The following is a 55464-nucleotide window of genomic DNA, read 5'->3' on the forward strand; positions in this document are numbered from 1 at the left end:
GAATGCATCGAGCATGCGCTAAGGGTTCATGGGCGGAATTGGGCGCGGGCTGCGCGGGAACTGGGGGTGGATGCTAGTAATTTGCATAAGTTGGCTAAGAGGTTGGGGTGTAAGTAAGGGGGGTTGTTGTTCTTGGCTGGCGCCTCTGGTTTGGCGGTGTAGCCAGCGGGGCGTCTGGTTTAGGCTGGGGTGTCGCTCTTGGCATGCGCCGCTGTTTCGCCGGCGTAGCCGGCGACCTACTCTTTTGTCCGAGCGACAAAAGAGTAGGCAGAAAAGCGCGTCGTTGCCGCTGGCCATCAATTCCACGGCGGCAGGGGTTCAAACGGCTTTGGACGCCTGCCACGGTGGTCAGCCGTTCGACCCTGCTACGCCATGTGAGTCAGAACCTGTGCCTGGCGCGGCACGGCTTTTGGACGATCCCCAAGACGGACTCGGGTACAGCGTTCCAATCAGGTCAATGGTGGGACGCCTTCGGCTGCGCTGCGCGCACGGCGTCGTCGGGTGGCGAGCTCATCAACGTCGCTGGCGCCCAGGTTCGTCCAAGGTCCTTTCTCTACTTCGGCATGCCATGCGCGGGGCACCGTCCCCGAGGCGTGGATTGCCCTGGGCCTGTGTGCTCAGACTAGGGCCCTGCGCGCAGCGCAGCCGAAGGCGATCACACGATATCACTCGCAGCAGGGGCCACAGACGCTTGCAGGGCTCGTTCAATCAGCGCTGTATTTCCACTCACGGTGGTGCCCCACGCGGCAGGCAGCGTAAATCACTCTGAAGCCCATACCCGTACAACACCCCTGGCACACTACGATAAAAATTCGCCCCTTTGGGGCAACCAAAACGCGTTTTTGGTTACTTTTGTCGCTCGGACAAAAGTGACTCGCCGGCTACGCCGGCGAAACAGCGGCGCCAGCGAAGAGCGACAACCCAGCCCAAACGAGAAGCCCCCGCCGGCTACGCCGCCAAACCAGCAGCGCATGCCAAGATCGCCAACTCAACCTCCCCCCCCACCCCCAAACCCCGCCGCCAGCCGCCGAGCAACCGACCCAAGCCACGCCGGCCGAGGCGCCGCATCCAGCCAGTATTTCACCTCCAACCCCAACGCCGTATCCCCACTGATCACCAGCCTGCGCTGAAAAAAGAGCGTATCGGTATCACACTGCCCCGCCAGCAGCCGCAGGTAATCCGGCACGCACGCGCGCAGCGTCAGCTCCGGCGTGCCACTGCCACCGCCCATCCGAAACCGCCCATTCTCGCAACGGAAAGGCACATCAAGCCCGAGGTCCGTCACCGTCAACAAGAAGGTATGCCCGTCGAGCGCCTCAGGCGGCTCCAACCATCCGGCACGACGTGCCAGTTCCAACGCCGACACCAGCGGCAACGCGCGCGCACGGCCTGGCAAACGGCGATGCACACGGGCCAGCAGCAATTGCAGTGCGCTCATGGCCGCTCCTCCCACGCAATGCCCGGGCGCCCGTGCCAGTACCCGTTGCAGGGCTCGGCGCCGGCCGGCACCACGCCGCTGGGGGCGGGCGAGCATGTGCCCGAACGGATCGCCGCAAGCGCAGCCACCGCTTCCAGCGTGCCAGTCGACTGCGGGCTGACGCGCAGCATATCGATGCCCACATGCGCCATGGACAACGCCTGATCGCATAGATCCAGGCACGTGGCCGACTGCGTCTGGATGCCGTTGAGCGTGAAGAAGGCCTGACCTTCGCCAGTGGCAGCCACGAGCCCATCCGGATAGTCGAGACAACGGAATTCACACGCATCCTTGCGCAGACGATGGTGACGCGCGGTGAAGCAGCGCGCCGAGAACGCCAGCGGCATGCGGCCCCAGGCGAGCACTTCCTGCGCCACGCCGGCGCAGCGCCCGGCCGATAGCGCGGCCAGCGTGGGGCCGTCCATCTCCACCGGCATCACGCAGCCCCTGGCGCCGAGGCTGGCCAGCCACGCCAGCGTATCGGCGTGATAGACGTTGAGATGCGGGCCGCCGACAAACGGGCGACCGCCCATGCAGCGAACGGCGCCAACGTCGTTGGCTTCGACGAGGTAGTCGTCCTGCTCGCAGACACGGCGCATGCGGGCGATATCGGAATCGGACTCGACCAGCACCGGCGTGGACAGGACCACCTCCTTGCCGGCGTCGCGCAGCATCTGCGCGATCTCGATCCAGTGGGCATGGCGCAGTTCGTGGCGGCGCGTGCAGACGGTCTCGCCCAGGTAGACGCGATCGACGGCCGATTCCGCCACGTCGGCGTAGAACTGCATCACCGTCGCGCGCGGCCAGTAGTACAGCAGTGGTCCCAGCGCAATGCCGAAGCTGGCCGCGCCGGGGGTAGAGGTATTCCGCATCAATGGCTCCGAGGTTGAGAGGTTGCCGCGCTCATCGCCACGGCCTGTCGTAGGCGCCCTGCGTGACCTGATCGCCTTCGGCATGGCGGCCCAGCGTGCCCTGCCATTCCTGGCGCGGCGTGAAGCGCGCCGGCTCGGCGCAGGCTGCATCGATGGCGGCGCGCAGCACGCCGACCACGTCCGCCACATAGCGCGGGCTGCGCTGACGGCCTTCGATCTTGATGGCGGCGATGCCCATGTCGATCAGCGCTGGCAACAAAGAGAGTGCGTTGAGGCTTGTAGGCTCTTCCAGCACGTAGCCGCGCTCGCCTTCCACCTCGAAACGCCCCTTGCACAGCGTCGGATAACCCGCAGGCTCGCCGGGCGCGTAGCTGTCGATCAGGATGCCCGACAGGCGCGCGTGCATGGTGCCGTCCTGCTCGGTCCAGCGCACCGCATGCGCGGGCGAGCAGACGCCCTTGTTGTTGGGTGAATCGCCGGTCGCATACGAGGACAGCAGGCAACGGCCCTCCGCCATCACGCACAGGCTGCCGAAGCCGAAGACTTCAAGCTCCACGCTGGTCTGCCGCGCAAGCTTGCCGATCTGCGCGAGCGACAGCACGCGCGGCAGCACCACGCGCTTGATGTTGAAGCGCTCGCGCATCAGTTCGATGGCATCGGCATGCGTCGCCGAGCCCTGCACCGACAAGTGCAGCCGCAGTTGCGGGTGACGCTCGGATGCATAGGCCATGAGTCCCGCATCGGCCATGATGACCGCGTCGGCGCCGAGATCCGCCGCTGCATCGACGGCGCGGTGCCACTTTGCCACTTCGCCCATCTGCGGGAAGGTGTTGATCGCGAACAGTACCTCGGCATCGCGTGCATGGGCTTCGGCCACGCCGGTGCGGATGTCGGCCTCGGTGAAGTTGAGGCCGCCGAAGTTGCGCGCGTTGGTGGCGTCTCGCAAGCCGAGGTACACGGCATCGGCGCCGTGCTCGAGCGCCGCGCGCAGCGCGGTAAGCGAGCCGGCGGGCGCCACCAGTTGCGGGTGGCGCGCCCGCATGGAAGAGGAAGTTGTCATGTCACAGGCACCGCGTAGGCGGCGCGGGAATTCGGCCAGCGCAGATGCTAGCCAGCCACCCGGCGTGCGGACTTGACCACGCGCAAACCAGTCCGTAACGCGGGGCGGCATAGACCGGTCGGCCTACGCCATTGGTGCAGTGCCCGCGCCCCATTGACCTGCGGCAAACGCTCGCGCCATCCGCTGTGCCACGCTTGGCCGTTCGTGCGCGGCCCGATACCGCGGGCCGCGCGCAGTTCCCAGATAGTGAGACCATCATGACAGAACACTGGCTGAAGCTGGCCGGGCGCCGGCTGCTGCCGATCGTCCAGGGCGGCATGGGCATCGGCATTTCCGCACACCGCCTGGCGGGCACCGTGGCCGCGCACAACGGTGTGGGCACCATTGCCAGCATCGATCTGCGCCACCACCATCCCGACCTGATGGCGCAGACCAGCGGCACGCGCGACAAGGCGCGCATCGAGGCCGCCAACCTCGTGGCGCTGGACCGCGAGATCCGCGGCGCGCGCGACCTCTCCGGCGGGCGCGGCCTCGTTGCCGTCAATGTGATGAAGGCCGTCGGTTCGCACGCGCAACTGGTGCGCCAGGCGTGCGAAAGCGGCGCCGATGCCATCGTCATGGGTGCCGGCCTGCCGCTTGACCTGCCCGAGCTGACCGCAGACCACCCGAAGGTCGCGCTGATCCCGATCCTGTCGGAAGCGCGCGGCATCGGACTGGTGCTGCGCAAGTGGATGAAGAAGGGACGGCTGCCGGACGCGATCGTGGTCGAACATCCCGCCCACGCGGGCGGCCACCTCGGCGCGCCCGCCATCCAGGACCTCGGCGAAGCGCGCTTCTCCTTTGCGCGCGTGCTCACCGAATGCCGCGAGTTGTTCCAGACGCTGGGGCTCGCGTGGGACAGCATCCCGCTGATCCTGGCGGGCGGCATCAACAGCCATGCGAAGGTGCGCCACTGGCTCGGCGAAGGCGCCGCCGCCGTGCAGCTTGGCACCGCGTTCGCGGTCACCGAGGAATGCGACGCGCATCCGGCCTTCAAGCAGGTGCTGGCCACCGCGAGCCCGGAAGACTTGTGCGAGTTCACCAGCGTGGCGGGCCTGCCGGCACGCGCCGTGCTCACGCCATGGCTATCGCGTTACCTGTCGAGCGAAAGCCGGCTGCAGCGCCGGGCCAAGGCGCGCGACTGCCTGGAAGGATTCGACTGCCTGCATGCCTGCGGCCTGCGCGACGGCGTGGCGCGCATCGGCCAGTTCTGCATCGACCTGAAACTGGCGCAGGCCGTGCGCGGCGATGTGGAGCGCGGGTTGTTCTTCCGCGGCAAGGGCTCGCTGCCGTTCGGCGAAGCGATTCGCCCCGTGGCGGACCTGCTCCACTACCTGCTGACCGGCGAAAAACCTGCTGTCATGCCGATGCCTGCCACCGTCGCGGCATGAGCGACGGCTGGGGCGTCAGCGCATAAGCCGTCAGCCGCCAGGCGCCCCAGCCCTTCGGCATCGAGCACGAAGATCTTGCCGCGTTCGAGCCGCACCAGGTTCTCGGCGCAGAACCGGCTGACCACGCGCGACAGGGTTTCGGGCGTGATGCCAAGCTTGGAAGCGATCACGCGCTGCGTGCAGGCCAGCCACGTGCATCGCCCGGCGTGCGCCTCGTCGCGCAGGAAGCCCGCGACGCGCTGCAACGCGTTCTGCAGGCCGGTGGCCTCGATATCGCGCATCAGCGCATGGAGCCGGCTCGACAGATTGCGCAGCAGCCGCGCGGACAACAGCGGGTCTCGTTCCAGTGTTTCCCACAGCACCGAACTGTCGATGCATAGCACCGTGGTGCGCATCATCGCCTGACAATCAACCGGCTGTAGCGCGTCCGCGAACAGCACATCTTCGCCAAACACCGCACCGGGACCGAACACCTCGACCGCACGTTCCAGGCCTTTGATGCTGCATGGCGTGGCAGGCAAGGCCAGCTTGACCAGCCCGTCCAGCACGACGATCAATCCGCTGCAGGCATCGCCGCGACGGAACAGGAATTCTCCCTTCGACAGGCGCTGCGTCGTGGCCTTGGCAGCAATCGCGCCGAGCACGCGGGCATCGACGCCACGGAACAACTGCAGTCTTTCAAGCATCGCGGTCTCAACCATGGTGTGTTTTTCCTGCCTGCGCCGTCTCCACGAACGGCTTCCTCGGCGGCAATCCGCCCCGTGCACGCATGGCGCGCATGCAATGCAGCGCCTTCAGCAATTGCAGGCCAAGCCAGCCATTGGCCAGCGCCAATGCGAGTCCGCCCGCACGCGCGAGCCATGCTGGCGCCAGCGGCAAAGCGAGCAGCATCGCGAAGGCGGCAAGCAGCAGCCACGCCTGGCGCCGCTGCGCATCCGGGCTGATGATGGCCTGCATGGCGGGCACGCGTGCGCGTGGCGGCAGCAGCCTGCGCAGGTGCAGCCAGACGAGGAAGGGAACGATCTTGCCGAGCATCGCCGTCATGGGAAGCACGCCGCCGCCGATCAGCGCGAGCGTGCCGACCCACCAGGACAGCGTCGCCTGCCAATCGGCCGATGCGTGCGGCAGGGCCACTGCCAGCAGCGCCGCGGCGAGCATGCTTGCGGCGGCCACCGGCCATAGCAGCCAGACGGGATCATGGCGGCGTCGCGCGCGCAGCATGCCGGCCAGCATGAAGCCGGCCGTCACGGCAGCGAACGCCAGCCAGGCCAACAAGGCCCAGCGTGTGATCTTGCCTTCTGGCTGCACCACGACCAGCGCACTGAATCCCAGCAACGGCACCCAATGACCCCATGGCAGGCAGCGTTCCAGCCAGCGCGGCAGGCGCGGGGCCTGCCAGAACATCGGCAGCACCGTGGTCGCTATGCCGGTCACCAACGCGGCCAGCCAGCCGCCCAGGCCCCAGGCGACGTGCAATGCCAGCAACGGTGACGGTGACGCACTCCACAGGCCGCCGAACAAACCCGCCAGCGCCGCGCCGAGCAGTCCGGTCAGCGCCAGCGGCGCGCCGATGCCGGCCAGCGTGCGTGTGGTGGCATCGACCATCGCAACACGTCGGCCGGCCAACAGCAGCAAGCCGCCCGCCAGCGGCAGCAACAGGCCGCCTGCCAGCGCGGCAAGGCGGAACGGCATGGTGCCGCCGTCGAGAAAGCCAGCGGCCAGCGCGCCGGCCGCAATGCCGGCGGTCAGCGCCACCAGCGGCGCGACACGCCCCGATCCCGGCACCGCCACGCCTGCCACCACCGGCATCATCTGGAACAGCGCGCCAAGCATGACCGGCAGCAGCATGCCGAGCGCCAGCACATGCACGGCCGCCAACGCCAGCGGCGCGAACCTGTCCGGCAGCCCGGCCACGGGGCCGAGCGCCAGCAGCACGCCCGCCGCGGCACCGAGCCACGGCGCCGGCAACAGGCAGCCGAATACCACGCCGGGACGCGGCGCGCGTTCGTAATCGAGACCGATGGCTTTCAAGGCTGGCTTCCTCTCTCGCTCAGCCGGCGTTCGCCAGCAAGGTGTCAAGGTCCGGCACATGCGCGCGGCACATCGGGAACAGCACGTTTTCTTCCTTGATGTTGTGCTGCTGCAGCAGCACAACCAGCGTGTCGAGCTCGGCTGCGAGCGCGTTGGCGTCGCGTAGCTGCAGCCATTCGCCGGCGTTGCCGAGCAACGCGCGCACTTCGTCGTGCTCACGCCGCATCACCGCGGTCGGGCCGCTGGCGGAGCCGGCAACCTGTTCAAAGGCCGGAAACAGGCGGTCTTCCTCGGCCGAGAAATTGCCTTGCAGCGCCACTTCCAGGCGCGCGAAGGCGCTCGCGGCCTTGTCCCAGTCGGGACTGCGCAGGCAGGCTTCAAGATCTTCCAGTGCCTGGTCGCAGTCGCGGTGCTGGCGGACCAGGATCTCAATGGCGCTCGACATGGTGGTTCTCCGGGATCAGACGCGATCGATCCTAGGACCCGTCTTGCTGGCGGGACTTGATCGCGAATAAGTCCGGGCGAGATTCGCGGACAAGACCCGTCACGCCTCAGGGTCTATCCGGAATCGAGCGAACGGTCCATTCAATTCCATCACGCCGTGATATTTCATGGTCCCGCCGGGAAGACTCTCCTCACAAGTCGGACGCCGCCCGGAAAGAGAGCAAAGCATCACAAAAGCGCACAAGGAATCCACGCTTTATTGATCTGGCGCATGCCGGATCGGGGGCACCACGCGGAGAATCGCCCGTGAGGTTGACCGCCCCCAGTCCACAGACCTTGTTCCCATGCCAGATTCCGACACCGACACCGCGCCCGCCGCGGACAGCAGCCAGTTTCCCGATGCCGCCGGCCTGACGCCGCCGCGTCACCGCTTGTCCACGCGCATCATCCTGCTGTCGCTGGCTTCACTGCTGGTGGTGCTCACCATGATCGCCGGCACGTTGTGGCTGTCCTGGAAGCTCGAGGGCGCCGGCGCTGCCATCAACGATGCCGGCAGCCTGCGCATGCGCGCCAACCGCGTGGCGATCGAGCTGGGACTGGCCAATGCCGGCCAGCCCGGTGCCCGCGATGCGCAGATCCAGGCGCTGGATGCCACGCTTGCCCAGCTACGCAAGGGCAATCCGGTCCGTCCGCTGTTCCTGCCCGACGAACCCGCCATCCATGAGCAGCTCGACCATGTCGCATATGACTGGCAGCACGAGCTCAGGCCGCTTGCGCAGGCGGGCAACGGGGTTGCGTATGTGCAGGCGCTGCCCGCATTCGTGGCCGAGGCCGACCGGCTAGTGATGCTGATCGAGCATGACAGTGCGCGCAAGACCGACCTGCTGCGCCTGTCGCAAGCCGGACTGGCGGCCATTGCCTGCGTGGGCACGGTGGCCGTCATCTATTTGCTCTACCTGTGGATCATCCTGCCCGTGCTGCGGCTGCAGGACGGCCTGCGCCGCATGGCCGCGCGCGAATTCACGCTGCGGCTGCCCGTGGAAACACGCGACGAATTCGGCACGCTCAACGAAGGATTCAACCGCATGGCGGCAGAATTGCAGGACCTGTACCAGGACCTGGCTGCGCGCGTGGCCAGCAAGACGGCGGAGCTGGAGCGCCAGAACCGCGACCTCGAGACGCTCTACGACATGGCCGCGTTCCTCAACCAGGCGCGCGATGCCGAAGCCATGGCGCGCGGTTTCCTGCAGCGCGTAATGCGGCAATTCGATGCCGATGGCGGTTCCGTACGGGTCATGGATGCGCAGCACGGCAAGCTGCACCTGCTGGCGTCCGCGGGCCTGCCTGCCGCACTGGCCGAGTCCGGCAATTGCATGACCGTCGATGCCTGCCACTGTGGCGATGCCACACGTGAAGGCGTTGTCGCCATTGCCGACCTGCGCAAGACCGCGCGCCGCCCGCTGCTGCCGCAGCCGTCGCCTTGCACGCGCGAAGGCTTTACGGCCATCGCGGCATTCCGCATCGAAAGCCAGCGTGGCGCCATCGGCACCTTTGCGCTGCACTTTCGCGCACCGCGCGAGTTGCCCGCGTCGGACCGCCAATTGCTCGAGACACTGGCGCAGCATCTCGGCATTGCGCTGGAGCACCTGCGGCTGTCCGCAAGCGCGCGCCAGCTCGCCGTGGTCGAGGAGCGCAACCTGGTCGCGCAGGGGCTGCACGACAGCATTGCGCAGGGCCTCAACTTCTTGAACCTGCAGGTGCAGCTTCTCGGCGACGCGGTGGATCGCGACGACCTGGCCGAAACCCGCGAGATCGTGCCGATGCTGCGCCACGGTGTCGAAGAGAGCTACCAGGACGTGCGCGAGCTGCTGAACAACTTCCGCTCGCGCCTGACCCCCGGCGAGCTGCGGCCCGCGGTGGAAGAGACCGTCGAGCGCTTCCGGCGGCAGTGCCGGACCGAAGCCACGCTGGTCATCGACGACCACGGCAACAGCCTGCCGTTGCAGCCCGAGCAGCAGCTGCAGGTGCTGTTCATTCTGCAGGAAGCGCTGTCCAACGTGCGCAAGCATGCGATGGCCGCGCACGTGACCGTGTCGCTGAGCCATGGCCATGATTTCCGGCTTGTGGTCGAGGACGACGGCGAGGGCTTCGACCCGGCCGACTTCGGTCATGACGGCGATGCCCATGTGGGCCTGAATATCATGCGCGAGCGCGCCGCACGGCTGCACGCGCGCCTTGCCATCGACGCCCGGCCGGGCCGCGGCGTGCGCATCGAACTGGTGCTGCCGCGCGGCGACCAGGCTGCCGGGTCCGAACGCCAATCCACCGCGGGGCAAGCGATGCCGCGCCTATTCCAGGAGTCCCTGCCATGACCATCCGCATCCTGCTGATCGACGACCACACGCTGTTCCGCTCGGGCATCCGCGCACTGCTCCAGCGTCAGGCCGACTTCGAGATCGTCGATGAAGCGGCCGACGGCGTGGAGGGCATCAAGCGCGCCAAGCAGCATCGGCCCGATGTCATCCTGCTGGACCTGAACATGCCGGGACTGTCAGGGCTTGAAGCGCTGCAGCTGCTGGTCGAAGACCTGCCCGACTCCGCGGTGATCGTGCTGACCGTTTCGGAAGAGGCCGAGGAACTGGCCACCGCGCTGCGCAGCGGCGCGCGCGGCTACCTGCTGAAGAATATCGAGACCGAAGCGCTGACGAGCGCCATCCGCCGCGCGGCCGCCGGCGAGCCCGTGATCTCCGAAGCCATGACCGCGAAGCTCGTGCAGCAGTTTCGAGCGCCCGCGCCGGCCCCGGTGCGGCACGACGACACTGCGAAGCTCACTGCGCGCGAGCGCGAGATCGTGCACGGTCTGACGCGCGGCGAGAGCAACAAGGAAATCGCACGCGACCTGGGTGTCGCCGAAAGCACCGTGAAGATCCACGTGCAGAACATCCTGAAAAAGCTCAATCTCGCCAGCCGCGTGCAAGTGGCGGTCTATGCCGTGGAGCGTGGCCTGACCGAGGCCGGCTAAGCCTCGGATGCCCGGCCAGCGCCGGGTCGTCGTCCGATTCCTACATGGTTTTCAGCCGCGTTCCGGAGGGATGCGGCAACGCCCTCGGCTACGCTGAAACTGCGTGGCGAAGCCGGTTCATGGCCCATTCAACACTCCGGCACACCGACCGGCCGCGCCCTGATGACAAGCGTGGCCTCGTGGCCCAAAAACCGGAGCGCGATATGGGAATCGGCACCATTCTTCTGATCCTACTCATCCTGTTGCTCGTCGGCGCCTTGCCGGCATGGCCTTACAGCACTGGCTGGGGATACTGGCCAAGCGGCGGGCTCGGCCTGATTGTCCTGATCGTGGCTCTGCTGGTCGTGCTGGGCCGAATATAGACAGGCAGAAATGTGCACTGCATCGTGCACGCATGCGCTGCTGTCCGGCCTTCGTTCCTTCGCCGGGCGCAGCGCCCTGAAGGAAGGAGGTTAGTCATGCCAGCCAAATCCAAGGCACAGCAACAGGCAGCCGGCGCGGCGCTTGCCGCCAAGCGCGGAGACAAGAAGGCAGGCGCGCTCAAGGGCGCGTCGAAGTCGATGGCCAAGTCCATGAGCACCAGGGAACTCAAGGACATGGCGTCGACCAAGACCAAGAGCAAGCCCAAGCACGTATCTGACAAGTAATCGCCCCGCTCATCTGAGCGGCGCGACGCCCATGCCGCACTGGCATTGCCAGTTGCGGCATGGGCGCTTTGCGTGTCGGGGTCGCAGGCACCCTACACCTTATGGGGCTGCCCCCGAGCCTTCCGAAGCGCGCCGTGCTTCCTCCGCAGATGGCGAATTGGCCGCAGCGGGCCGCTGTGCCGACACCGGACCGGCACGCGCCCCCGTGACCATCTCTCGCAACCAGTTCACCAGCAGGCTCGAGTAGGCACGCTGGTGTTCTTCGTCGACGATGCCGTGGTCCGCCCCCTTGATCACGCGATAGGTCATCGAATTCGCACGCACGCAAGCATCCACATAGCTCGTCACGGCTGCGTGCGGGACGATCTGGTCATTCTCGGATTCGATCACAAGCACATCGCCCTCGAAGGCGGTGCAGGCACGCAATGCGCGGTTGGTGTCGGGCGGCACGATGGAGCGCCGGTAGTTCACAAGATCCTGTTCGCGATGAAGCTGCCGCTTGGGATGCTCCCAGCCCTCGTCCATGTACAGCGCCGGTGCGCGCAGCCCCAGCCAGCGCACATGGCGCATGCTGGTCAGGACGGCGGCCAGGTAGCCTCCATAGCTGCTGCCGACCACCGCAATGGCATTGCGGTCCACCTCCGCGTGGCGCGCCAGTACGTCATAGGCGGCGACCACATCTGCAAGGTTGCGCATCCGGCTGACGGTTTCATACTGTGCGCGGGTACCAGCGTGGCCGGTCAGGTCGAAAGTCAGGCACACGCAACCGAGCCCTGCCACCTTGCGCGCACGCGCCAGGTACTGCTCCTGGCTGCCGCCCCAGCCATGCACGAACAGCACGCCGGGCAGCTTTGTCCCCGGCGCAATCAGCGTGCCGGCAATGCTGCCGCCTTCGCTATGGATTTCGATGAGGTCTTCATGAGTGGCCATCGTGGTCCGACTCCAGATATGCGTATTTGGTCAGCGGGCCCACGTCGCGGTCCTCGCCCCGGAAATACAGTTCAGCGCCGTGCGGTAAAGCCGCATCCGGCCCATAGACTTCACGCGTGGCGGCCACGACGCGTTCACGCGCAGGGTCCGCCTTCAGCGCTCTCAGCGCGGCCAGTTCCGCGCCCGTGGCGCCGCCCACGCGCCACGATTGCTCGAGTACGCCGGTGAGCGCCGGAGCGCCGGTAGCGCCGGCCGGCACGCCGAATGCCACGTCGTAGTTGCAGCGTGACAGCACCATGCCGGGGTAGCAAGCGAGCGCAGTGTCGTGATAGGTCATGGCTGCACGGATCGCCGACAACGCACGCGGCCCGAACGGCTGGGCGAGCAGCGCATCGAAGCCGCCGCGCACGACTGCCAGTGTGGATCCGCCATACACCTGTTCGCCAGTGTTGTTGGCGGTCAGATCCTGCGTGCCGCAATAGCTGGCCAGCAGTCCGGCCACCAGGATCTGTCCGACGCTGTACGTGTCAGGCGAATCGAGATCGCGCTCGAGCACGAGGCCGTGGGATTCGATGTCCGTCGCCGACATGGTCGCCAGCGCAGCGTCGAGCGCGGCTTCGCTGTCGACGGTCTGCTGGCCGAGCCCGCCGATACCGCACGGATCCTTCAGCCGGACTACGCCGCCGCCCAGCAAACGCAGACCGGCATGGCGGGCGTCTTCCAACGAGAACGCCGTATAGCCAGGCAGCACCGCCGTGCCTGCCTGCTGCGCGAAGTCCGGATTCCAGCCAGCTGGGGCGGCGGCATCGGGCGCCACCAGCCCGTGCGAGATCACCTTGGTCGCCACGAACGCGAACGGCACGACCCCGCCAAACAGGTCGTCGGTACTGCGAAGATGCAGCGCTTGCGCCTGCGCGTCACCCACCACCGTATCCAGCGGCACGAGATAGGGCGCCGCGGTTCCGCCAGCCGGCCCCCGCGCAGTGGCACGGTGCTCATAGGCACCCATGAAGCCGTAGCCGGCGAGCTGCGCCACGTTCCGGCCGATCTGTTCGCCTGGTGGCTGTCCGGCTGCCCGTAGCGTGCGCAGCCATACACCATCACCTGTCTCGCCTTGTTGTCGGTCGCTGGCATGTCAGACCTCGTGACTGGCGGTGTCGGCTTCCGGCGCCTTCTCTGGCTTTGCGGCGGAAGGTCCGGTATCCGGCGCCGCCGCGTGGCGGCTGACGCGGGCCTCGCGCTTCTGCGCGGCATTCATGTTCGCCTCATCGAGCGAGTGGCTGCACTTGAGGCCGCCCTCCTTTTCGGCAAGCTCGGCGAGATGGCGGTAGAACGCGACAAGCTGGCGCAGCTCTTCTTCATCGAGATCTTCGATCGAGACGAGCATATTGCTGGCTTCGCGATGCGAGGCGAGCAATTCATTGAGCTTCAGGTGTACGGCGACGGCATCCTTGTTCTGGCTCTGCTGGATCAGGAACACCATGAGGAAAGTCACGATGGTGGTTCCTGTATTGATCACGAGTTGCCACGTCTCCGAGTAACCGAACATGGGGCCGGTTACGGCCCATGCCACCACCACGAACACTGCTATCACGAACGCAGTGGGGGACCCGGCATGGCGCGTGGCTGCGCCTGCGAACCTGTCGAACCAATGAATCAGGCGGGATCTGTGCCGCCCGGCCTGCGAGGCCGCGCCTTGCGTATCCTTGAGGTCGAGACCGTTTCTGCTCATCACCGCTCTCCTCGCTTCTCGCTTGTGGATTCGCGCTCCATCGGCTTGTGCCGGCATGCGCTGTTTTCATTGTATGGATCACGCCGCCGATGTTCAGCGGGCGCTGTCCTACAACGCGCGCCGCACTTCGGCATGCGAGCGACGCGGGCGCTGGAACACATCTTGCGCAGCCTGGAATTCCTCTTGCCCCAACCGGAGTTCACCATGCCGCAAACCCCCGAACTGGAAGCGCAGGTACGTGCGCGCATTGCCGAGGCTTTCGCCGGCAGCCTGCCCGAAGGGCTCGTCGTCGAAGTGGCCGATGGCCGTGTCACGCTGTCTGGCTGCGTCGATACCCCGTCGGTTGCGCAAGACATCGAGAAAGCCGCAGCGATCAGCCCCGGCGTACTCGGTGTCCATAACGCACTGCGCACGCGGCGCGACGATCCTCCTGCCCCCGCTCCCGCTCAGCCAGCCGTCAGCGGCATGAATGCAGACCCGGCGGATCATGCCGCTGGCCCCATCCACCACAAGGTGTAGGCAACACCGGCATTCGCGCCCCGCACAAAGCAAGGGCCGACGGACAGCGCCGCCGGCCCTCACCCCTCTCTCCCACCCTGAATCCGTTGTCATCGCCGTGGCGTGATCCACGCAGCCGCCGATGCGGCGCACGCTCCCATCAACGCCACGGGTCGTAGCGATCCGACTCCCAGTACGGCGAAATGCCGTAGTACTCGTGAATGCTGGTGGCCCACTGCGAATCCGCCATGCCAGGCCAGTGATCCTTGTCGAATCCCGGTGCGGCCTTCAGGCGGTCCTTTTCCACACCGAGCACGAAACACTTGCGGCGCGTATCGAGCGTCAGTGCGGACCACGGCAATGCGAACAGCTTTTCGCCGATGCCGAGGAAGCCGCCGACGGCCAGCACCGCATACGCAACGCGTCCGCCGGGCACGTCGATCATGATGTGGTCGATGGTGCCGATGTCGTCGCCGGACGGATCGACCACCTTGTTGCCTTCCAGCGTATCGGCCGCCATCACGAATGGGCCCGGGCCCGGTGAATTGTGGTCGATCGTGCCGACAATCGCGGCGCCACGCGGCGGCGGTTCACGGCGTGGATCAAGATGCGGATCAAGATCACGGGGCGGGGGTTGCTCAGGTCTCATGGACATCTCCTGATGGTTGCAATTGCGAACAGATCATCGGGAACGGGTCGCGCCGCGTTCTCCGGGTCCGTCACGCGCGGGACGGCTCACCTTCGCGCCCGGCCGGCACGGGCGGTGCCAGCGGGTCGAAATCGGCCCAACGGCCTTCACGCCAGTGGCCCTGTGCACGCTCGATGTCCCGGGCGCCACCCTTGCGCAGGACATCGCAAACCAGGCCCGCGTTACCGGGCTCGACATGCGCGGCCAGCAATACGCCGGCATTGCGTACGGGCGAACGACCGCCGCGGGCTTCGGCGCGTCCGGAGCGGGTCAGGGACAACGCACCTACCAGCGAACCGGCGTAGGCCCCAAGCCCTGTCGAAAAGACCAGGACAAACAGCGAGACCGGCGGCGACAGCGTCAGAATCGTCACCAGCGCGGCGCCGATCACCGCACCCCCGATGGCTCCCAGCAGCACGCCAGTGATCGCACCCAATCCTGAGCGGCGCGCGCCGGGATCGACGGCGGTATCGCCGCCGATCGGATAGGTCGCGTGCTGGCCCGGCGGATTGACATAGAAGACGCTCAGGTCCTCTTCGGCGACGCCCTGCGCGCGCAGCCGGCTCGCCGTGGTTTCTGCCTTGGCAAAGCTGTCGAAACGACCGGCGATGATGGCATCAGACATGGAGGCTCCTAAGTCGTGCTGGGCATTGGGGCAGTCTCGGCATGGCTGGCACTGCGCCGCATTCAACCGCGGCCGGTCGCGCCTTTACGATGTCCGGCAGGCTTGGCGCCCGCGGGCTGGTGTTCGCTGCCGCGCTTGAGTTTCCAGTCGACGTCGTCGCGGCCGGTCTGCGTCTTCTTCTCGGCGTGCATGGCAGCACTGGGGGAAATCGGATCGCTCGCGGGAAACGTCATTTCGAGAGAATCGTCGACAGCGCCCTGGTACGTCTTGCGCTTCTTTTCATCAGACGCGCTGGAGCGCGTGTCGGGCTTGGACGACGCGCGCTTTGCGGATGCACCGGCGCGCGGTGCCGAGGCCTTTCCGGACTTTCCCGTTTTTGCGGAGGTGGCGGCAGGCTTGCGGGCGGTGCCGGGCTTGGCGGGAGCATGGGCTTTTTGCATGGCTGGGCCTCCGTAGTGAATACCCGTTTCCATGCAATCAGCGGGCCAGCGCGCGAATGCCCGGCGCTGTGAAGGCTTCTCCACGCTGGCGGCATTTCAGAGAACCGCTGCTTCCCTTTTGGCGGCGCATTGCCGGCACTTTGTGCCGGCGCATGTAAAAGCTACAGCGTGGCGGCAGGCGCCGCGATGCGTGGAAATTTCACGCCGATGCAGACCGTGACCTTGTCGGTGTCGCACGTTTCGCTTTCCGTGCTGAGCATCGCGCCGTGCAGCTCCACCATGCGGCGCGTCAGCAGCAGCGCGCTTGACTGCCGCGCGGACTGCCCCGACGGCGGCGGACGCCTTCCAAAGAAATCGGAGAGCACGGACAAGCGGCTGGCGCTGCGGGTCTGGTCCACCGGCGGACTTTCCGTGATGCGCAACCGGACGTACTCCGGTTCTGCATACAGGTGCACGACCACCGAGCCGCCCGCCTGCGAGCGCCAGATGCAATGCACGACCAGATGGCGCAGCAGCGGCGCCAGGCGAACCGGGTCGGCGTCGATGAACCAGTCGGAGGCCTCGCCGCTGGTCTGAACATCCTTCAGTTCGACACCCCGCGCAGCCGCAGCCTGGCGGCGATCGGACACGGCCTGTATGGTTGCGGCAAGCAGGTCAGTGCGGCGCCATTGCGGCGGGCTTTCGTCGGCCAGCAAGCGCACAGCCTCTTCCATTTCCTCCACCAGCGCCAGTTGCTGCTGGATGCCAGCACGCACGCCATCGAGCGCGCGCCGTGCCGGCGCGGCGGTCTGGTCGATCGCGCGCTCGAGCACATAGGCCCAACTCTGGATGGCATTCAGCGAGGAACGGAGATCGTGCGCTGTCTGGTCGATCAGCGCACCTACTTCCATGACGGTCCGCACATCCTGTTCGAAGGATGGGGCGCGTTCAGGGTTCGGATGCTCCGGCTCGCTGGATGGCGAATGCTGCGTCATGATCTTGTCGGCCCGGTTTTCACGCAGTTGCCATGCAAAAAGCATGCAACGTAGCTCAGGCAGGGCCAGCCGATAGCTCCGTGGCATGCCTGTAGCGGTCAGCCAGCGGCTGGGATGCCGGCCTGGCTGGTGCGCGCGGCGCGCAGCCACTCAGGCAACTCGCCACGCGCTGCATAGTCTTCCAGCCGGTTGTACAGGGTCTTGAGGCTGATGCCAAGGATTTCCGCGGCATGCTTCTTCACGCCGGCACATTGTTCCAGTGTCGCGAAAATAAGCTGGCGATCAGCATCGGCCAGCGACATGCCTACCGGTACCGATACCATTGCGGCCGCCGGAGCCTGCGCCGCAGCCGCCTGCAGCGGCACCTGCACTTCGGTGATCAGGTCGTCGTCGGCCATGATGTAGGCGCGCTGCACGAAATTGCGCAATTCGCGCACGTTGCCTGGCCACATATGCAGGCGCAGGCTGTCGAGCACATTAGGCGCGAAGCGCCGCGCGGTGCCCTGTTCGGCATTGAGCTGCTCCAGCATCGTATTGGCAATCTGGATGACGTCGTCGCCACGTGCACGCAGCGGCGGCAGTTCGACCGGGAACACGTTGAGCCGGTGGAACAGATCCGCGCGCAGTTTCCCTTCGGCGACAGCTTCTTCCGGATTGCGGTTGGTCGCCGCGAGAACCCGTACGTCGGCGTGCTGCTCGCGGTTGGTACCGACCCGCATGAAGCTGCCGGTTTCCAGCACGCGCAGCAGCTTGACCTGCAGCTCGGCAGGCATCTCGGTGATTTCGTCAAGGAACAGCGTGCCGCCGTCGGCGCGCTCGAAGTAGCCCTTGTGCTGACGGTCGGCGCCCGTGAAGCTGCCTCGCTCGTGGCCGAACATCTCGGTTTCGATCAGCGTCGGCGAAATGGCGCCGCAATTGACGGCCAGGAACGGCTGCCGCCGCCGCGCGGACAGCTCATGCACCGTCTGCATCGCCAACTCCTTGCCGGTGCCGCTTTCGCCGATCAGCAGGACCGTGGCCTCGGTAGGCGCTACGCGTGCAAGCTGGTCATAGACCGCCTGCATGACGTCGGAGCTGCCCAGCAACCGGCCGAAGCGGCCATAGCGGCGCAATTCGCCGCGCAGCGAATGGATTTCCGCGCGCAGCGCGCCGGTGTTGGCCAGCCGCTTCAGCACAGTCTGGAGCCGCGCCACGTTGATGGGCTTGACGAGGTAATCGGTCGCGCCGGAACGCAGCGCTTCCACAGCACTGTCGACGCTCGCGTAGCCGGTGGTCAGGATGATCTCCACACCCGAAGACGCCACTTCGGCAAACAGCTCCAGGCCGTTGCCGTCCGGCAGGCGCAGGTCAGCCAGGATCACGTCCGGCATGCGCCAGCCGATCTGCAGCCGGGCTTCACGCAGGCTGCCCGCGGTCGAGGCGGTGAACCCTTCCAGTGCCACGATCTCGGCCAGCGCGGCGCAGGCATTCTCGTCGTCGTCGACAATCAGGATGTGAGACATGGTTGCGCGGCCCGGAGGCCGGAAGTTAGCCTGGGAATAGCAAATAGCGAATAGCGCGCAAAAGCGTTACCGGGAGAATAGACAGTCTTCCCCGAGTCTTCCCCGCCTGCTGCGATGCAACACGTCGTGCCCTGCCGTCGTGCGGCCTGACGTAACGTGTTGCCATCGCGGACAGGCGGGGGCAACGCAAAATGCGTATGGGAAGTCTACCCATCTGCAGGCCCGATGGTTGCCAGTGTCTCTCTGACACGGCTGTCGGATGTTTCCGCGCGGTGCGCCTGATGTCTGGCACCGCCCTGCCCCACGGGCTAGCATAGGAACGTCCCGCGCCCCGTTATCCATGCCAACGTGTCGACTACCGCCAGTCCGTCCCGACGCGGCGCGGCCCCACAAGCGGAGGGCTTGCGGGGCCGCGCCATTCCCTCCCAGGTATCCCTGTTGTGGGAAAGCACCTCACCCGCCATGCGCCGCCTGCTCGCGCAGGTCGAACGTGTCGCCGCTACCGATGTCACCATGATCGCAGTAGGGGAAAGCGGCACCGGCAAGGAAGTCGTGGCGCGGGCCGTACACGCGCGCAGCAGCCGGTGCGAAGGCCCCTTCGTGGCGGTCAACTGCGGCGCGATTCAGCCTACGCTGATCGAGTCCGAACTGTTCGGACACGAAAAAGGCGGCTTCACCGGCGCGATCGACCAGAAGGCCGGTTACTTCGAACAGGCGCAGGGCGGCACGCTGTTCCTCGACGAGGTAACGGAAATGCCGCTGGCGATGCAGGTCAAACTGTTGCGCGTTCTGGAAAGCTGTACCTTCCACCGCGTCGGGGGCGATACGATGATCGCGACCGATGTCCGCATTCTCGCCGCCACCAACCGCGACCCGCTCGATGCCGTGCGCGGCGGCCAGTTGCGGGAAGACCTGCTCTACCGCCTGGCGGTGTTTCCGCTGCATATCCCGCCGTTGCGCGAACGCGTGGAAGACATCATTCCGCTCGCCCGCCACTTCCTGGCCGAGTACAACGCGATGGAGCGCACCGACAAGGTGTTTTCCGCCGGCACGCTCGAGCGGCTCACGCGCTACGACTGGCCCGGCAATGTGCGCGAACTCAAGAATGCGGTCTACCGCGCGTTTATCCTCGCCGACAAGGTGATCGAGATCGGCAACCCGAACCTCGGCTCGCAGCCGCAACGGCCAAACACGGTCGACGGTGTCGTCAACGTGCGGGTCGGGACCACGCTTGCCGACACGCAGCGCGAGATCATCATGGCCACGCTCGCGCACTACAACGGCGACAAGCGGCAGGCCGCGCGCGCACTCGGCATCAGCCTCAAGACGTTGTACAACCGCCTTGAAGCGTACCGGGCCGGCTAAGTGCCGGCACCGGTGGCAACGTGTGCCCGGCCTATTCATGCCGTCCGCGGCGGACCTGCAGCACCGCGGCCAGTGCGGCCGACGCGCCGACGACCAGCGCCGTGGTCAGCACCGGATGGCGCGCACTCGTCGTGTAAGGGCATGACTGCAAGGCGACACGGTTGCCCGTGCGTTCCTGCAGGCCGTTGCCGCCGCCGTACAGCGTGTTGTCCTCGAGCGGGCCGGCCGGATGGCGGGTCTGCTGCGCGCGGCCCATGAAGCGGCGCATGACCTGGTCGAATGCGCGCGGTGCGTGATAGGCCGCCGCAGAGAACGCCTTGGCGGCGCCGCCGACAAACAAGTCGCGACGCGGATGCTCGGCAGCGAAGAGAATCGCCTCCGCGGCGAGCGCCGGGTCATAAAGCGGCGGCGGCAGGCGCGGCTCGACGTCCAGGAAGTTCTTGGCATGCGTGGCCAGCGGCGTTTCCAGCCCCGCGGGCTTGATCAGCGTGACGCTGATCGGCGCCATTTCCTGCTCGAGTTCCAGCCGCAAGGAATCGGTGAAGCCCTTGATCGCATGCTGCGATGCCGCGTACGCGCTTTGCAGCGGCAGCGGCCCGTCCGAGGCCTCGCTACCGATGTTGATGATCGCGCCGCCCCGCTCGCGCAGGTGCGCCGCCGCAGCCAGCGAGCCGTGCACGGTGCCCCAGTAGTTGGTGTCGAACAGGCGCCGCTGGTCTTCCAGCGGCACATCGGCATGGCGGCCGAAGATCGTGACGCCGGCATTGTTGACCCACGTATCGAACCCGGCAAAGCGCTCAATGGCGGCATGCGCCACGCGCGCCATATCGTCGTGCCGGCCCACGTCGGCGGTCACGGTAATGACCTCGGCACCCTTCTCCCGCAGTTCCTCGGCCAGCTTGTGCAGCGATTCCTCGCTGCGGGCCACCAGCACGAGCCGGGCGCCCATGGCCGCGGCCTTGCGCGCGGTAACCAGGCCGACACCGCTGGTGGCCCCGGTCAGCACGATGACCTGCGACCCGATTTTCTTCAGAGAGACTTTCATCTGCTTGCTTCCTGATGCCCCGGCACGGGAACGACGATCGCTGGCATCCGGGACCCACTGCCGACGACGCTCGACCGATATGCAGGGCTTGTACGCCGCAAGGAGCGTTCCCGCCGCCACCGGAGCCCCGGCGCCGGTGTTTCGGGCCCGGACACCGCGCACGCGCCGGCGAGGAATTACAACGTCCGGTAAGAAGCACACGCGCGCGGCATTGGCCGACTCAGGTGTAGGACTGGCGCCGATTTCGGCGTTCCGGGGCCGTGCCTAAGCTGAAGCCACCGAGGTTCGCCTCCTTGCAAGGTGAGGCTGGTTCACCATGGCCAAGACCACGCGCCAGACCCCTGACGACACCCGCGGCACGCGCAGCGCCCGAACGGCGGAGCCTGCGCGCAAGCGCCCGGCCGATGCGCTCGGCAAGTATCGCCAGATGCGGGATTTCGCGGCGACGCCCGAACCCGGCGGCACCCGGCCCCGCGCGGCGGCAACACCCAGGGCGAAGCGCACGGGCACCTTGTCCTTCGTCATCCAGAAACATGCCGCGCGGCGGCTGCACTACGACTTCCGGCTGGAGCTGGATGGCACGCTGAAAAGCTGGGCCGTCCCCAAGGGCCCGAGCCTGGATCCGGCCGACAAACGCATGGCAGTGCATGTGGAAGACCATCCACTCGACTATGCGGGCTTCGAGGGCGTGATCCCGCCGGGCCACTACGGCGCGGGCACGGTCATCGTGTGGGATCGGGGTGTCTGGGTACCCGACGGCGATGCCGATGCCGCCTATCGCGCCGGCAAGCTCAAGTTCGAGCTGCGCGGCGAAAAGCTGCATGGCCACTGGACGCTGGTGCGCATGCACGGCAGCCGGCAGAAGGACCAGGATGCCTGGCTGCTGATCAAGGAGCGCGACGATGCGGCGGTGCCCGCATCCGAATTCGACGTGACCGAAGCGCTGCCCGACAGCGTGCTGGCCGGGACATCGGCTCAGGTCAAGACCACCAGACGCAAAGCCGCTGCGAAGGCCAAAAAAGGCGCCGAGAAAAGCGCTGAGGAAGGCACCAAGGAAAGCACCAAGGCCAAGCCCTTGACCTTGCCACGCCGCGCCGCTGCCGCCGCGCTGCCGCTTGCGCTGTCACCGCAACTCGCCACGCTGGTCGAGCGCCCGCCCGCCGATGCCGACGCGTGGCGCTACGAGATCAAGTTCGACGGCTATCGCATGCTGGCCCGTATCGACGGCGAAGACGTGCGCTTGTTTACGCGCCAGGGCCACGACTGGACCTCGCGCCTCAAGACGCTCGCGCGCGAAGTGCGCGCGCTCGGATTGCCCGATGGCTGGCTCGATGGCGAAATCGTCGTGCTCGGCAAGCACGGCGAGACCGATTTCCAGGCTTTGCAGAATGCCTTCGAGACGTCGCACGTGGAATCGATCCAGTACTTCGTCTTCGACCTGCCGTTCTATGCCGGCCATGACCTGCGCAAGGTGCCGCTGTCAGAACGGCGCGCGCTGCTGCGGCGCCTGTTCGAGAACAACACCGGCACACGCCTGCGCTTCAGCGAAGAATTCGAAGCCGCTCCTGACGAAATGCTTGACGCCGCGTGCCGCATGAAGCTCGAAGGCGTGATTGGCAAGCGCATCGATGCCCCCTATGTCAGTACGCGCAGCAACACGTGGATCAAGCTCAAGTGCACGCAGCGCCAGGAGTTCGTGATCGGCGGCTATACCGAGCCCAAGGGCAGCCGCCAGGGCCTGGGCTCCCTGTTGCTCGGCGTGCACGACAGTGCCGGCCGCCTGCGTTATGCGGGCAATGTGGGCACGGGCTTCGATACGCGCACGCTGGCCACCCTGCGCAAACAGCTGGACGCGCAACGCACGGACAAGTCGCCGTTCCATGAGCTGCCGTCGTCAATCAAAGGGCTGTGGGTGCGGCCGCGGCTCGTGGCGGAAGTTTCGTTCGGTTCGTGGACGCGCGAAGGCCGCGTGCGGCATGCCGTGTTCCATGGCTTGCGCAGCGACAAGCCCGCTGGCGCGGTGTCCGTGGAAAAGCCCGCTGCACCGGCTGGCCGGAAGAGTACTGCCAAGAGCGCGACCAAGACCGCATCAGCCACGCGCAAGGACAAACCCACCGCCGCGAATGGCAAGGTCGCCATCAGCCATGCCGGTCGCGTCATCGATACAGCCAGCGGGCTGACCAAGGGCGACCTGGTGCGGTACTACGAAAGCGCGGCGTCACTGATGCTGCCGCACCTGCGCGGCCGCCCCATCGCCATGGTGCGCGCGCCGGCCGGCGTGGCCGGACAGCAGTTCTTCCAGCGGCATGGCGACACGCTCAAGATCGACGGCATCAACGTGCTCGATCCGGATCTGTGGCCGGGCCATCCGGCGCTGCTCGAGATCGTCTCTGCGCATGCGCTGGTGGCCGCGGCGCAGCTCAATGTGGTGGAGTTCCACACCTGGAACGCCAACAAGCGCAGCATGGACCGGCCCAACCGCATCATCTTCGACCTCGATCCGGGCGAAGGCGTGGCGTGGCCGCACATGCGCGAAGCCGCGGCGCTGATGAAGGCATGGCTCGACGAACTCGGGCTCGACAGCTTCCTGAAGACCAGCGGCGGCAAGGGCTTGCACGTGGTGGTGCCGCTCACGCCGCGCGCGGGCTGGGATGAGGTCAAGGACTTCGCGCACGGGGTTGTGCTGCACATGGCCGCGACGATTCCAGAGCGCTTCGTGGCCAAGAGCGGCGCGCGCAACCGCATTGGCAAGATTTTCATCGATTACCTGCGCAATGGCGTCGGCGCCACGACGGTCGCGGCATTCTCCGCGCGTGCGCGCAGCGGCCTGGGCGTGTCGATTCCGCTTGCGTGGGACGAGCTCGACGGGCTCGAGGCCTCCGACCAGTGGACCGTCGCCAATGTGGCGCCGCGCCTGGACGAACTGGCCCGCCACGACCCGTGGAAGACCTATGCGGACACACGCCAGACCATCACGCGCGCTGCCACACGGCTGGCTCGCGCCGAAAGGAGCAAGCCATGACCCGATCGTTTATTCCCTGTCTCCGCCACGTGCGCCTGGCTGGCGCCGCCGGGCCGCACTTTTCTCGGCGCGCGCTGGCCGCCGCGTTGCTGATCGCCGTGGCCCTGCCCGCCAGCGCACGCCTGCCGGCGCTCAATCCGGAGCAGCAGCAGGCCGCCGATGCACGCAAGGCAAAGGAAGCCGAAGAGGCGAAACGCCAGGCCGATGCGCTCGGCAAGGTGCAGGATCAGATCGCATCGCGGTTCGGCAAGAAGGGGGCGGCCGAGGTGTCAGGCGCCACCGAGCCGGGCAATGTGTCGCAAAAGGCTGCCGAGGCCCCGCAATCGGCCGGACCGCATGGCGGAACGTCCCCAAGCGCCGAAGCGCATAGCGGCGAAGCGGCGCGGCGATAACCCGCTCGTGCTCCGGCACGCGTTTTGCGCATGTCCCCCTTGTGGTCCCACCGAGAACGGACCGGATGTCTGCGCGAACGCAGCGATACAAGGGGGAACGACGCCGTGAACACCTACGCGCTTGTAAAGCGTACACACCGTGCGCAAATCTATCGGGTAATTTTTACAACGACCTGCGCTGCGGCCGCGCGTCGCCAAGGTTGCCAGTCATGAACGCGCGTATCGCCCGCCAAGGCCGCCTGATCCTCAACGTGGAGGACCGCGAAGGGCCGCGCTATGTGAAGAGCAGCATCCTGCAGCGCGCCGGATTCTCGGTGCTGGAAGCTTCGACCGGCCAGGCGGCATTGTCGCTGGTGCGCCAGCATACGCCTGCGCTGGTGCTGCTTGCGCTGCGCCTGCCGGACATCAGCGGGCTCGAGGTCTGCAAGCTGCTCAAATCCGATCCCAACCTTGCCAGCACGCCAGTCCTGCTGACTTCGCCGGCGCTTGCCACCTCGGCGCAGCGCGTGGAAGCGCTGGATTGCGGCGCGGACAACTTCATGGTCGAGCCGTCGGAGCCCGAGGAGCTGATCGCCAGTATCCAGTCGCTGCTGCGGCTGCGCCGGGCCGAGGATGCCTACCACCGCACCAGCCAGGCGCTGCACGACAACGAGGACATGTTCCGCCAGCTCGCGGAATCGCTCGTCGATGTGGTCTGGCTGCTGGACGCGCGCGAGCGCCGCCTGCTGTTCGTCAGTCCGCGCCTGTCGGAGTTGTGCGGCCAGACGCCGGAAAAGATGATGGAAGATCCGACGTGCTGCCTGGATCGCGTCGTACCGGCGGATCGTGCACGCGTGGCAAGCGCGTGTGCAAGCATGCTGCAGGACGGCAAGCTCGATATCGAATTCGAGTTCATGCATGCCGACGGCGGCATCCGCGAAATCCTTGCGCGCGCCTTCCCCATCCGCGGCACCGCCAATGAGACGCTGCGCGTGGCCGGCACCTGCCAGGACGTGACCACGCAAAACCGTGCCCGGCGCGCGCTGCGCGGCGAGGAGCGCCGCAAGGAACAGTTCCTGGCGATGCTTGCGCACGAATTGCGCAACCCGCTGGCCCCCATGCGCAGCGCCGTCGACCTCCTGCAGCAGCCACAACCCGCGCCGGCCGACGCATTCCGCGCGCGCGACGTGATCGGACGCCAGCTCAGGCACCTGTCGCAACTGGTGGACGACCTGCTCGACATCTCGCGCTTCAACCAGGGAAGGATCACGCTGCGCCAGGACCTTGTGGAACTGCGCGGCGCGCTCAACACCGCAGTGGAAACCGTGAGGCCCGTCATGGAAGCCCAGCAGCACACGCTGCGGCTGTCCTTGCCCGAACAGCCGCTGCCCGTGCGCGGCGACATGGTGCGGCTCACCCAGATCTTCAGCAACCTGCTGCACAACGCCGCGGCATATACGCCGATCGGTGGACAGATCCGGCTCGACGCCACGGTGACGGACGGACGCGTCGACGTGAGGGTGCACGACAACGGCATGGGCCTGACCGGGACGCTGCAGCGGCTTTTGTTCGATCCGCTGGCACCCGAGGAGCCGGGCAGCACGTCCGTTGCGGGAGCCAGACATGCGGACGATGGCGCCGATACGGCCGGCGCGCAGTCTTATATGCCGGAAGGTCCCGGCATCGGCCTGACGCTCGTACAGCAACTCGTGCGGCTGCATGGCGGCAGCATCCGGGCAGAAAGCCCGGGCCCGGGCGAAGGCAGCACCTTTATCGTCGAGTTGCCGGTCGAGCCATGGCAGAACTGGCATCCGGCCGAAACAATGTTGCCGCGGCCGTCCGGCCCGCCGCGCGTGATCATGCTGGTGGATGACAACACCGATGCACTCGAGGCCATGAGCATGACACTGAGGATGCTGGGACACACTGTGGTGACGGCGCCCGACGGCCCCAGTGCAGTGGCACGGGCGCCGGAAGTAAAGCCCGAGGTAGTACTGCTCGATCTCGGCATGCCCGCCATGGATGGCTTCGAGACCGCGCGGCGCCTGCGCGCGCTGCCCGAAATGCGCGGGGCGACACTCGTTGCACTCACCGGCTATGGGCAACCCGAAGACCGCCGGCGTGCGCTGGAAGCGGGCTTTGACCGCCATCTGGTCAAGCCGGCCAGCCTGGAAGCGCTGACCCGGCTATTCGAGGAGCAAGGCAGCTGATCGCGCCGAAATGGCGGCGAAAAGACATCGAATTGGCGCCGAGATGGCACTCAGCGCAGCCTTACCGCACCAACCCTGACGGAAAACACGATATGCATACGACGCCCGACCCCGACATACCCGCTCGCAAGCCCGAGATCCCGCCGCCGGAACCGCCGCCGGGCGAGCCCGAGCCGGTCATCGACCCGCCCCCCGGTGACGTGCCGCCGCCACCGCCGCAACGCGCGGCAGCCTGATTCGAGGAGACCTGCCGTGTCCCGCATTATCTGGAAAGGCGCGATCACGTTCGGCCTGGTCAACATCCCGGTGGTGCTGAAGCCCGCGTCGCGCAGCCAGACGCTGGACCTGGATCTGCTTGACGCGCGGGACATGACACCGGTGGGCTACCAGCGCATCAACAAGAGCACCGGCAAGCCCATTCCCAAGGAGCACATCGTCAAGGGCTACCAGTACGAGAAAGACGAATACGTGGTGCTGAGCGACGAAGATTTCCGGCAGGCCAATGTCGAGGCGACGCAGACAGTGGATATCGTCAGCTTCGTGCAGGCCGACGACATCCCGCCTTACTATTTCGACACGCCGTACTATCTGGAACCCGACAAGCGCGGCGAGCGCGGCTATGCACTGCTGCGCGAAACCATGCGGCGCACCGGGCGCGCCGCGCTGGCGCTCGTGGTGCTGCGCAATCGCCAGCACTTGGCCGCCATGCTGGTCGACGACAATGCGCTGGTGCTCAACACCATGCGCTTTGCCGACGAAGTGCTGCCGATCTCGGAGCTCAAACTGCCAAAGGCGTCAAGCGGAAAGGCCACGGGCGCCCACGCGCGGGAGATCGAAATGGCCGTCAAGCTGGTCAAGGACATGAGCGAGGAATGGGCGCCCGAGCAATATCGCGATACCTATCGCGACGACCTGATGGCGCGCATCGAGCAGAAAATCGAATCGGGCCAGACGCATGAGCTCACACCGGCGGCCGAAGAAGAGGAAGCGCCGCGCAAGAGCGCCAAGGTCATCGACATGGTGGCGCTGCTCAAGCAGAGCCTCGACACCCGGGGCAAGCGCGGGGGGCGCGACAAGTCCGAGCCCGAAGAAGAGGAAACTCCTCGAAAGACTGCACGCCACGCACCGGCACGCAAGCATGCCCCCGCAAAACGTGCCGCAGGCAGCCGCGCGCCCGCAAAGCGGGCGTCGCATTCGTCCGGCGGCAAGAGCACCTCTGCATCACGGACGACAGCGCGGCGCAAGCAGGCCTGACGCCGCGATCCTTACTGGCAAGACATGGCAAGCCAACCACCGGCCCTCACGGGCCGGCGTTGTCAATGCGCCGTTCAGCGCGACGATACCTTCAGGGTGTCGTTGACCGAGGTCACGCCGTCCACACCGCGGATCGTCTCCAGCGCCAGGTCGTGCTGTTCCCGGCTCGGCACGACGCCGCTGACATTGACCGTACCATCCTTGGTCTTGATGTGGATGCCAGTCGACTTCAGGTCCTTGCTCGACAGCAGCTTGGTCTTGATCTTGGTGGTGATGGCGCTGTCCGAGACGGCCTGCTTGGCCTTGTCGGTGCTCGTGTCGCTGTTGGCCGGGGCGGTTCGCGTGTCGCGGTCGATGGCGGCGCGGCCCGGCATGCCCGGCGCGGAATTGGACGGCGGCGGCGACGTGGTATCGACAGCAGTGCGCATGAAGCCACCGGCATCCAGGGCAAGCGCGCTGCCCGCGGCGACCGCCAATGCCGCCGCCAGGCAAGCCTTGCGCAGGATCGGAACGGTAGGTCGGCTGGATTGCATGGTTCTCTCCTAAGCAAATGATCGGACTTGCCTGCCACGGCGCGTGTGCCGCTTGCACGGGACGACGCGGGGCGGCCCCCGTTGCTGTACCGCAATCCCCGTACCTGCTCACCGTCGATCGCGTGTGCGCACCTGGCAGCGCATAGGCGACGAAAGCGGCACGCGACTATGTAAATCGGGACAATGGTTTGTAAAACCGGCGGGAAGCATTCACCGCCGCCGGCCGGAATGCCGCTTGCGGCGGCAAAGACCGGCCTGGCATATGCCTTGCGTCAAGGCATGACGCGGCAGTTCGCCGCGACATGGAGACAGCAATGGGACAGCAGCAACAGCAGCCGGGGCAATCCCAACAGGGCCAGCAAGGGCAACAGGGCCAGCGGCAGCAGGAGCAGTCGCAAAGCGGCCAACGCAGCGGCCAGCAAGGTTCTGAACAGGGCCAACGCTCGGGCGGCGGACAGATGGGTAATCAGGACAAGAGTTCTGGCCAACAGCAGCAGCAGGATCGCGACAAGAGCTCGCAGCAGGGCCAACAAGGCCAGCAAGGCCATCAACAAGGACAAGGCGGCACGGGAGGCCAGCGCCAGCAGTGACGCGTGACCCGCCGGTGCCAGCCTGGCACCGGCACATAAGTTCTCCGGCATGCGGGCAGCAGCATGCGGTGCTGCCACTAACGCATCCCGGACATTGGGTGGGCCGGAATTCGAAGGAATTCCGGCTCTTTTTTTATTGCCGCGACCCGGCCGTGGCGAGCGCGCAGTCGCGCCAGCCCCAAGTCAGCCGTCATCACGCCACCGGCTTCCCGTGTATCCTGACTGCGACCTGCAACGCATCCACCGACCTTGTCAGCTTCCACCGACCCCACGGCTGGCCGCGGCCACGGCCAGTTCATCAGCCGCATTTCCAGCCGCCTGCGCTCTGAGGCCGGCGCTCAGGTGCGCGCGCTGACCCGCAGCAATTCCGGCCTGACGCTGGACTACGACAACCCGCCCGGCGACCTCGGCCTGTTTGGCCCGGATGCGGTCTGCTGGCGCGTGCATGCGGACTTCCCCGCGATGCTGGCCGGCGGTGTCAGCGCGCTGCTGATGCAGACGCTGCATCCGCTGGCACTGGCTGGTGTCTGGGACCATTCGACCTTCCGGGCCGACATGCAAGGGCGGCTGGGCCGCACCGCCCAGTTCATCGCGGGCACGACCTACGGCAGCCGCGCCGACGCCATGGCGCTGATCGAGCGCGTGCGGCGCATCCACTCGCACATCCGCGGCAGCGGACTGGACGGACGGCCCTACGCCGCCGATGACCCGGTGCTGCTGACATGGGTGCACGTGGCCGAGGTATCGAGCTTCATGGCCGGGTATCTGCGCTATGTCGGACCGCTTAGCGACGCCGAGCAGGACCGCTACTACGACGAAGTTGCACAGATTGCCGAATTGCTGGGCGCGACCGATGTGCCCCGTTCCAGCGCGGCCATCGCCGCCTATCTCGACGCCATGCGGCCGCAGCTGGAGGCGAGCACGCGCACGCGTGAAGTGGCACGGCTGGTAATGAAGATGCCGGTGGCCAACCCGATGCTGCTGCCGGCGGTGCGCGTTATGGCCTACGCGGGTATTGCACTGCTGCCCGACTGGGCGCGCCGGATGCTCGATCTCGATGGGCCATCGATCCGCCGCCCGGTATCGCTGGCCGGCATGCGTGTGCTGGCCCCGACGTTGCGCTGGGCGCTGGGCCCGGGCCTGGCGGCGCGCGCGCGGCGGCGGGTGGCGCGCGGCACCTGAGTCCGGGAGCTACTCGGCCGCCGCCGAGGCAGCAGCTGGGCTGCCCCGCAATGTGGCTTCGCGCAGGCGCATGACCAGGAACGGCGCCAGCAACGATACCGCCGCGCTCATCAGGAACAGCAGGCGGAACGCGTGCTCGGCGGCCTGCCGAACGGCCGCGGCGTCGGCTTGCGGGGTGTCAGGGGCCAGTGCGCGACGGAACATGCTCATCAGCACGTCCTCGCCGCCGGACAGGTCGGTCACGGCCATCCCGCTATGGCGCAGCAGCGCGATCAGGACAGTGGTCAGCACCGCCACGCCGACGGCGCCACCCAACATGCGTGAAAACGCCGTCAGTGCCGTCGCAATCCCCACCTGCTGAGGCGGCACGGCATTCTGCGTGGCGACCAGGCCACTCGGCAGCTGCAGTCCGATCGAAAAGCCGAGAACCACCATCACCAGCACGCACAGCCAGACTGCGGCCGGATCGACAAACGCCAGCGCGACGATCGCCAGCGGCGCCACCGAGGCGCCCATCATCTGCAGCGGCTTGTAGCGGCCAGTCCGGGACATGATCCGCCCCGACGCGTAGGCGCCGAACGGAATCGCGAGCGTAAGCGGCACCAGCCGCAGCGCGGCGGCATCCGCCGCAGCGCCGCCCACCACCTGGAAACGCAGCGGCAGCAACACCGACATGGCGATGAGCTGGAAGAAGCAGAAGAACAGCGTGGCGCAGCAGATGGCCACAGTGGGCACGCCAAGCATGGCCAGCGGGATCACCGGATCCGCCGCACGCTTTTCCTGCCAGACGAACAGCGCGATGGCGACAAGGCCGGCGATCAGCAGCGCCAGCGAATCGGTCCGCAGCGGCGAATGCCCCTGCCCCAGCCGCGTCAGGAACACCAGGACGCCGCTCAGGCCGCCGCCGAACAGCAGCGCGCCGAGATAGTCGATGCGATGGCGCCGGCCGCTGACCGGCAGGAAGCGCAGCGCACGGCGCACCACGACCAGCGCCAGCAGGGCCAGCGGCAGATTGATCCAGAAAATCCAGCGCCAGGACAGGTAATGCGCGAGGTAGCCGCCGATCACCGGCCCGGCCATGCTGGCCACCGCCCACACGCCGCTCACGTAGCCCTGGTAGCGGCCGCGGTCCCGCAGCGGCACCACGTCGGCAATCGCCGCCTGCGACACCGAGATCAGTCCGCCTCCGCCCAGGCCTTGCAGGATGCGCGCGAGGATCAGCTGCGGCATGGTCTGGGCCAGCGCGCACACCGCCGAGGCGACCATGAACAGCAGGATGGAGAACGACAGTACCGAGCGCCGGCCCAGCACGTCGGAGAGCTTGCCGTAGATCGGCGTGGCCACGGTCGAGGCGACGAGGTAGGCCGAGATCACCCAGGCCATGTCCTCGAAGCCGCGCAGCTGCAGCGCGATATCGGGCAGCACCACCGCGACGATCGACTGTTCGAGCGCGCCGAGCAGGATGGCCAGCATCAGCCCGAACAGGATCTGCATGACTGGCGGCTCGCTCGTGGCGGTCGCGGAAGACGAAGGGGACGAAGTATCGGCCGCGCGCGGCGATTGGGAGGGAACGGCGGTCATCGGCACCAGCGGCGGCAGACATGGCGGCCGTGGGGCGCCGCATGCGCCAGGTGGACCGGCCTGCTCTTGCTACGAGGATCAGAGGAGGGTAGGAGGAACCCATTGCTGGACCCCTCCCCCCTAAGAACCGTACGTGCGAGTTTCCCCGCATACGGCTCAAGCCTTTACAAAATACTTGAGTCAATCAAATACCGGTTTCACAGCGGCTTTGCCGTAGTGATGGACCTGAACGTGACAATCCGGATGCACCAGCACTCGATTCCTGAGAGCATCGGAACCGCCAAGAACCCGCGGTACGATGTGGTGGTCATCCCACCCTGTCTCTTTGGTCATCTTGCACTGACACAACGCGCACAATCCTCGCTGGGACATGTACAACTGGATCCACTGCTTGCGGTGCGACATGCTTTGCAACATGCGCTCCTGCCGCAACTTCTCCCCGTACATTTCCCAAACCGGGTCAAAAGGATTGTATTCACCTTTGACCTTCGTGTGTCTCCTGATCGGCGTGCCCGCGAGCGAGTACAACTCCAACCAGAAGGGATTGCCCTTCTTATCCGCTGTCGTGGTCCCGAACACCCAGTTCCGTTTGCCCATGGTCGCGAAGTACTTCTTCCGCACCCACTCGGCATTCTTCCGTCGATGTCGCCGTTTTGCCCACCGCCACAGAGCCTGAAATACCATGCGCTCCATTTTGGCAAACATCGCCTTTGCCACCACCGGCCGGTGATACTGCGCCCAGCCCCTTAGCATCGGGTTCAACACTCGGATCAGATCCTCCTGCTTCGCCCCTTTCCGGACACTGATTACCTCCTTAACCTTGCGATAAAACGCTTGCGCGTTCTTCTTGCTTGGCGTGATGAGCAGTTTTCCCGAGTACTTCCGGAAGTTCCACCCAAGGAAGTCAAAGCCTTCCGCGATATGTACGATCCGCGTTTTCTCCGCCGATAGCGTCAGCCCCCTTATTGCGAGGAACTGCTCTACCCACGGTTTCACTTCGTTTTCTAAAACCTCCGGTGTATTGCCGGTGATCACGAAGTCGTCCGCATAGCGCACAACATTTACTTTAAGCTTCTTGGTCTTGGCAACGCCCAGCTTAGTTCGGAAGAACTCTGCCAGTTGTCGTTCCAATCCATTCAATGCCACGTTTGCCAGAGTCGGGGAGATGATGCCTCCCTGCGGTGTTCCAGCGTCGGTCGCCTGAAACTGGCCCTGAAATATCACGCCAGCCTTCAACCACTTCCGCAGGATTGCTTTGTCCATTGGGACATTGCTCTCCAGCCAGTCGTGACTGATATGGTCGAAACACCCCTTGATATCCGCTTCGAGAATCCATTGGGCGGAAGCCTCCTGGAACAAGTTGCGGAATAGCTGGGACATGGCATCGTGAGTGGAGCGATTGATCCGGAACCCATAGGAGTTTGGATCGCTCGTCCCTTCGGACACCGGCTCCAGCGCCAGCAAATACAACGCTTGCATGGCTCGGTCGTGCAGGGTCGGAATGCCCAGGGGGCGCTTCTTCCCGTTCGACTTAGGGATATAAACCCTCCGTAATGGCAAAGGTCTGTACCCCCGGCGCTTCAACCTCCCGATGGCTTCCCATCGGACTTCAGGCGTTTTCCACTCTACGCGGTCGACTCCCGCCGTCCGCGCACCTTGGTTCATCGCCACTCGCCGCACCGCCGATGCTTTGGCGGACCACGAGCGGGTCAGGGACCTTTGCAAGGCCTTCACCCTGCGCCAATCCCCTTCCTGTGTTGCCTTCGCAATTCGAATCTGCATCACCCGAACATTCCGGTCGACGCGGCGCCAATCTATGTCGCCCCATCTGTCCGGTACGCCGGAAGGCGCAGATTCATCCTTGCGGATCAATGCTTCCATGCTGCCCTCCTATCTTGAGGATCTTCCCCAACATCGAGAGACAACATGCCCCTTGGGGGACATGTTGTCCCACAAGGGAAGAAAAATTAAACAAGCGAGTTTAGTCAGCCGTCTTGCGACGAGAAGACCAGTTGGAAGTCTGCCCGCTTTCGCGTGGGATGATGTTTCAACCCCTATCCGGACCATTACAATCCGGCCTTCGCTTTTTCCAACCTCCCATACCCGCACAGCCAACAGCGTTCCTTGCGGTTCGCCTGCCAAAGCCATACTGCGCTCCGGCAGCCATACGGGCTTACCACGTTCCCCACACGTTACACGGCTGGGTTAGGGCCTGCCTTTTCGCCGGTGGTCTGACGACGACGTATCCCGAGCTCTCAACGGGATAACCGACCACGTACCTTTTGGTTAGTGCCTAACATCAGCTTTGGCACAGCAATAGTCACGACGTTTATCAGCAGTTCACATATGTTGCCCATACCAGCCAGCCTAGCTCCTCGACCGATGCTGCTTCGGTCTTCTACCCACAGACCTCACGGTCCGTCGGCACCCTTTCGGGGGCTACATTGTCAGGGGAGCTTCACACCCCACCGTTGCCGGTGACGCATGTCCCCCTAGGCTACTGCTAGTCGTATAGCAGGTTCTCTATCAAGGCGCCTTCGCAGACGTACTCGACCGAACCATAACGCGTGGAGCTTTCGCTCCGGGACCTCACGTGCTTGTCTCGTGCGCCCCCATACTGGCGAGCACCTTGACGGCGGCGGACTCTTGCGAGCACACACCTCCGACCCACAGAACGTAGCGCCGGCCCATCTGGACCGGTTTGAATGCTATGAAGCTTCAGCACAACAAATCTACCGCTGCGCATCCACCCGCCCACTCCGAAGAGGGGGCGTTTACAGAGAAACTCGCCCAAAGGCAAGCGTCCCCGCCCTTGGGCAATGGCTGGATATTCATCCAGCAAAAGCAAGCTGCGAGTCAGCCGATACGCTGGCATCCTCACACACACATCGGACTCCCCCTAGCTGTTCGGCCGGGTTCGTCTAAGCAAGTAATGGTCGAGATTGGACGGTTCAGGCCGAGGCCCTCCCCTTGTCTCGACAAAGGTCGATGCTCCTTACGTTGGAGCTACCCGGACACGAGAGTGCGTGTCGCACAAGAGCCGCTATTGTAGGCGCTTTGAGACATCCGCGCCGGCGCTCTCGCAGAGCGCGCCGGCGCGGATGGTCAAGGTACTGCTACGGTCGGATCAGAAAGTTTCCCAGTCGCCGCTGTCGGCCATGGCCGTCTGGGCGGCGGCGGGGCGTCGCAGGGCGGTCTTGAGCACCGGTTCCTGGTGCTGCCGGCCGACCGGCGGACGCTGCTTTGCCGGCACGGCAGGCGCGCGCTTGGCCAGCACGGGCTGCGCTTGTGGCTTGCGCTGCACCGGCGGGCGCGTGGCCGCAGGCACGGCTGCGGCACGGGCACGCGGCGCGGCCAGGGCCGGGGTCTGCCTCACCGGCTTCGTCACCGGCTTCGTCATCGGCGGGAGCGGCGCGGGTTCGATCTGACGCGCCGGCACGGCCGCATCCAGCGCGTGCATCGCCGGCGATCCCTGTGCGACGTCGAACCGGCCCACCTCGTTCACGAGGCCGCCGGCCTGCTGCATCAGGCTCTCCGCCGCGGCGGCGGCCTGTTCGACCAGCGCGGCATTCTGCTGCGTCATGCTTTCCATCTGCGTGACCGCCAGGCTGACCTGCTCGATGCCCGAGGTCTGTTCCGAACTCGCCGCGGAGATCTCGCCCATGATGTCCGTCACCCGGCGCACCGCGCCGACAATATCGTCCATGGTCTTGCCCGCCTGCTCGGCCTGACGTGCACCGTCCTGCACCTGCCGCACCGAGCCGCCGATCAGCTCGGCAATTTCCTTGGCGGCAGCCGACGAGCGCTGCGCGAGATTGCGCACCTCGGACGCCACCACGGCAAAGCCGCGCCCCTGCTCGCCCGCGCGCGCCGCTTCGACCGCCGCGTTGAGCGCCAGGATATTGGTCTGGAACGCAATGCTCTCGATCACGCCGGTGATATCAGCCACCTGCGACGACGACTTGGAGATGCTGTCCATGGTCTGGACCACATCGCGCACGACCCGGCCGCCTTCCGTGGCCACATCCGATGCGTTGACTGCAAGCTGATTGGCCTGCCTTGCGTTGTCGGCGTTCTGGCGCACCGTGGACGTGAGCTGCTCCATCGATGCTGCGGTCTGCTCCAGCGAGGCAGCCTGCTGCTCCGTGCGCTGCGACAGGTCGGTATTGCCACGGGCGATCTCGCGCGTGGCACCGTCGATCGAGCCCGACGCCTGCTGGATGCCATGCACCAGTGCAGCCAAATGGCGAAACGCGCGTTCGAGCGCCGCCAGCATGCGGCCCATTTCGTCGCCGCTGCGAACGTGGAACGTGTGGCGCAGGTTGCCCGTGGCGAGCGCCTCGGCGGCTTCCAGGGCCTCGCGCGCCGGACCGGTGATCGACCGCGTGATGGCGGTTCCCATCATCACCGCGAGCAGCACGGCCAGCGCGGTCAGGCCGAGCAGCACATTGCGGGTCCAGACAAAGCCCGCGTCGGCCTGCTTGACCGCGGCCAGCGCAAGGTTGCGCCCGCCGGCCATGATGTCATCGAGTTTTTCGAAGTACGGGCGTTGCGCGGCGGGCAACGTCACCACAAGGGCCGCCCGTGCGCCGGCGAACTCGCCCGAGCCCAGCTGGCGCAGCACCATGTCGAGCTGGCCGTTGTAGGCTTCACGCGCGGTCATCAGATCTGAGAAGGTCTTCTGCAGGTCGGGGCGGCCCGAAGCGGCGATCAGCTTGCCCAGCGCATCGAGCGTCGCGCCCATCTCCTTGCGCATGCCGTCGATGCGCTGCGAATTCTGCTGGACCAGCGCGGGATCTTCGGTCAGGGCGGCATCGCGCACCATCACGCCTACCTCGAGGGCATCTTCCTTGACATGGCCAAGGTCGATCACCTTGAGCAGGCGCCCCTCCACGGTCAGGTGCAAGGATGCGTTCATCCCTGCGAGCGACGTCACGCCAAATACCGCAACGCCAATCAGCAACAGCACCACCAGCATAAAGGCCAGGGACAGGCGGGTCCCTATGCCAAGGTTTCGCAACCAGGCCATCTCACTCCCTCCAAACACTCCGTGATTGATATTTTTTTCTTGTGCGCGCGTAAGTGCTGCCACTGGGCGTGACCGCTGACAACCGGCGCACGGTTGCCTATCGGCGGTGACCGAACACTTCTTGAAGGGAATTTGGAATTGGCATGGAAAGTGGCCGCATTTCCATGAATGGGCAGGTTGCGGTGTGCCTTTTAATCCTGCCAGGCATCCCGATAGCCCCATGGCAGCGCGCCGCAAGGTGCCGCCAGCTCGACGTGAGCCCAAAAAAAAAGAAGCCCACGCGCGGGGTGCTCGTAGGCTTTCCAGGACTGCTCAGAGCCAGTTAGCTCTGGTATGAATATAAACGTGCTTACATGAGGTGTAAATCCCGCTTCTATCAGTGAAGGCCCTAGTTGAATGCGGTGAAAAAATCACTTTTGTCGCATCAGCGCAAGGACTTCACTCGAATCAGGATCGCACTATGTAAGTGTGCACTTATGTTAATACAAAGGGCATACAAGCGTCCCCAGGAATCCAGAGCGAGTCTGCCGGCCGTTGGCTGGCAGACCGTTACCTCAAAAGCGGCGATCTTGGCAACGAGCCATCTAGAGGAAAAACTCTAATTCTCGAAGATAGCCGACTTCTGCCGTGTTTGTAAAAATTTGTTACTCTCGCCGCTGAAGTATTCCCCTTCTCCCCCGACCGCACCGGTCGCCGGCAAGCGCGTCGAACTCCGTGGTCCGCAACACGACCCCGTCGGCAGCGCGGCGCACGGGAAGCATTCCCATGCCGGTGCCGAGAGCGAATGTTTCTCCCATTGCGCTGGCCGGGCCATACTGAATATCGGCACCGGTCGGTGGATCGCCACCAGCCGCCAGAACCCCTGCGGGCTCTTCCGGAGTCGTTGTGAAGAAGGAAACCAGGCTTCCAAGAAACAGCCGGAAACTACAGCACCAGCAACTAGGCCTCCACGCGGGAAGCCGCATCCCGGTTGTGGTGCTCCTGTGCAACGGCACCCGGCTGCAAGGCGTAGTGCTCGCCCTGGACGACTACCTGCTGTTGCTGGGCAAGGACATGCAGGACACCAGGCCGGTGGTCGTATACAAGCATGCGATCGCCATGATCACGCAGGCCAGCGACGGCGGGGAAGCCTTGCCCGCCCCCGAAACCGACACCACCTCGCCGGATTTCGTTCCCATCTACATGCCGCGCAAGCGCCGGCGGCGCTGAAGCACCGCCCCAACGGCGCCGCACGCGGCACGCTGCTGCCGCCCGCAACGCGCGAGTCACGGCAATCTCTGCTGTTGCAATTGTGCGAAAAAGTCACTCTAAACCTTTCGCGACACCTGTCGATAACCCAAACAACGGAGGCACTCTACATCCTGCAGAGCAGGCAGCCAACGTTACGGCTAGCAGCCGGAATGCCAAATTTCTATTGAACTCATAGGAGCCGTACCATGGGCATGGTTATCAACACCAACACGCTGTCCCTGCAAACCCAGAACAACCTGACGAGCTCCCAGTCGTCGCTGAACAGCGCGATTCAGCGCCTGTCGTCGGGCCTGCGCATCAACAGCGCCAAGGACGATGCCGCCGGCCAGGCCATCGCCAACCGTTTCAGCGCCAACATCAACGGTCTGACGCAAGCCCAGCGCAACGCCAACGACGGCATCTCGATGGCGCAGACCGCTGAAGGCGCGCTGAACGAAGTCAACAACAACCTGCAACGCATCCGCACGCTGACCGTGCAGGCCGCCAACGGCACCAACTCGGCCAGCGACCTGCAGTCGCTGCAAGACGAAGTGACGGCACGCCTGAATGAAATCGACCGCCTGTCGCAGCAAACCGCGTTCAACGGCACGAACCTGCTGGACGGCTCCGCCGGCGCGGCTGGCGTGGTCAAGATTCAGGTCGGCGCCAAGGACGGCCAGACCATCGACCTGGACCTCAGCAACGCCAAGTCCGACACCACCACACTGGGCGTGAACTCCCTGGATCTGAAGAACCTCGGCGGCACCGAACTGGCCACGATCGACACCGCCATCCAGACGATCGACACGGCCCGCAGCGGCCTGGGCGCCACGCAGAACCGCTTCGAGTCCGTCGTCTCGAACCTGGGCACGACCGTGACCAACCTGTCGGCTTCGCGCTCGCGCATCCAGGACGCCGACTACGCGACGGAAGTGTCGAACATGTCGCGCGCCCAGATCCTGCAGCAAGCTGGCACCTCTGTGCTGGCACAAGCAAACCAGACCACCCAGAACGTGCTGTCGCTGCTGCGTTAATTCGCGCCAGTCACAGCGGCGTCATTCGAGCCGGCCGCCGCGCCGGCTCGCAAGGAATGCTTTCAGAGCGGTGCGCCGCTCTGAAAGCGTTTCCCGGACCAGGCAAACAGGGGTCTGGTCCTTAGGCAACACCGATCCTTTCCATCCGACTTGCCCACGGAGTCAGAGCATGATCAGTCCGACCGGCCTGCCGCAGCCCGCTTCCGTCTCGCTGCACGGCGTCGCGCAACCCTCCGCCGCCGAGCGCCAGACAGGCACACAGCCCGAAGTGTCCACGCGCGAAGGCGGCGCCCGTCCGGTCCGCACCGAGGCGCTGGCTACCGCGCTCACCAGCCTTAGCGAGGCATTGCGTGCCTCGCCGGTCGACGTGCGCTTCACCATCGATGCCGAAACGCACCGCGTGGTCACCAACGTCGTGAGCCGGGAAAGCGGCGACATCATTCGCCAGATGCCATCGGAAGAGGCGCTGCGCATCACACGTGCGATCGACAGGCTGCAAGGGCTGCTGATCGATCAGACAGCATAGTGACATCCAGGAAGGTAACGAAGCATGGCATCCATCTCCTCTCTCGGCATCGGTTCCGGCCTTGACCTCAACTCGCTGCTGGCGAACATCCAGAACGCGGAAAGCGCCAACCTGTCCGCCATCCAGTCGCAGCAGCAGTCCTACAACTCCAAGCTGTCTGCTTATGGCCAGATCAAGAGCACGCTAACCGCTTTCCAGAGCGCCGCCGCCGCGCTGGGTGCCAAAAGCCTGTTCGGTTCCGCCACGACGACCGCGTCCAACACCGCGACGCTGACTTCTTCGGCCGATTCCACGGCGGTGTCCGGCAACTACACGATCACCGTGAACAAGCTGGCCTCCGCCCAGTCACTGGTAGCCGCCGGAACCGCCGCAGCCAATACGGCGATCGGCAACGGCACGATCAAGATCGAACTCGGAACCACCAGTGGTACGAGCTTCACGCCGGGTAGCGGCACGCCGGCTTCCATCACCATTGGCAACGGCAACAACACGCTCGCCGGCATCCGCGATGCCATCAACCAGGCCAACGCCGGTGTCACAGCGAGCATTGTCAACGACGGCAGCGGCACTCCCTACCGCCTGGCACTGACCTCCACCACCGGTGGTGCAGCCGCCACGATGCGCATCAGCGTCACAGGCAATGGCACGGACGACCCGGCTGCGCTGGACAATCTCGTCGCCTACGACCCGGCCGGCACCAAATCGATGACCGAGAGCGTGCCCGGCGCCGACGCCAGCCTGAGCGTCAACGGCATTCCGGTCAGCAGCGCCACCAATACCGTAACAGGCGCCGCACAAGGGCTGACGCTCAACCTGCAGGCGCTCGGCACCAGCACCGTTACGGTCAAGTCGGATACGGCAACCATCACGACCGCGGTAAAGGCCTTCGTCGATGCCTTCAACAAGCTGCAGAGCACCGCGAAGACGCTGACGTCCTTTAACCCGGACACCAAGGCTGCGTCCACGCTTACCGGCGACGGCACCCTGCGCAATATCCAGACGCAACTGCGATCCGCGCTCAACACCGCCCAGCCAGGCGGCGCGAACGGTATCAACGTGCTCACGCAGGCCGGTCTCTCCTTCACGACGGACGGCACGCTCTCGCTGGACACCGACAAGCTGGGCAAGGCCCTGGCCAACAACCTGAACGGCGTCACCCAGTTCTTCTCCGGCGTCGACGGCAAGTCCGGCCTGGCAAACCAGATGTCTGACCTGGTCGGCAAGATCACCGGCAGCAAGGGTTCGCTAACCAATGCCACCGATGGCATCAACAAGACGCTGCGCACGCTGAGCGATCGCCTCGATTCGGAAAGCACCCGCATCTCCACGATGATGGACACGTATCGCCAGCAATTCAGCCAGCTTGACTTGCTGGTGAACAAGATGAACTCGACCAGTTCGTACCTGACACAGCAGTTCGGCGCCATGAACAACGTCAGTACCAAGTAACAGCCTGCGCAAGACTGCCGGCCGTCATCAACTACAACAGGAGAAAAGCGCGATGTTTGCACGTTCTGCTGCCAACACTTACGCTGCCATCGGCGTCCAGACCAAGGCCATGAGCGCGAGCCCCACGCAGCTGATCGCCATGCTGTATGACGGCGCTCGCACGGCCATCGCCCGGGCGAAGTTCCACCTGGACAGCGGGGACGTGCCGGCGCGCGGCAATGCCATCTCGAAGGCGATCGACATCATCGAGAACGGGCTGCGCGCGGTACTGGACCACGAGGCCGGCGGTGAAATCGCTTCCAACCTGGAATCGCTGTACGAGTACATGGTGCGCCGCCTGCTGCAGGCAAACTTGCAGAGGGACGCCGGTCTCCTCACGGAAGTCGACACGCTGCTGGAGAGCCTTGCCTCCGCCTGGGCCCAGCTCGATGCGCCCGCCCAGGCCTCGGAACCACAACCTGTGCTGCAGGAAAGCTGAAATGCCAGCCTATTCCCCCATCGTCACCTGCTACGAGGAAATCCTCGTGCTGTCAGGCCGCATGTTCGAAGCCGCACAGGCCGCGGACTGGGATACCGTCGCCGAACTGCAGCGCGGTTACCTGGCGCTGGTCGACCGGCTGCGCCAGTTCGACCACGAAGCGTCGCTCTCGGACGCCGAACGCATGCGCCGCTACCAGTTGCTGGACCGCATCCTGACTTACGATGCACGCATCCGCGACCTGGCCATGCCGGAGCTTCGGCGCCTCGGCAGCCTGCTGACCAGCTCGCGCCGCCAGTTCGATTTGTCAGCCGCCTACGGCGCGGCGGCGTAACGCATTGCGTGGCGGGTCCTTCAGGGCCTCCCGCATGTCCGTCCCGGCGAAATGACCGGCATCCATCTTCCTCCCGGACTGAGTTCCGTCCAGACGCTCGATCCGCAGCAACTGCGCACGGGCCTGTCCACGCTCGACAAGGTTGCGCTGCTCCAGCCCGTGCTGGATGCGTCCGAGTCGGGCGTGCAGAACTCGACCGACCAGGCCATCCGCAACAGCCAGGCTACCAGGGCTGCCAATGGCCAGCCGGGCCAGGCCACGCTGCTGCCCGGCGCTTCCACGCGCGAGTCGCTGAGCTTTGCCGCGCGCGCCATCCTGACGCTGATGGACGGCACGCCTGCGCAGCCACTGCGCTCGGCCGGCCCCTTGCTTCCCGCTCCGCCGACGACTGGCAACACGGCCACCGTGGCGACAGCGCTGGCCAATATGGTGGACGAGAGCGGATTGTTCTACGAATCGCACCTGTCGCAATGGGTCGCGGGTGCGCGGCCACTGGCCAGCATCCTGCAACAGCCGCAAGCCCCGCTCGGCCAGCCGCTGCTGCCCAATACGCCCTTCGCGCCGCCGGGCGCCAAAGCCGGTCCCGAGGCACCGATGCTGACGTACAGCGGCCCGTCAGCTTCCAACAGCTCCACGGCCGCCGATTTGCCGCGCGCCGCCGGCCCGGTCCCCATCCCTGCCTCGCAGTTGCTGGCCGAAGCGCTGGCAGCGCCAGGCAACCCGCGTGTCGCCCACAACCACGCGCCATTCGAACAAGGCGTGCGCCAGGGCATGGGCTCGCATGCGTCTTACAGCAGAGAGGCATCGCCGGCGGACACCATGCCGCCCCGACCTTCCGCAGCGTCCGTTGCCACGCAGGCTTACCAGGCCACCGCCGACGCGGGGCGCGCTCCAGAACAAGCCGCCGCGGCACGGCACAGCGTATTGATGGACCTGAGTCCCAGCCCCGAACCAGCCCAGCAACAAGCAGCGCAAGGACCGGCCATTCACCCGTCTACCGAAGGCGTGGTGCGCCAGCAGCTGGAACTGCTGGCAACGCAGCAATTCCGCTTCGCCGGCGAAGCCTGGCCCGGCACGCCGATGGAATGGGACGTCACGCGACACGAAGACGATGCCGGCGGACAAGACGCATCGGCGCATCAGTGGTCCAGCCGCCTGAAGCTGCAGTTGCCGAAGCTCGGCCTGGTCGAGGCCGTGCTGACCCTGGGCCCGAATGGGCTCGAAGCCCGCCTGGCAACCGCCGAAACCGACATCGCCGCGCGCTTCATCGCGGCGCGTCCGCAACTGCGCAGCCAGCTCGAAGCGAAGGGCATCGTGCTGCAACGGCTCAACGTGGAAACGCGCGACAGCATGGATGAAGGAAGCGCAGCATGAGCGAAGCCGATCCGAACCGCGGCGCAGCCATCGCGCTGTCGTACCAGACGGACGACAAGGCGCCACGCGTGGTGGCCAAGGGCTATGGCGTGGTCGCCGAAGCCATCATCGCCCGTGCGCGAGAAGCCGGCGTCTATGTGCACGGCTCTCCCACTCTCGTGAACCTGCTGATGCAGGTGGACCTCGATAGCCATATTCCGCCGCAACTGTACGTTGCCATTGCGGAGCTGCTTGCGTGGCTCTACCAACTGGAATCCGGCCCCGAAGCTCCGGTCTGATCCCGTTGTTCCCTGAATGGAAACAGCCCCTGTCCGCTTTCGCGGGACAGGGGCTGCCTGACATCCGGTTTGCCGGCGCCATGCCGGCATGGCCTTACACCGGCATATTCATCATTTCCTGATACGCCTGCACCAGCCGGTTGCGCACCTGCACGCCCGTCTGGAACGACACATTGGCCTTCTGCAGTTCGATCATCACGTCATTGAGCGCCACGCCCGGCTTGCCGAGTTCGAAGGCTTCGGACAGTCCGTAGGCGCGTTCCTGCGTGGCATTGATGCGGCTCAGGCTGCGCTGCAGTTCGCCGGCGAAGCCGCCGGAGGCAGCCGGTGCGGCAGCCTGCGAACTGGTGCCGGCCGCGGTCTGGGCCAGGCCGCGCAGTTGCTGCAGCATGCCTTCGATAGGAGAGAGCGTGGTCATGAAGCGGGATTCCCTGCCGGCCCCGGTTCAATGCCCTGGTGCCGGATTTCGTGGTTAGACATCTCTTGGTTAGACACTAGGCAGCTGCACCAAACGTCGAAACGTGCTGCAAGATTCACATTGCAGTCGGATCGCGCGCGCTTGCCGCCCAATTTCAGCGGGCCAAGCGTACCTGCCGCCCGCCGCGCGCCATCAGCCGAAATCGGGAGGAAAACCCGGCCTATTCACCAGATTGTGGGCAAGCGCGTTGACCGATCATCGCTACCGTGCCGGAAAGGTGTGGGCTTTGCCTTGCGCTTCCCGTCCGGCGCGGTGTTCCAGAACAACCATCCCGGGAGTACGCGTGTTTTTTCAGCAGCCTGAAGTGAGCCGTGCCGTGAGCCGTGCCGATGTGAGGCGTGCCGACGTCCATGGCGGCCACCATCGCCAGAGCGATCGGGGCAACGGCCCGGCCGTGGCCGGAGCGCGCGCATGACCGCGGCGATGTCCTTGCCCGGCCGCTCGGGTGAAATGCTCGACCGCCTCAAGGCCAATCCCAAGCTGCCGCTGATGCTCGGTGGCGCTGCGCTGGCGGCGGCCATCGCCGTCGGCGTGCTGTGGTCGCGTGCGCCGGACTACAAGGTGCTGTACAGCAATCTGTCCGAGCGCGACGGCGGCGCGGTGCTGCAGTCGCTGCAGCAGATGAACGTGCCGTACAAGTTCGCCGAAGGCGGCGGCGCCGTGATGGTGCCGGCTGAAAAGGTCCATGAGACGCGCCTGCGCCTGGCTTCGCAAGGCCTGCCCAAGAGCGGGACCACGGGCCTGGAGCTGATGGACAACCAGAAGTTCGGCATCAGCCAGTTCGCCGAACAGGTCAATTACCAGCGCGGGCTCGAAGGCGAGCTCGCACGCTCGATCGAATCGATCGCCGCCGTGCAGTCGGCGCGCGTCCATCTGGCCATCCCCAAGCCGACGCTGTTCGTACGCGAGCGCCAGAAGCCCACAGCATCGATCGTGTTGCAGCTTTACCCTGGCCGCGCCATCGATGAAGGCCAGGTCGCGGCGATCAGCCACCTGGTGTCGTCGAGCGTGCCGGAACTGACGCCGAAGGCGATCTCCATCGTCGACCAGCACGGCAACCTGCTGTCGAACAGCGGCAACGAGCGCATGCTCGACGCGACCCAGCTCAAGTATGTGCAGGCGCTGGAGCAGAACTACCTGAAGCGCATCGAATCGATCCTGACGCCGATCGTCGGCAAGGACAATGTGCGCGCGCAGGTGACGGCCGACGTCGATTTCTCGATCATCGAGCACACCGACGAAAGCTACAAGCCGAACCAGGACCCGACCCACGCGGCCATCCGCAGCCAGCAGACCAGCGAATCGAACCAGCAGGGCGCGACGCCGCCGGGCGGCGTGCCCGGCGCGCTGTCCAACCAGCCGCCGGCAGCTGCCGCGGCACCGATCACCACGGCCCAGACGCCGCGTGCCGGCCAGGCACCGGGCCAGGCCGGCGCACCCGCGCAGCCCCAAGGCGCGCAGGCGGGCCAGGCGCAGGCCGCCACGAGCAACGCATCGACCGGCCCGAGCAGCAACCGCCGCGACTCCACCGTCAACTACGAACTCGACCGCACCGTGCGCCACGTGCAGCAGGCGCCAGGTGGCGTGCGCCGCCTGTCCGTCGCGGTGGTGGTCAATTACCGGCAGCAGGCGGACGCCAAGGGCAAGATGGTGGCCCAGCCTCTGCCGGCAGCACTGCTGGCCCAGATCGAGAACCTGACCAAGGAAACCATGGGCTTCTCGGCCGACCGCGGCGACTCGATCAATGTCGTGAACAGCCCGTTCACGGTCGATCGCGAAGTCACGCCTGAACTGCCGTTGTGGAAACAACCTGAAATGATCGACCTGGCCAAGACCGCCGCGGGCTATCTGCTGCTGGCGCTGCTGGCCCTGTTCGCGTGGTTCAAGATTGCGCGCCCGATCCTGCGCCGCTACACGACCCCGCCGCTGCCGGCGCCCGCGCCCGCCGACGAGGCCACGGCCGAACTGCTGCCGCCCGAGGAGCCGGCCAATCCGGAAGTCCTGCGGCTGGCCGCGAAGTATGAAAGCGATCTCGCGCTGGTGCGCGACGCCGCGCAACGCGACCCCCGCCTGGTTGCCAGCGTAATCAAGAACTGGATTGGCAATGACCTCCGCTAAAGCCGCCTCTACCACTACCGGCCTGCAGAAGAGCGCCATCCTGATGATGGCGATCGGCGAGGATGCCGCCGCCGAAGTGTTCAAGCACCTGTCCCAGCGCGAAGTGCAGGAGCTGGGTTCGGCGATGGCCGAGCTTCGCTCCGTGACGCGCGAGGAAATGGCCGACGTGCTGGGCGAATTCCGCGGCGAGACCGAGCAATACCTGGCACTGAACGTCGATTCGAGCTCGTTCATCCGTAGCGTGCTGAACAAGGCGCTCGGCGAAGAGCGCGCCCAGTCGGTGATCGAGGACATCCTGGAATCGCGCGATCCGGGCAGCGGCATCGATTCGCTGAACTGGATGGACGCGACCTCCATTGCCGAACTGATCCGCGACGAACACCCGCAGATCATCGCCACGATCCTGATCCACCTGGACCGCCAGAAGTCGTCCGAGGTGCTGGCGCTGTTCACGGACCGCCTGCGCAACGACGTGATCCTGCGTATCGCCACGTTCGGCGGCGTGCAGCCGGGCGCGCTGCAGGAGCTGACCGATGTGCTGACGAAGCTGCTGTCGGGCCAGAGCCTGAAGCGCAGCCGCATGGGCGGCGTACGCACGGCGGCCGAGATCATCAACCTGATGAGCACCGCGCACGAAGAAGCCGTCATCGACGGCGTGCGCCTGCACGACGGCGACCTCGCGCAGAAGATCATCGACGAGATGTTCCTGTTCGAGAACCTCATGGAAGTCGACGATCGCGGCATCCAGCGCGTGCTCAAGGAAATCGCCACCGAATCGCTCATCGTCGCGCTCAAGGGCGCGCCAGCGGAACTGCGCGACAAGTTCATCCGCAACATGTCCACGCGCGCCGGCGAAATGCTGCGCGAGGACCTGGAAGCGCTGGGCCCGGTGCGCGTGTCGCAGGTCGAGGCCGAGCAGAAGGCCATCCTGCAGGTGGTAAGACGCCTGGCCGATGCCGGCGAAGTCCAGATTGGCGGAGGAGACGATGCCTATGTCTGAGCGCGGCTTTGCCGCACGTCTCGCCCTGGGCGAGAACCCGGCCGGCGGCGATGCCGGCGGCTTTGCCCCGTTCGAGCCGCCGCGCCGCACGCGCGGCGCCGGCTGGCAGCGCTGGCAGATGGGTTCGCTGGACCCGCGCGCCGCGCTGCAAGAGATCGTGCAGGAGGCTCCGTCCGAACCGGCGCCGCCCCCAATCGACTTCGCGGCGCTCGACGCTATGCGCGAAGGCGCGCGCAAGGAAGGCTACGCCCAAGGCTATACCCAGGGCCAGACCCAGGGCTACGGCGACGGCCACCGCGAAGGCTATGCGCGCGGGCTCGAAGCCGCGCGCAGCGAAGCCACGCGCCTGCAGGGCCTGGCCGCGAACTTCCGCAAGGCATTGGAAGGTGTCGATCAGGAAGTGTCCGAGGCGCTGGTTTCGCTCGCGCTCGATGTCGCGCGCCAGCTCGTGCGCACGAAAGTGGAAGAAGACCCCGAAGTCCTGCTTCCCGCCGTACGTGAACTGCTGACCAGCGAACCGGCGTTGTCCGGCTCGCCGTGCCTGTTGCTCCATCCCGAAGACGTCGGGCTGGTCGAAGCGCACATGCAGGGTGAGCTCGAAGCCGCTGGCTGGACCCTGCGCGCCGACCCGGCCGTCACGCGCGGCGGCTGCATCGCCAGCGCAACCAGCGGCGAACGCGACGCCCGGCTGGAAACCCGCTGGGCACGCGTGGCGAAGGCCCTGGGCCGCGATGATCCGTGGGAGCCGCAGCATGACTGACGCTACGACGGAAGCCCGGACCGAGGTGCCCCAACTGCCGCCTGTGCCCCACGCGGAGCACTGGCGCCATGCCCTGAACAAGGCCTCGGCCGGCATCTCCGGCCTCGACAGCAAGCGCAGCTGCGGGCGTCTCACGCGCGCGGCTGGCCTGGTGCTGGAAGCCGTTGGCCTGCGACTGCCCGTGGGCAGCGACTGCCTGATCGAACTGCCCGCAGGTCAGTTCAGCTCGAATCCCGGCGGCCCGCGCACTGCCGAAGCTGAAGTCGTCGGCTTCGGTGCCGACCGCCTGTACCTGATGCCGCAGTCCGACGTGGTCGGCCTGCTGCCCGGCGCGCGCGTCTATCCGCTCGAGCCGTCGCCGCAGCCGGAAGGCGCCAGCTCGCCGCGCGAGCCCGGCTCCAAGCGCCTGCCCGTCGGTGAAGGCATGCTCGGCCGCGTGGTCGATGCCGCCGGCCGTCCGCTCGACGGCCTCGGACCGATCCGCGCCGCGCAGGAAGTCCCGCTGTCCGCCGAACAGATCAACCCGCTGATGCGCGCGCCGATCCAGACGGTGCTCGACACCGGCGTGCGCGCGATCAACGGCATGCTGACCGTGGGACGCGGCCAGCGCATGGGCCTGTTCGCGGGCTCCGGCGTAGGCAAGAGCGTGCTGCTCGGCATGATGGCGCGCTACACCAGCGCGGACGTGATCGTGGTCGGCCTGATCGGCGAACGCGGCCGCGAGGTGAAGGAATTCATCGAACACATCCTCGGCCCGGAAGGCCGCGCACGCTCCGTCGTGGTGGCGGCCCCGGCCGACTGCTCGCCGCTGCTGCGCATGCAGGGCGCCGCGTACTCGACGCGTTTGGCCGAGTACTTCCGTGACCAGGGCAAGCATGTGCTGCTGATCATGGATTCGCTGACGCGTTACGCCATGGCCCAGCGCGAGATCGCGCTGGCGATCGGCGAGCCGCCAGCCACCAAGGGCTATCCGCCTTCGGTGTTTGCCAAGCTGCCGACGCTGGTCGAGCGCACCGGCAACGGTCCGGAAGGCGGCGGCTCCATCACGGCCTTCTACACCGTGCTGACCGAGGGCGATGACCAGCAGGACCCGATCGCCGACTCGGCGCGCGCGATCCTGGACGGCCACGTGGTGCTTTCGCGCAGCCTGGCCGAGGCCGGCCACTATCCGGCCATCGACGTGGAAGCGTCGATCAGCCGCGCGATGACCGCGCTGATCTCGCCCGAGCAGTTCGGCTCGGTGCGCCGCTTCAAGCAGCTGATGTCGCGCTACCAGCGTAATCGCGACCTGATCAGCGTGGGCGCCTATGTGCCCGGCAACGATCCGGAGCTGGATCTGGCGATCCGGCTCCATCCCCGGATGGAAGCCTTCCTGCAGCAGGACATCCACGAACGCGCCGGATACCACGACGCGGTCGGGCAGCTGCATAGCCTCTTCGACAGGAGCGAATATGGCTAAACCGAATGCACTGCATACCCTGGCCGAACTGGCCCAGAACGACACCGAGGCCGCTGCGCGCGAACTGGGCCGGCTGCAGGGGCTGCGCACGCAAGCCGAGAACCAGCTCAACCAGCTCACGCAATATCGCCACGAATACCGCGAGCGCATGCAGGCAGTGGCCGCGGAAGGCATGACGTCGGGGCGCTGGCACGACTTCTCGCGCTTCCTCGATTCGCTTGACCACGCCATCCGCCAGCAGACCACCGCGCTGGAAAAGGCCGAAGCCGACCTGCTGGCCGGGCGCAGCCGCTGGCAGAACAACAAGCGCCGCGTGAACTCGTTCGACACGCTGATCGCACGCGCCGACGCCCGCGAGGAAAAAGTCGCCGCGCGCCGCGAGCAGCGCACCAACGACGAATACGCCGCACGACTGGCCCGTGACAACGCCAGCCGACTCAACTGAGCCCAAGGGACAAGCAGCCACCCATGATCGATATCAGCCAGATCGTCAGCAACGCCACCCCCAAGGCAGACCCGGCCAGCCGCGCGGCGGCAGACGCCGGCAACAACGCCTTTAGCGGTGCGCTATCGCGCGCGAAGGACAACAGCCAGCCCGCGCCGAGCCAGGATTCCCGTACCAGCACCCAGCCTGCAAAGGATGCGCCTGCGAAGACCACTCGCGACAACAACACCGCGAAGGCGCCAGACGCCAAGGACACGCCGCGCGCGGCCGCAGGCAAGACCGGCGCGCAGCCGGGCCGCCGCAAGGACCGCGACGACGAAGAGGATGCCAGCGCGCAGACGGCCGATGCCGGCGCCGCTGCCGCTGCACTGGCCGCGCTGCTGCCGACCACGCCCGCCCCTGTCGCGACCGACAGCGCACCGGCCACTGCCGCAGGCAATGCTTCGGTTGCGGCCGCCAGTACCACGGCGGCGTCGGGACTCGCGGCACTGCAGACGCCTGCTGTCGCACCGGCCGATACCGCAGGTGCCGCCACTACCACGCTCGCTGACCTGAATATCGACGCGGTCGACACACAGGCCGCCCAGGCACAGGTGCAGGTGGCCACTGCGGCCAAACCCGCGCCAACTGCCGCTGACACCCTTGCCAACATCCTGTCGCAACGCGCGGTGCTGGCAGACGCTTCGGCAAAGCCTGCCACGACCGACGCCGTCCAGACGGCCGCCGCGCCGAATGCTCCGCTGAACGCGGCGGCTGATACGCGGCAGGGCCACGCCGGCCAGTTCGCCGACGGCCAGGGCCAGCCGGGCGCCGGTCAACCACAGCACATGGCACTGCAGCGCGCCGACAGCACCGCCCAGGACAGCAAGCCCGTCGCAGCCCCGTTCGCGCAACAAGCCCAGGCTGCCACCCGGACGGCCGATGCCTCAGTGGCCACGCAGAACGATAGCGCCGCACCGGCGATTGCCGCGGCGCTGGCCAACCAGTCGCCGTCCGCCGCGCCGGCCGCCGTTGCCGCGGCTGCGCGCCCCGTGGTGGCGCCGCCGCTGAACGACACGCAGTGGCCGCAGGCGCTGGGCCAGCAGATGATCCGCCTCACGGGGCAAGGCAGCCAGAGCGCCGAACTGCAGCTGAACCCGCCCAACCTGGGTCCGCTGAAGGTGGTGCTCAACATCGTCAACGACCAGGCCCAGGCGCAATTCGTTTCGCCGCACCAGGCCGTGCGCGCCGCGGTGGAAGCCGCAATTCCCCACCTGCGCACCGCGCTGTCGGAAAACGGCATCCAGCTCGGCCAGACATCGGTCGGCGCAGACAGCTTTGCGGGCCAGACTGGCAACGGCCAGCAGCAGCAACAGCAGCAGGCCGGCAACAGCCGTGGCCATTCGGGCTTCGGCACGAACCTGGCCACCGCCGAGTCCGCGTCCGCCCCCGCCGCTGCGGCGGCCCGTCCGGCACGTGTACTGGCGCAGGGAGAGGTCGATACCTTTGCCTGACCGGGAAGCGCCGCAAGCGCTTCCAACATGACAAAGGCCGCCTCACGGGCGGCCTTTGTCGTTTGCGGGTCGCTGCCGGCTCAGGGCTGGAAGATGTCCAGGCCCGCCAGCGCCACTACTCCGCTCAGCGCGATCATCGCCGGCGAATCCCGGCCGAAGATCAACACGGCGGCGGCAAGCCAGGCGACAAGACTGAAGGCGAGAAAGCGTTTCATGATGCAGCGGGTAGAACTGGCCCGATCGAGCCGGCGCCATGCCATGCAAGCGGGAATTCGGGAAGGTGGAAGGTGAGTATAAACCCTGATTCACCCGATCGATGACCTACGGATGCAGCCCATCCCAATGTGCGGAATACGGCGCCACACTGCTGCCGGCGCGGCCCGTCGGCCGGAGCGATAATGCGCGCATGATGCCTTGCCCTCCGCTCTGCGCCCCTGTGCCATGACGTTCGACCTCTTTGACAATCTCGACACGCAGGATGACGGGTACGCCGCTGGCAGTGCGCCCGAGCCGCTCGCGGACGGTGCTGTCGTGCTGCGTGGCTTTGCGCGCACGCAGGCGTCGCTATTGCTAGACGAGATCGAAGGCATCGCCGCGCACGCGCCCTGGCGCCACATGATCACACCGGGCGGCTTGCGCATGTCCGTGGCCATGACCAACTGCGGCCAGGCCGGCTGGGTCTCCGACAGGACGGGCTACCGCTATGACCCATGCGATCCGCTCGACGGCGAGCCATGGCCGGCCATGCCCGCGGCATTCCTCGACCTGGCCACGCGTGCCGCGGACGAGGCGGGCTTTGCCGGCTTTGCGCCGGATGCCTGCCTGATCAACCGGTATGAGCCGGGCACCCGGCTTTCCTTGCACCAGGACCGCGACGAGCGCGATCTTCGCGCCCCGATCGTATCGGTATCGCTAGGCCTGCCGGCTGTGTTCCTGTTCGGCGGCTTGCGGCGCGCCGACCGGCCGGCGCGCATACGGCTCGCCCATGGCGACGTGGTGGTATGGGGCGGCCCCTCGCGCCTGGCCTTCCATGGCGTGGCGCCGCTGGCCGATGGCGACCACCCGCTGCTCGGACAGAAACGGATCAACCTGACCTTCCGCAGGGCGCGGTAGCCGCTGCGGCAAAGCGTCCGGTCAGGGTACCGAGGCAGCCACCGTAGTGAACGACCAGCTTGTGCTCAGCGGCGTGCCGGCACGCGCGCCGGCGAAGCTTACCGTATAGGTGGCGCCAGACTTCAGCGGCGCGAGCGGCAGCAGGAATACCGCGTTGCGCCGCAGGTACTGGCCGTTCGGATCGGCCACGGCCGACGCCATCGAGCCTGGTTTCGCGGCCTCCGACACCAACGCGCGCGTGGGCACTTCGGCGCCGGTGCCGTCGAACAGACGGAAGCTCGACACGGTCAGCACTTCGCCGTTGGCACCATTCACGTACACCATCAGGGGGCGGCCCGGCGCGGAAAGGTCCGGCGCCGGGTTCGGCAGTTCTCCACTGGCGTTGAACCCGGGCTGCACAGCCACCTCGCCCGCGCGCGGTACCGTCACGATTGTATTCGTAGCGATCTGCTGGCCGCCGGCATAAGGGGGGCTGTTGGCCTGCGGCCCGGGCGGCACCGCCGTACTCGTGCCGAACATCAACACGCACGTGCTGAACCAGCCGTTACGCGCAGGCACAAAGCCCACGCCCACGGACTCGGCATTGTCGATCACACCCTGCAGGTGATAGACCGTGGTGTACCACTGGTCGAAACAGCCGCGGGCGTCGGCGGCGACGTCGACGCCCGCGCCCTGTGCGGCCGCCACCTCGCCGATCCATTCGATATCGGGAGCACCGGCCTTGCGCGCGCGCGCCAGCGGCGTGTCGGCGTAGTAGCCCGCATTGGCCGGGTCCTCGTCATGGCTGACGACGCGGTTGGACTGCAGGTATTCCGCGTGCGCCTGCGCGGCCGCGTCAAGCGCTGCGTTCTGCGCGAGCAGGCCAACGCCGAGCGCGCCGCGCAGGTCGTTGAGCGCCTGGAACATGGCGAGCCGGCCCGAGCCGGCGTCATAGGTCGGTGCGGGCACGCTGGTTTGGAGCGCACGTGCAGTCGGTGCCCTGGGGCGTCGACTGGGTCCTGGACGGGCTGTCTCCGCTGCCGCCACCGCCGCCGCAGGCGGTCAGCGCGACGGGCAGCAGTGCCGCGAAAAGGCGTTTCCTGATCATTCGGTATGAGGAGCTGCGGATATGGAGCGCCCATGGTAGCGACGGCCCTGTTCGGTCAGTCCGGCGAACAGCGCCCGCGCTGCAGCCGAATTCCGCGGATGGCGTCGAAGGAGTGCAGCGTCGTTGGCGCAGCCCCGGCACCGCAGCCACGCAGGCCGCACATCGTCCATTGGCGCATGCCGGCGCGTCTTCTACAGTCAATGAACATCAAACAGGGAAACATCTGGGAACAGGAGGCCACACCATGCATCTCGAAGGTTCGTGCCATTGCGGCGCCGTGCAGTTCTCGCTGGAGTCGGACTCGCCGTATCCGTTCATGCATTGCCACTGCTCGATCTGCCGCAAGACCGCCGGCAGCGGCGGCTACGCCATCAATCTGGGCGGCGATGCCTCGACGCTGCGCGTACGCGGCAAGAAGCACCTGGGCATCTACCACGCCGTCATGCGCGAGCCCGGCAAGCGCGCCACGCGTTCCCCGGCGCAACGGCATTTCTGCCTCAAGTGCGGCAGCGCGCTGTGGCTGTTCGATCCGCGCTGGCCGCACCTGGTCCATCCGCACGCATCGGCAATCGATACCCCGCTGCCCAAACCGCCCGATGTGGTCGAGGCCGGGGTCGATTTCGCCCCCGAGTGGGTGGATGTACCGCGTGGCAAGGGCCACGTGCGTTGCGGCACCTGGCCGGAGGAGTCGCTGCAGGAATGGCATCGCCGGCATGGCCTGCTGAAGGGGTGATCGTCGAGGAGGGCCGGCTTCGGGTGCCGGGACGGTCGCGTATGATGTCTCCCGCATCCGCCCCACCTCCGTCCCGCCTCCATCCGTTCTCTCGCCGTGCCCGCAATGCCCGAACATTTCCTGCTGTCTTCACTCTTGATTTTCGGGTTGGGTGGTTTGCTTGGGGCGGTAGGCGGCCTGTTCGGCATCGGCGGCGGCCTGATTGCCATCCCCGCACTCGGGCTGCTATTCGGCATGGACCAGCAGCTTGCGCAAGGCACCGCGCTGGTCATGATCGCGCCCAATGTGCTGATCGGCTTCTGGCAATACCGCAAGCGTGCCGATATCGCGCTGCGCACGGCGCTCGTACTCGGGCTCAGCGCGGTACTCGCGACCTACCTGTCGGCGCGGCTGGCCACTTCGATGGATGCGCAGTTGCTGCGCCGCATCTTCGCCGGTTTCATGATCGGCATGGCGCTGTATTTCCTCTGGCGGCTGCTGCCCGGGCGCGCTGTCACTGCCCCGCAGGCGCGCGTCTCGCCACGCTGGATTCCGCTGGTCGGCGTCGTCGGCGGCGCGTTCTCGGGCTTCTTCAGCGTGGGCGGCGGCGTGGTGGCGGCACCGGCGCTGGTTGGCCTGTTCGGCATGCGACAGGCAGCGGCACAGGGGCTGGCGCTGGCCCTCGTGACGCCCGGCGCGGTGGTGGCACTTGCCACGTATGCGCATGCCGGGCATGTCGATTGGGTGAGCGGCATCCCGCTTTCGCTGGGCGGCATGCTGACGATTTCGTGGGGCGTGGCACTGGCGCACCGGATGCCCGAACGCCGCCTGCGTGCGCTGTTCGCGCTATGCCTGATCGCGACGGCGGCGGTGATGCTGGTGCGCGGCTGACGGGGTTAGGGGGCCCGGCTTGCGCCCTGCGCAAGCCATCACCGTCTATTTCCGGAACACGAGGCTGAAATTATTGGCCGGCATTGCCACCGGCGCATCGCAGCGCATGCCCTGCGCCTCGCCCAGCGCGATCACGTCTTCCATGTCGCGCACGCCCCATTCCGGATCGGTCGCACGGAGCTGCGCATCGAACGCGGCATTGCTCGGCGCGGTGTGGGTGCCGCCACGCCGGTAAGGTCCGTACAGGAACAACACGCCGCCAGCGCCAAGCAGCCGGCCCGCGCCGGCAAAGAGCGCTTGCGTGGCCGCCCACGGCGAGATATGGATCATGTTGATGCAGACCACGGCATCCGCGGCATCGATGCCCCACGGCTGCCCGCACACATCGAGCGCCAGCGGGGCGCGCACGTTGCTCAGGCCTGTGTGATGGGTCCAGGCAGCGATCGACGCGCGCGCTGCCGCATCGGGATCGCTCGGCTGCCAGGTCAGGCCGGGCAGTGCCGCGGCAAAGTGCACCGCGTGCTGGCCGGTGCCGCTCGCGATCTCCAGCACCGTTCCAGTCGCCGGGAGCACGTTGCGAAGCACGGCGAGGATCGGCTCGCGATTGCGGTCCGTGGCGGGCGCAAGGCGGCGGGCATCAGGGTCAGGGGT

General features: G+C 66.3%; 54 protein-coding genes (2 of these 54 running past the window's edge). 30 read left to right on the top strand and 24 right to left on the bottom strand.

All coding sequences use genetic code 11. The features are described 5' to 3' along the window. Window positions 1–117 carry the final stretch of a nitric oxide reductase transcriptional regulator NorR gene (gene norR, locus KHO41_RS05135; protein ID WP_211952230.1) on the top strand. The gene continues 1452 nt to the left of window position 1, outside the view, so only the last 117 of its 1569 coding nucleotides appear in the window; its start codon lies beyond the left edge, outside the window; its stop codon occupies window positions 115–117. A gap of 871 nt (window positions 118–988) precedes the next feature. Here norR and ubiT read toward each other — a convergent pair. From ubiT to ubiU, 3 genes are read right to left on the bottom strand one after another with little or no spacing between them, the layout of a single operon-like run. Further along, complete coding sequence (gene ubiT, locus KHO41_RS05140) at window positions 989–1438, bottom strand: ubiquinone anaerobic biosynthesis accessory factor UbiT (protein ID WP_211952231.1); 450 nt, start codon at window positions 1436–1438, stop codon at window positions 989–991. Next, the gene (locus KHO41_RS05145; protein WP_211952232.1) at window positions 1435–2349 is read right to left on the bottom strand and encodes a U32 family peptidase; all 915 of its coding nucleotides are present in this window, start codon (window positions 2347–2349) and stop codon (window positions 1435–1437) included. Before KHO41_RS05145 ends, ubiT begins: the two co-directional genes overlap by 4 nt. 31 nt (window positions 2350–2380) lie before the next feature. Continuing rightward, entirely contained in the window at window positions 2381–3409 is a 1029-nt protein-coding gene (gene ubiU / locus KHO41_RS05150; protein WP_244873715.1) for a ubiquinone anaerobic biosynthesis protein UbiU, read from the bottom strand. Window positions 3410–3666: 257 nt separating this feature from the next. Here ubiU and KHO41_RS05155 point away from each other — a divergent pair, with 257 nt between their 5' ends. Then, the gene (locus KHO41_RS05155; protein WP_211952233.1) at window positions 3667–4839 is read left to right on the top strand and encodes an NAD(P)H-dependent flavin oxidoreductase; all 1173 of its coding nucleotides are present in this window, start codon (window positions 3667–3669) and stop codon (window positions 4837–4839) included. Here the strand turns inward: KHO41_RS05155 and KHO41_RS05160 are convergent. Genes KHO41_RS05160 through KHO41_RS05170 form a run of 3 tightly spaced genes read right to left on the bottom strand, consistent with a single transcriptional unit; the run spans window position 4779 to window position 7315 of the window. Further along, window positions 4779–5540 (bottom strand): Crp/Fnr family transcriptional regulator, encoded by a 762-nt coding sequence (locus KHO41_RS05160; protein WP_211952234.1) that lies wholly within the window; start codon window positions 5538–5540, stop codon window positions 4779–4781. The two genes, KHO41_RS05155 and KHO41_RS05160, sit on opposite strands and share 61 nt — an antisense overlap. Next, the gene (locus tag KHO41_RS05165; RefSeq protein WP_244873716.1) at window positions 5533–6870 is read right to left on the bottom strand and encodes a hypothetical protein; all 1338 of its coding nucleotides are present in this window, start codon (window positions 6868–6870) and stop codon (window positions 5533–5535) included. The genes KHO41_RS05160 and KHO41_RS05165 overlap by 8 nt, the downstream gene beginning before the upstream one ends. Window positions 6871–6889: 19 nt before the next feature. Beyond that, window positions 6890–7315, bottom strand: coding sequence for a hemerythrin domain-containing protein (locus KHO41_RS05170; RefSeq protein WP_211952236.1), 426 nt, complete (start codon window positions 7313–7315; stop codon window positions 6890–6892). Window positions 7316–7658: 343 nt separating this feature from the next. On the opposite strand from KHO41_RS05170, the gene KHO41_RS05175 reads away from it, so the two are divergent. The 4 genes from KHO41_RS05175 (at window position 7659) to KHO41_RS05190 (ending at window position 10983) form a co-directional block, all read left to right on the top strand. Continuing rightward, window positions 7659–9686 carry a type IV pili methyl-accepting chemotaxis transducer N-terminal domain-containing protein gene (locus tag KHO41_RS05175; protein WP_211952237.1) on the top strand — a complete coding sequence of 676 codons (2028 nt, stop codon included), beginning with the start codon at window positions 7659–7661 and terminating at the stop codon, window positions 9684–9686. Then, on the top strand, window positions 9683–10336 hold the full coding sequence (locus KHO41_RS05180) for a response regulator (RefSeq protein WP_211952238.1): 654 nt from the start codon (window positions 9683–9685) through the stop codon (window positions 10334–10336). Before KHO41_RS05175 ends, KHO41_RS05180 begins: the two co-directional genes overlap by 4 nt. 203 nt (window positions 10337–10539) lie before the next feature. Further along, window positions 10540–10698, top strand: a complete 159-nt coding sequence (locus tag KHO41_RS05185; protein ID WP_211952313.1) for a DUF3309 family protein — start codon at window positions 10540–10542, stop codon at window positions 10696–10698. Window positions 10699–10794: 96 nt separating this feature from the next. Next, the gene (locus KHO41_RS05190; RefSeq protein WP_211952239.1) at window positions 10795–10983 is read left to right on the top strand and encodes a DUF3008 family protein; all 189 of its coding nucleotides are present in this window, start codon (window positions 10795–10797) and stop codon (window positions 10981–10983) included. Window positions 10984–11082: 99 nt separating this feature from the next. Here the strand turns inward: KHO41_RS05190 and KHO41_RS05195 are convergent, their stop codons facing one another. From KHO41_RS05195 to KHO41_RS05205, 3 genes are all read right to left on the bottom strand, one after another. Beyond that, window positions 11083–11913 (bottom strand): alpha/beta hydrolase family protein, encoded by an 831-nt coding sequence (locus tag KHO41_RS05195; protein WP_211952240.1) that lies wholly within the window; start codon window positions 11911–11913, stop codon window positions 11083–11085. Continuing rightward, on the bottom strand, window positions 11900–12949 hold the full coding sequence (locus KHO41_RS05200; protein WP_244873717.1) for a DUF3182 family protein: 1050 nt from the start codon (window positions 12947–12949) through the stop codon (window positions 11900–11902). Before KHO41_RS05200 ends, KHO41_RS05195 begins: the two co-directional genes overlap by 14 nt. 99 nt (window positions 12950–13048) lie before the next feature. Further along, window positions 13049–13645, bottom strand: a complete 597-nt coding sequence (locus tag KHO41_RS05205; protein WP_211952241.1) for a low affinity iron permease family protein — start codon at window positions 13643–13645, stop codon at window positions 13049–13051. Window positions 13646–13849: 204 nt separating this feature from the next. On the opposite strand from KHO41_RS05205, the gene KHO41_RS05210 reads away from it, so the two are divergent. After that, complete coding sequence (locus tag KHO41_RS05210; protein WP_211952242.1) at window positions 13850–14164, top strand: BON domain-containing protein; 315 nt, start codon at window positions 13850–13852, stop codon at window positions 14162–14164. 139 nt (window positions 14165–14303) lie between these two features. Here the strand turns inward: KHO41_RS05210 and KHO41_RS05215 are convergent, their stop codons facing one another. The 5 genes from KHO41_RS05215 to KHO41_RS05235 all read right to left on the bottom strand — a co-directional run bounded on the left by KHO41_RS05215 (window position 14304) and on the right by KHO41_RS05235 (window position 18372). Then, entirely contained in the window at window positions 14304–14792 is a 489-nt protein-coding gene (locus KHO41_RS05215; RefSeq protein WP_244873718.1) for a PRC-barrel domain-containing protein, read from the bottom strand. A 70-nt stretch (window positions 14793–14862) separates the two neighbouring features. Next, a complete protein-coding gene (locus KHO41_RS05220; protein WP_211952243.1) occupies window positions 14863–15456 on the bottom strand; it encodes a hypothetical protein in 594 nt (197 codons plus the stop codon). Window positions 15457–15518: 62 nt separating this feature from the next. Next, window positions 15519–15929 carry a hypothetical protein gene (locus KHO41_RS05225; protein ID WP_244873719.1) on the bottom strand — a complete coding sequence of 137 codons (411 nt, stop codon included), beginning with the start codon at window positions 15927–15929 and terminating at the stop codon, window positions 15519–15521. A gap of 128 nt (window positions 15930–16057) precedes the next feature. Further along, window positions 16058–16915 (bottom strand): sensor histidine kinase, encoded by an 858-nt coding sequence (locus KHO41_RS05230; RefSeq protein WP_244873720.1) that lies wholly within the window; start codon window positions 16913–16915, stop codon window positions 16058–16060. A gap of 53 nt (window positions 16916–16968) precedes the next feature. Continuing rightward, window positions 16969–18372 (bottom strand): sigma-54-dependent transcriptional regulator, encoded by a 1404-nt coding sequence (locus KHO41_RS05235; protein ID WP_211952244.1) that lies wholly within the window; start codon window positions 18370–18372, stop codon window positions 16969–16971. A 348-nt stretch (window positions 18373–18720) separates the two neighbouring features. Between KHO41_RS05235 and KHO41_RS05240 the strand changes: the two genes are divergently transcribed. Continuing rightward, window positions 18721–19737 (top strand): sigma-54 interaction domain-containing protein, encoded by a 1017-nt coding sequence (locus tag KHO41_RS05240; protein WP_011301191.1) that lies wholly within the window; start codon window positions 18721–18723, stop codon window positions 19735–19737. 31 nt (window positions 19738–19768) lie between these two features. Here KHO41_RS05240 and KHO41_RS05245 read toward each other — a convergent pair whose 3' ends face one another. Further along, window positions 19769–20782, bottom strand: a complete 1014-nt coding sequence (locus tag KHO41_RS05245; protein ID WP_211952245.1) for an SDR family oxidoreductase — start codon at window positions 20780–20782, stop codon at window positions 19769–19771. A 316-nt stretch (window positions 20783–21098) separates the two neighbouring features. On the opposite strand from KHO41_RS05245, the gene ligD reads away from it, so the two are divergent. The 4 genes from ligD to ku all read left to right on the top strand — a co-directional run bounded on the left by ligD (window position 21099) and on the right by ku (window position 27639). Continuing rightward, window positions 21099–23804: a DNA ligase D gene (ligD, locus tag KHO41_RS05250; protein WP_211952246.1), complete on the top strand. Its 2706-nt coding sequence runs from the start codon at window positions 21099–21101 to the stop codon at window positions 23802–23804. Further along, on the top strand, window positions 23801–24196 hold the full coding sequence (locus KHO41_RS05255) for a hypothetical protein (protein ID WP_211952247.1): 396 nt from the start codon (window positions 23801–23803) through the stop codon (window positions 24194–24196). Before ligD ends, KHO41_RS05255 begins: the two co-directional genes overlap by 4 nt. A gap of 209 nt (window positions 24197–24405) precedes the next feature. Then, a complete protein-coding gene (locus tag KHO41_RS05260; RefSeq protein WP_211952248.1) occupies window positions 24406–26385 on the top strand; it encodes a hybrid sensor histidine kinase/response regulator in 1980 nt (659 codons plus the stop codon). A gap of 252 nt (window positions 26386–26637) precedes the next feature. Further along, window positions 26638–27639 carry a non-homologous end joining protein Ku gene (ku, locus tag KHO41_RS05265; RefSeq protein ID WP_211952249.1) on the top strand — a complete coding sequence of 334 codons (1002 nt, stop codon included), beginning with the start codon at window positions 26638–26640 and terminating at the stop codon, window positions 27637–27639. A 74-nt stretch (window positions 27640–27713) separates the two neighbouring features. Here the strand turns inward: ku and KHO41_RS05270 are convergent, their stop codons facing one another. Together KHO41_RS05270 and KHO41_RS05275 are read right to left on the bottom strand one after the other, a co-directional pair. Continuing rightward, a complete protein-coding gene (locus KHO41_RS05270) occupies window positions 27714–28172 on the bottom strand; it encodes a BON domain-containing protein (RefSeq protein ID WP_211952250.1) in 459 nt (152 codons plus the stop codon). Window positions 28173–28444: 272 nt separating this feature from the next. Further along, window positions 28445–28813 carry a hypothetical protein gene (locus tag KHO41_RS05275; RefSeq protein WP_211952251.1) on the bottom strand — a complete coding sequence of 123 codons (369 nt, stop codon included), beginning with the start codon at window positions 28811–28813 and terminating at the stop codon, window positions 28445–28447. Between the two features lie 198 nt (window positions 28814–29011). Here KHO41_RS05275 and KHO41_RS05280 point away from each other — a divergent pair, with 198 nt between their 5' ends. After that, window positions 29012–29944, top strand: a complete 933-nt coding sequence (locus KHO41_RS05280; RefSeq protein WP_376989224.1) for an oxygenase MpaB family protein — start codon at window positions 29012–29014, stop codon at window positions 29942–29944. Between the two features lie 9 nt (window positions 29945–29953). Here the strand turns inward: KHO41_RS05280 and KHO41_RS05285 are convergent, their stop codons facing one another. The 3 genes from KHO41_RS05285 to KHO41_RS05295 all read right to left on the bottom strand — a co-directional run bounded on the left by KHO41_RS05285 (window position 29954) and on the right by KHO41_RS05295 (window position 36554). Beyond that, window positions 29954–31525 (bottom strand): MDR family MFS transporter, encoded by a 1572-nt coding sequence (locus KHO41_RS05285; protein WP_211952252.1) that lies wholly within the window; start codon window positions 31523–31525, stop codon window positions 29954–29956. A gap of 180 nt (window positions 31526–31705) precedes the next feature. Beyond that, window positions 31706–33406, bottom strand: a complete 1701-nt coding sequence (gene ltrA, locus KHO41_RS05290) for a group II intron reverse transcriptase/maturase (RefSeq protein WP_211952253.1) — start codon at window positions 33404–33406, stop codon at window positions 31706–31708. A 1246-nt stretch (window positions 33407–34652) separates the two neighbouring features. Continuing rightward, window positions 34653–36554, bottom strand: coding sequence for a methyl-accepting chemotaxis protein (locus KHO41_RS05295; RefSeq protein WP_211952254.1), 1902 nt, complete (start codon window positions 36552–36554; stop codon window positions 34653–34655). An 885-nt stretch (window positions 36555–37439) separates the two neighbouring features. Between KHO41_RS05295 and KHO41_RS05300 the strand changes: the two genes are divergently transcribed. The 8 genes from KHO41_RS05300 (at window position 37440) to KHO41_RS05335 (ending at window position 43257) form a co-directional block, all read left to right on the top strand. Then, window positions 37440–37763, top strand: coding sequence for an RNA chaperone Hfq (locus tag KHO41_RS05300; protein WP_211952255.1), 324 nt, complete (start codon window positions 37440–37442; stop codon window positions 37761–37763). 227 nt (window positions 37764–37990) lie between these two features. Beyond that, window positions 37991–38818 carry a flagellin N-terminal helical domain-containing protein gene (locus tag KHO41_RS05305; RefSeq protein WP_211952256.1) on the top strand — a complete coding sequence of 276 codons (828 nt, stop codon included), beginning with the start codon at window positions 37991–37993 and terminating at the stop codon, window positions 38816–38818. Between the two features lie 169 nt (window positions 38819–38987). Further along, a complete protein-coding gene (locus tag KHO41_RS05310) occupies window positions 38988–39344 on the top strand; it encodes a flagellar protein FlaG (RefSeq protein WP_211952257.1) in 357 nt (118 codons plus the stop codon). Between the two features lie 24 nt (window positions 39345–39368). After that, window positions 39369–40793, top strand: coding sequence for a flagellar filament capping protein FliD (fliD, locus tag KHO41_RS05315; protein ID WP_211952258.1), 1425 nt, complete (start codon window positions 39369–39371; stop codon window positions 40791–40793). 52 nt (window positions 40794–40845) lie between these two features. Next, window positions 40846–41271: a flagellar export chaperone FliS gene (gene fliS, locus KHO41_RS05320; protein WP_211952259.1), complete on the top strand. Its 426-nt coding sequence runs from the start codon at window positions 40846–40848 to the stop codon at window positions 41269–41271. Between the two features lies 1 nt (window position 41272). Continuing rightward, window positions 41273–41605 (top strand): flagellar protein FliT, encoded by a 333-nt coding sequence (locus KHO41_RS05325; protein ID WP_211952260.1) that lies wholly within the window; start codon window positions 41273–41275, stop codon window positions 41603–41605. Between the two features lie 51 nt (window positions 41606–41656). Beyond that, complete coding sequence (locus KHO41_RS05330) at window positions 41657–42979, top strand: flagellar hook-length control protein FliK (protein ID WP_211952261.1); 1323 nt, start codon at window positions 41657–41659, stop codon at window positions 42977–42979. Further along, window positions 42976–43257 (top strand): EscU/YscU/HrcU family type III secretion system export apparatus switch protein, encoded by a 282-nt coding sequence (locus tag KHO41_RS05335; RefSeq protein WP_011301209.1) that lies wholly within the window; start codon window positions 42976–42978, stop codon window positions 43255–43257. Before KHO41_RS05330 ends, KHO41_RS05335 begins: the two co-directional genes overlap by 4 nt. A 94-nt stretch (window positions 43258–43351) precedes the next feature. Here the strand turns inward: KHO41_RS05335 and fliE are convergent, their stop codons facing one another. After that, window positions 43352–43675, bottom strand: coding sequence for a flagellar hook-basal body complex protein FliE (fliE, locus tag KHO41_RS05340; RefSeq protein ID WP_011301210.1), 324 nt, complete (start codon window positions 43673–43675; stop codon window positions 43352–43354). 471 nt (window positions 43676–44146) lie between these two features. Between fliE and fliF the strand changes: the two genes are divergently transcribed. The 6 genes from fliF to KHO41_RS05370 are packed head-to-tail and all read left to right on the top strand — an operon-like array spanning window position 44147 to window position 51010. Further along, a complete protein-coding gene (gene fliF / locus KHO41_RS05345) occupies window positions 44147–45853 on the top strand; it encodes a flagellar basal-body MS-ring/collar protein FliF (RefSeq protein WP_211952262.1) in 1707 nt (568 codons plus the stop codon). Next, window positions 45840–46853 (top strand): flagellar motor switch protein FliG, encoded by a 1014-nt coding sequence (gene fliG / locus KHO41_RS05350; protein ID WP_211952263.1) that lies wholly within the window; start codon window positions 45840–45842, stop codon window positions 46851–46853. Before fliF ends, fliG begins: the two co-directional genes overlap by 14 nt. Then, window positions 46840–47613: a flagellar assembly protein FliH gene (gene fliH / locus KHO41_RS05355; protein ID WP_211952264.1), complete on the top strand. Its 774-nt coding sequence runs from the start codon at window positions 46840–46842 to the stop codon at window positions 47611–47613. The genes fliG and fliH overlap by 14 nt, the downstream gene beginning before the upstream one ends. Continuing rightward, entirely contained in the window at window positions 47606–49072 is a 1467-nt protein-coding gene (fliI, locus tag KHO41_RS05360) for a flagellar protein export ATPase FliI (RefSeq protein ID WP_211952265.1), read from the top strand. Before fliH ends, fliI begins: the two co-directional genes overlap by 8 nt. After that, window positions 49065–49517, top strand: coding sequence for a flagellar export protein FliJ (gene fliJ, locus KHO41_RS05365; protein WP_211952266.1), 453 nt, complete (start codon window positions 49065–49067; stop codon window positions 49515–49517). Before fliI ends, fliJ begins: the two co-directional genes overlap by 8 nt. 23 nt (window positions 49518–49540) lie before the next feature. Further along, window positions 49541–51010, top strand: coding sequence for a flagellar hook-length control protein FliK (locus KHO41_RS05370; protein ID WP_211952267.1), 1470 nt, complete (start codon window positions 49541–49543; stop codon window positions 51008–51010). An 80-nt stretch (window positions 51011–51090) separates the two neighbouring features. Here KHO41_RS05370 and KHO41_RS41635 read toward each other — a convergent pair whose 3' ends face one another. Beyond that, window positions 51091–51225, bottom strand: coding sequence for a hypothetical protein (locus tag KHO41_RS41635; RefSeq protein WP_280519690.1), 135 nt, complete (start codon window positions 51223–51225; stop codon window positions 51091–51093). A 226-nt stretch (window positions 51226–51451) separates the two neighbouring features. Here KHO41_RS41635 and alkB point away from each other — a divergent pair, with 226 nt between their 5' ends. Further along, window positions 51452–52123: a DNA oxidative demethylase AlkB gene (alkB, locus tag KHO41_RS05375; protein WP_211952268.1), complete on the top strand. Its 672-nt coding sequence runs from the start codon at window positions 51452–51454 to the stop codon at window positions 52121–52123. Between the two features lie 21 nt (window positions 52124–52144). On the opposite strand, the gene KHO41_RS05380 is transcribed toward alkB, so the two are convergent. Beyond that, window positions 52145–53071, bottom strand: a complete 927-nt coding sequence (locus KHO41_RS05380) for a CAP domain-containing protein (RefSeq protein ID WP_244873722.1) — start codon at window positions 53069–53071, stop codon at window positions 52145–52147. Window positions 53072–53454: 383 nt separating this feature from the next. Here KHO41_RS05380 and KHO41_RS05385 point away from each other — a divergent pair, with 383 nt between their 5' ends. Then, window positions 53455–53943 (top strand): GFA family protein, encoded by a 489-nt coding sequence (locus KHO41_RS05385; protein WP_211952269.1) that lies wholly within the window; start codon window positions 53455–53457, stop codon window positions 53941–53943. A gap of 105 nt (window positions 53944–54048) precedes the next feature. Further along, window positions 54049–54813, top strand: a complete 765-nt coding sequence (locus tag KHO41_RS05390) for a sulfite exporter TauE/SafE family protein (protein ID WP_211952270.1) — start codon at window positions 54049–54051, stop codon at window positions 54811–54813. 45 nt (window positions 54814–54858) lie between these two features. Here the strand turns inward: KHO41_RS05390 and KHO41_RS05395 are convergent, their stop codons facing one another. Continuing rightward, window positions 54859–55464, bottom strand: partial view of a DUF938 domain-containing protein gene (locus tag KHO41_RS05395; protein WP_211952271.1) — the 3' portion only. 12 nt of this gene lie beyond the right edge of the window; 606 of the gene's 618 nt are visible here — the last part of the coding sequence; its start codon lies off the right edge, out of view; its stop codon occupies window positions 54859–54861.

This window comes from Cupriavidus numazuensis, from assembly GCF_905397435.1.
GTDB lineage: Bacteria > Pseudomonadota > Gammaproteobacteria > Burkholderiales > Burkholderiaceae > Cupriavidus > Cupriavidus numazuensis.

Excerpts from the sequence above, each read along its gene's own strand:
- alkB (WP_211952268.1), top strand. The coding sequence starts at position 51,452 with ATGACGTTCGACCTCTTTGACAATCTCGACACGCAGGATGACGGGTAC.
- KHO41_RS05190 (WP_211952239.1), top strand. The coding sequence starts at position 10,795 with ATGCCAGCCAAATCCAAGGCACAGCAACAGGCAGCCGGCGCGGCGCTT.
- fliI (WP_211952265.1), top strand. The coding sequence starts at position 47,606 with ATGACTGACGCTACGACGGAAGCCCGGACCGAGGTGCCCCAACTGCCG.
- ligD (WP_211952246.1), top strand. The coding sequence starts at position 21,099 with ATGGCCAAGACCACGCGCCAGACCCCTGACGACACCCGCGGCACGCGC.
- KHO41_RS05270 (WP_211952250.1), bottom strand. The coding sequence starts at position 28,172 with ATGCAATCCAGCCGACCTACCGTTCCGATCCTGCGCAAGGCTTGCCTG.
- KHO41_RS05235 (WP_211952244.1), bottom strand. The coding sequence starts at position 18,372 with ATGTCTCACATCCTGATTGTCGACGACGACGAGAATGCCTGCGCCGCG.
- KHO41_RS05260 (WP_211952248.1), top strand. The coding sequence starts at position 24,406 with ATGAACGCGCGTATCGCCCGCCAAGGCCGCCTGATCCTCAACGTGGAG.
- KHO41_RS05325 (WP_211952260.1), top strand. The coding sequence starts at position 41,273 with ATGCCAGCCTATTCCCCCATCGTCACCTGCTACGAGGAAATCCTCGTG.
- ubiT (WP_211952231.1), bottom strand. The coding sequence starts at position 1,438 with ATGAGCGCACTGCAATTGCTGCTGGCCCGTGTGCATCGCCGTTTGCCA.
- KHO41_RS05160 (WP_211952234.1), bottom strand. The coding sequence starts at position 5,540 with ATGGTTGAGACCGCGATGCTTGAAAGACTGCAGTTGTTCCGTGGCGTC.
- ltrA (WP_211952253.1), bottom strand. The coding sequence starts at position 33,406 with ATGGAAGCATTGATCCGCAAGGATGAATCTGCGCCTTCCGGCGTACCG.
- KHO41_RS05195 (WP_211952240.1), bottom strand. The coding sequence starts at position 11,913 with ATGGCCACTCATGAAGACCTCATCGAAATCCATAGCGAAGGCGGCAGC.
- KHO41_RS05155 (WP_211952233.1), top strand. The coding sequence starts at position 3,667 with ATGACAGAACACTGGCTGAAGCTGGCCGGGCGCCGGCTGCTGCCGATC.
- KHO41_RS05205 (WP_211952241.1), bottom strand. The coding sequence starts at position 13,645 with ATGAGCAGAAACGGTCTCGACCTCAAGGATACGCAAGGCGCGGCCTCG.
- ubiU (WP_244873715.1), bottom strand. The coding sequence starts at position 3,409 with ATGACAACTTCCTCTTCCATGCGGGCGCGCCACCCGCAACTGGTGGCG.
- KHO41_RS05285 (WP_211952252.1), bottom strand. The coding sequence starts at position 31,525 with ATGACCGCCGTTCCCTCCCAATCGCCGCGCGCGGCCGATACTTCGTCC.
- KHO41_RS05230 (WP_244873720.1), bottom strand. The coding sequence starts at position 16,915 with ATGCTTTTTGCATGGCAACTGCGTGAAAACCGGGCCGACAAGATCATG.
- KHO41_RS05220 (WP_211952243.1), bottom strand. The coding sequence starts at position 15,456 with ATGTCTGATGCCATCATCGCCGGTCGTTTCGACAGCTTTGCCAAGGCA.
- KHO41_RS05370 (WP_211952267.1), top strand. The coding sequence starts at position 49,541 with ATGATCGATATCAGCCAGATCGTCAGCAACGCCACCCCCAAGGCAGAC.
- KHO41_RS05185 (WP_211952313.1), top strand. The coding sequence starts at position 10,540 with ATGGGAATCGGCACCATTCTTCTGATCCTACTCATCCTGTTGCTCGTC.
- KHO41_RS05215 (WP_244873718.1), bottom strand. The coding sequence starts at position 14,792 with ATGAGACCTGAGCAACCCCCGCCCCGTGATCTTGATCCGCATCTTGAT.
- fliS (WP_211952259.1), top strand. The coding sequence starts at position 40,846 with ATGTTTGCACGTTCTGCTGCCAACACTTACGCTGCCATCGGCGTCCAG.
- KHO41_RS05180 (WP_211952238.1), top strand. The coding sequence starts at position 9,683 with ATGACCATCCGCATCCTGCTGATCGACGACCACACGCTGTTCCGCTCG.
- fliD (WP_211952258.1), top strand. The coding sequence starts at position 39,369 with ATGGCATCCATCTCCTCTCTCGGCATCGGTTCCGGCCTTGACCTCAAC.
- KHO41_RS05310 (WP_211952257.1), top strand. The coding sequence starts at position 38,988 with ATGATCAGTCCGACCGGCCTGCCGCAGCCCGCTTCCGTCTCGCTGCAC.
- KHO41_RS05275 (WP_211952251.1), bottom strand. The coding sequence starts at position 28,813 with ATGCCGGAGAACTTATGTGCCGGTGCCAGGCTGGCACCGGCGGGTCAC.
- KHO41_RS05255 (WP_211952247.1), top strand. The coding sequence starts at position 23,801 with ATGACCCGATCGTTTATTCCCTGTCTCCGCCACGTGCGCCTGGCTGGC.
- KHO41_RS05385 (WP_211952269.1), top strand. The coding sequence starts at position 53,455 with ATGCATCTCGAAGGTTCGTGCCATTGCGGCGCCGTGCAGTTCTCGCTG.
- KHO41_RS05330 (WP_211952261.1), top strand. The coding sequence starts at position 41,657 with ATGACCGGCATCCATCTTCCTCCCGGACTGAGTTCCGTCCAGACGCTC.
- KHO41_RS05245 (WP_211952245.1), bottom strand. The coding sequence starts at position 20,782 with ATGAAAGTCTCTCTGAAGAAAATCGGGTCGCAGGTCATCGTGCTGACC.
- KHO41_RS05175 (WP_211952237.1), top strand. The coding sequence starts at position 7,659 with ATGCCAGATTCCGACACCGACACCGCGCCCGCCGCGGACAGCAGCCAG.
- KHO41_RS41635 (WP_280519690.1), bottom strand. The coding sequence starts at position 51,225 with ATGAAACGCTTTCTCGCCTTCAGTCTTGTCGCCTGGCTTGCCGCCGCC.
- fliJ (WP_211952266.1), top strand. The coding sequence starts at position 49,065 with ATGGCTAAACCGAATGCACTGCATACCCTGGCCGAACTGGCCCAGAAC.
- fliH (WP_211952264.1), top strand. The coding sequence starts at position 46,840 with ATGCCTATGTCTGAGCGCGGCTTTGCCGCACGTCTCGCCCTGGGCGAG.
- KHO41_RS05145 (WP_211952232.1), bottom strand. The coding sequence starts at position 2,349 with ATGCGGAATACCTCTACCCCCGGCGCGGCCAGCTTCGGCATTGCGCTG.
- KHO41_RS05225 (WP_244873719.1), bottom strand. The coding sequence starts at position 15,929 with ATGGAAACGGGTATTCACTACGGAGGCCCAGCCATGCAAAAAGCCCAT.
- KHO41_RS05210 (WP_211952242.1), top strand. The coding sequence starts at position 13,850 with ATGCCGCAAACCCCCGAACTGGAAGCGCAGGTACGTGCGCGCATTGCC.
- KHO41_RS05335 (WP_011301209.1), top strand. The coding sequence starts at position 42,976 with ATGAGCGAAGCCGATCCGAACCGCGGCGCAGCCATCGCGCTGTCGTAC.
- fliG (WP_211952263.1), top strand. The coding sequence starts at position 45,840 with ATGACCTCCGCTAAAGCCGCCTCTACCACTACCGGCCTGCAGAAGAGC.
- KHO41_RS05170 (WP_211952236.1), bottom strand. The coding sequence starts at position 7,315 with ATGTCGAGCGCCATTGAGATCCTGGTCCGCCAGCACCGCGACTGCGAC.
- KHO41_RS05305 (WP_211952256.1), top strand. The coding sequence starts at position 37,991 with ATGGGCATGGTTATCAACACCAACACGCTGTCCCTGCAAACCCAGAAC.
- fliF (WP_211952262.1), top strand. The coding sequence starts at position 44,147 with ATGACCGCGGCGATGTCCTTGCCCGGCCGCTCGGGTGAAATGCTCGAC.
- fliE (WP_011301210.1), bottom strand. The coding sequence starts at position 43,675 with ATGACCACGCTCTCTCCTATCGAAGGCATGCTGCAGCAACTGCGCGGC.
- KHO41_RS05295 (WP_211952254.1), bottom strand. The coding sequence starts at position 36,554 with ATGGCCTGGTTGCGAAACCTTGGCATAGGGACCCGCCTGTCCCTGGCC.
- KHO41_RS05390 (WP_211952270.1), top strand. The coding sequence starts at position 54,049 with ATGCCCGAACATTTCCTGCTGTCTTCACTCTTGATTTTCGGGTTGGGT.